General features: G+C 40.5%; 36 protein-coding genes and 1 pseudogene (2 of these 37 running past the window's edge). 23 read left to right on the top strand and 14 right to left on the bottom strand.

The features are described from left to right. Positions 1–513 carry the 5' portion of an SAM hydrolase/SAM-dependent halogenase family protein gene (locus HMPREF0766_RS11305; RefSeq protein WP_002997184.1) on the bottom strand. It extends 273 nt beyond the left edge of the window, so only the first 513 of its 786 coding nucleotides appear in the window; it begins with the start codon at positions 511–513; its stop codon lies beyond the left edge, outside the window. A gap of 343 nt (positions 514–856) precedes the next feature. On the opposite strand from HMPREF0766_RS11305, the gene HMPREF0766_RS11300 reads away from it, so the two are divergent. From HMPREF0766_RS11300 to HMPREF0766_RS11235, 14 genes are all read left to right on the top strand, one after another. Then, positions 857–1,831: a PhoH family protein gene (locus HMPREF0766_RS11300; RefSeq protein ID WP_002997182.1), complete on the top strand. Its 975-nt coding sequence runs from the start codon at positions 857–859 to the stop codon at positions 1,829–1,831. Positions 1,832–1,921: 90 nt separating this feature from the next. Continuing rightward, positions 1,922–2,869 carry a phosphoribosylaminoimidazolesuccinocarboxamide synthase gene (locus tag HMPREF0766_RS11295; RefSeq protein ID WP_037460307.1) on the top strand — a complete coding sequence of 316 codons (948 nt, stop codon included), beginning with the start codon at positions 1,922–1,924 and terminating at the stop codon, positions 2,867–2,869. 123 nt (positions 2,870–2,992) lie between these two features. Beyond that, on the top strand, positions 2,993–3,370 hold the full coding sequence (locus HMPREF0766_RS11290; RefSeq protein WP_002997178.1) for an STAS domain-containing protein: 378 nt from the start codon (positions 2,993–2,995) through the stop codon (positions 3,368–3,370). Positions 3,371–3,373: 3 nt separating this feature from the next. Next, a complete protein-coding gene (locus HMPREF0766_RS11285; RefSeq protein WP_002997176.1) occupies positions 3,374–4,285 on the top strand; it encodes a ribonuclease Z in 912 nt (303 codons plus the stop codon). A 47-nt stretch (positions 4,286–4,332) separates the two neighbouring features. After that, positions 4,333–5,391 carry a histidinol-phosphate transaminase gene (gene hisC / locus HMPREF0766_RS11280; RefSeq protein ID WP_002997174.1) on the top strand — a complete coding sequence of 353 codons (1,059 nt, stop codon included), beginning with the start codon at positions 4,333–4,335 and terminating at the stop codon, positions 5,389–5,391. A 10-nt stretch (positions 5,392–5,401) separates the two neighbouring features. Continuing rightward, on the top strand, positions 5,402–6,541 hold the full coding sequence (gene hisB / locus HMPREF0766_RS11275) for a bifunctional histidinol-phosphatase/imidazoleglycerol-phosphate dehydratase HisB (RefSeq protein ID WP_002997172.1): 1,140 nt from the start codon (positions 5,402–5,404) through the stop codon (positions 6,539–6,541). A gap of 75 nt (positions 6,542–6,616) precedes the next feature. Continuing rightward, entirely contained in the window at positions 6,617–7,210 is a 594-nt protein-coding gene (gene hisH / locus HMPREF0766_RS11270; RefSeq protein WP_002997171.1) for an imidazole glycerol phosphate synthase subunit HisH, read from the top strand. 17 nt (positions 7,211–7,227) lie between these two features. Then, entirely contained in the window at positions 7,228–7,980 is a 753-nt protein-coding gene (locus HMPREF0766_RS11265) for a 1-(5-phosphoribosyl)-5-[(5-phosphoribosylamino)methylideneamino]imidazole-4-carboxamide isomerase (RefSeq protein WP_002997169.1), read from the top strand. Positions 7,981–7,983: 3 nt separating this feature from the next. Continuing rightward, a complete protein-coding gene (hisF, locus tag HMPREF0766_RS11260) occupies positions 7,984–8,736 on the top strand; it encodes an imidazole glycerol phosphate synthase subunit HisF (protein ID WP_002997167.1) in 753 nt (250 codons plus the stop codon). A 104-nt stretch (positions 8,737–8,840) separates the two neighbouring features. Next, on the top strand, positions 8,841–9,425 hold the full coding sequence (gene hisIE, locus HMPREF0766_RS11255; RefSeq protein ID WP_002997165.1) for a bifunctional phosphoribosyl-AMP cyclohydrolase/phosphoribosyl-ATP diphosphatase HisIE: 585 nt from the start codon (positions 8,841–8,843) through the stop codon (positions 9,423–9,425). A gap of 68 nt (positions 9,426–9,493) precedes the next feature. Further along, positions 9,494–10,411, top strand: coding sequence for a WD40 repeat domain-containing protein (locus HMPREF0766_RS11250; RefSeq protein ID WP_002997164.1), 918 nt, complete (start codon positions 9,494–9,496; stop codon positions 10,409–10,411). 756 nt (positions 10,412–11,167) lie between these two features. Then, on the top strand, positions 11,168–13,117 hold the full coding sequence (locus HMPREF0766_RS11245; protein ID WP_002997161.1) for an RICIN domain-containing protein: 1,950 nt from the start codon (positions 11,168–11,170) through the stop codon (positions 13,115–13,117). Between the two features lie 298 nt (positions 13,118–13,415). Further along, positions 13,416–15,926 (top strand): DUF2339 domain-containing protein, encoded by a 2,511-nt coding sequence (locus HMPREF0766_RS11240; protein WP_002997159.1) that lies wholly within the window; start codon positions 13,416–13,418, stop codon positions 15,924–15,926. Then, positions 15,910–17,130: a DUF3999 family protein gene (locus HMPREF0766_RS11235; protein ID WP_002997157.1), complete on the top strand. Its 1,221-nt coding sequence runs from the start codon at positions 15,910–15,912 to the stop codon at positions 17,128–17,130. The genes HMPREF0766_RS11240 and HMPREF0766_RS11235 overlap by 17 nt, the downstream gene beginning before the upstream one ends. 43 nt (positions 17,131–17,173) lie before the next feature. Here the strand turns inward: HMPREF0766_RS11235 and HMPREF0766_RS11230 are convergent, their stop codons facing one another. From HMPREF0766_RS11230 to dacB, 11 genes are all read right to left on the bottom strand, one after another. Continuing rightward, positions 17,174–17,647, bottom strand: coding sequence for a GAF domain-containing protein (locus HMPREF0766_RS11230; RefSeq protein WP_002997155.1), 474 nt, complete (start codon positions 17,645–17,647; stop codon positions 17,174–17,176). 123 nt (positions 17,648–17,770) lie between these two features. After that, positions 17,771–19,156 carry a family 43 glycosylhydrolase gene (locus HMPREF0766_RS11225; protein WP_236590402.1) on the bottom strand — a complete coding sequence of 462 codons (1,386 nt, stop codon included), beginning with the start codon at positions 19,154–19,156 and terminating at the stop codon, positions 17,771–17,773. Then, on the bottom strand, positions 19,116–20,210 hold the full coding sequence (locus HMPREF0766_RS11220; protein WP_037460303.1) for a glycoside hydrolase family 43 protein: 1,095 nt from the start codon (positions 20,208–20,210) through the stop codon (positions 19,116–19,118). The genes HMPREF0766_RS11225 and HMPREF0766_RS11220 overlap by 41 nt, the downstream gene beginning before the upstream one ends. 18 nt (positions 20,211–20,228) lie before the next feature. After that, on the bottom strand, positions 20,229–21,623 hold the full coding sequence (locus HMPREF0766_RS11215) for an alpha-L-fucosidase (RefSeq protein ID WP_002997147.1): 1,395 nt from the start codon (positions 21,621–21,623) through the stop codon (positions 20,229–20,231). A gap of 464 nt (positions 21,624–22,087) precedes the next feature. Continuing rightward, positions 22,088–23,140 carry a DUF5017 domain-containing protein gene (locus tag HMPREF0766_RS11210; RefSeq protein WP_002997145.1) on the bottom strand — a complete coding sequence of 351 codons (1,053 nt, stop codon included), beginning with the start codon at positions 23,138–23,140 and terminating at the stop codon, positions 22,088–22,090. Between the two features lie 33 nt (positions 23,141–23,173). Continuing rightward, positions 23,174–24,928 carry a RagB/SusD family nutrient uptake outer membrane protein gene (locus tag HMPREF0766_RS11205; protein ID WP_236590403.1) on the bottom strand — a complete coding sequence of 585 codons (1,755 nt, stop codon included), beginning with the start codon at positions 24,926–24,928 and terminating at the stop codon, positions 23,174–23,176. 377 nt (positions 24,929–25,305) lie between these two features. Beyond that, on the bottom strand, positions 25,306–28,356 hold the full coding sequence (locus tag HMPREF0766_RS11200) for a SusC/RagA family TonB-linked outer membrane protein (protein WP_201680359.1): 3,051 nt from the start codon (positions 28,354–28,356) through the stop codon (positions 25,306–25,308). A gap of 570 nt (positions 28,357–28,926) precedes the next feature. Beyond that, a complete protein-coding gene (gene sov, locus HMPREF0766_RS11195) occupies positions 28,927–35,952 on the bottom strand; it encodes a T9SS outer membrane translocon Sov/SprA (RefSeq protein ID WP_002997137.1) in 7,026 nt (2,341 codons plus the stop codon). A gap of 161 nt (positions 35,953–36,113) precedes the next feature. Beyond that, entirely contained in the window at positions 36,114–36,698 is a 585-nt protein-coding gene (gene ruvA, locus HMPREF0766_RS11190) for a Holliday junction branch migration protein RuvA (RefSeq protein ID WP_002997135.1), read from the bottom strand. Positions 36,699–36,818: 120 nt separating this feature from the next. Then, positions 36,819–39,098 carry an NADP-dependent malic enzyme gene (locus HMPREF0766_RS11185; protein ID WP_002997133.1) on the bottom strand — a complete coding sequence of 760 codons (2,280 nt, stop codon included), beginning with the start codon at positions 39,096–39,098 and terminating at the stop codon, positions 36,819–36,821. 120 nt (positions 39,099–39,218) lie between these two features. Then, positions 39,219–40,646 carry a D-alanyl-D-alanine carboxypeptidase/D-alanyl-D-alanine endopeptidase gene (gene dacB / locus HMPREF0766_RS11180; protein ID WP_236590405.1) on the bottom strand — a complete coding sequence of 476 codons (1,428 nt, stop codon included), beginning with the start codon at positions 40,644–40,646 and terminating at the stop codon, positions 39,219–39,221. A gap of 144 nt (positions 40,647–40,790) precedes the next feature. On the opposite strand from dacB, the gene HMPREF0766_RS11175 reads away from it, so the two are divergent. The 3 genes from HMPREF0766_RS11175 (at position 40,791) to HMPREF0766_RS11165 (ending at position 46,282) form a co-directional block, all read left to right on the top strand. Beyond that, the gene (locus tag HMPREF0766_RS11175) at positions 40,791–42,566 is read left to right on the top strand and encodes an aminopeptidase P family protein (RefSeq protein WP_002997129.1); all 1,776 of its coding nucleotides are present in this window, start codon (positions 40,791–40,793) and stop codon (positions 42,564–42,566) included. 260 nt (positions 42,567–42,826) lie between these two features. Then, positions 42,827–43,276: a protein-disulfide reductase DsbD domain-containing protein gene (locus tag HMPREF0766_RS11170; RefSeq protein WP_002997127.1), complete on the top strand. Its 450-nt coding sequence runs from the start codon at positions 42,827–42,829 to the stop codon at positions 43,274–43,276. 63 nt (positions 43,277–43,339) lie between these two features. Then, positions 43,340–46,282: a M16 family metallopeptidase gene (locus HMPREF0766_RS11165; RefSeq protein WP_002997125.1), complete on the top strand. Its 2,943-nt coding sequence runs from the start codon at positions 43,340–43,342 to the stop codon at positions 46,280–46,282. 510 nt (positions 46,283–46,792) lie between these two features. On the opposite strand, the gene HMPREF0766_RS11160 is transcribed toward HMPREF0766_RS11165, so the two are convergent. Then, positions 46,793–47,809: a LacI family DNA-binding transcriptional regulator gene (locus tag HMPREF0766_RS11160; protein WP_037460301.1), complete on the bottom strand. Its 1,017-nt coding sequence runs from the start codon at positions 47,807–47,809 to the stop codon at positions 46,793–46,795. An 80-nt stretch (positions 47,810–47,889) separates the two neighbouring features. Here HMPREF0766_RS11160 and HMPREF0766_RS11155 point away from each other — a divergent pair, with 80 nt between their 5' ends. The 4 genes and pseudogenes from HMPREF0766_RS11155 (at position 47,890) to HMPREF0766_RS11140 (ending at position 55,056) form a co-directional block, all read left to right on the top strand. Next, positions 47,890–49,368: a xylulokinase gene (locus HMPREF0766_RS11155; RefSeq protein ID WP_002997118.1), complete on the top strand. Its 1,479-nt coding sequence runs from the start codon at positions 47,890–47,892 to the stop codon at positions 49,366–49,368. 78 nt (positions 49,369–49,446) lie between these two features. Continuing rightward, complete coding sequence (gene xylA, locus HMPREF0766_RS11150) at positions 49,447–50,775, top strand: xylose isomerase (protein ID WP_002997116.1); 1,329 nt, start codon at positions 49,447–49,449, stop codon at positions 50,773–50,775. 35 nt (positions 50,776–50,810) lie between these two features. Beyond that, a pseudogene (locus HMPREF0766_RS11145) lies at positions 50,811–52,495 on the top strand (sodium/sugar symporter). A gap of 80 nt (positions 52,496–52,575) precedes the next feature. Further along, positions 52,576–55,056 carry a glycoside hydrolase family 95 protein gene (locus tag HMPREF0766_RS11140; RefSeq protein ID WP_002997109.1) on the top strand — a complete coding sequence of 827 codons (2,481 nt, stop codon included), beginning with the start codon at positions 52,576–52,578 and terminating at the stop codon, positions 55,054–55,056. A gap of 136 nt (positions 55,057–55,192) precedes the next feature. On the opposite strand, the gene HMPREF0766_RS11135 is transcribed toward HMPREF0766_RS11140, so the two are convergent. Beyond that, on the bottom strand, positions 55,193–55,654 hold the full coding sequence (locus HMPREF0766_RS11135; RefSeq protein WP_002997106.1) for an Lrp/AsnC family transcriptional regulator: 462 nt from the start codon (positions 55,652–55,654) through the stop codon (positions 55,193–55,195). Positions 55,655–55,889: 235 nt separating this feature from the next. Here HMPREF0766_RS11135 and HMPREF0766_RS11130 point away from each other — a divergent pair, with 235 nt between their 5' ends. Continuing rightward, positions 55,890–56,978, top strand: a complete 1,089-nt coding sequence (locus tag HMPREF0766_RS11130; protein ID WP_002997104.1) for a PLP-dependent cysteine synthase family protein — start codon at positions 55,890–55,892, stop codon at positions 56,976–56,978. A 108-nt stretch (positions 56,979–57,086) separates the two neighbouring features. Further along, positions 57,087–57,671, top strand: partial view of a protein-disulfide reductase DsbD family protein gene (locus HMPREF0766_RS11125; RefSeq protein WP_002997102.1) — the start only. 1,056 nt of this gene lie beyond the right edge of the window; the window shows 585 of its 1,641 coding nt (coding positions 1–585); its start codon is at positions 57,087–57,089; the stop codon falls past the right edge of the window.

The raw sequence follows: 57,671 nt of genomic DNA, 5'->3' as shown, positions 1-57,671 counted from the left end.
GACATGCCCCTTGATTGAATTCTGGTCGAAGATAGGTTGAAAAGTAGCTTTTTCTATCGGTTTGTCTATAGGGATACCAATTTCGCTCATCTTTCCACCTTTGGCAATATGACAGGTTGCTTTGGTGAGGATATCCGCCAGTGGAAAGTGGAGGTATCTGAGATCCTGCATAATATCCAGTTCTACAACTTCTTCTGCCTGATTTTCTCCTAATATAATACTGAAGATACCATTATCCGCTCCTACAAAAAAGTGTCCGTTATACTTCATGGCAATGTATCTGGAGTCTTCCTGGAATACGGTGTCAATCCCGATGAGATGCACTGTTTTCTTGGGGAAATAGTGATAGGCATTCTTTAAAACGAAAGCTGCATGCTGTACATTGAAAGAAGGGATTTCGTGGGTAATATCTACAATACGAACATCAGGAAGCTGAGAGATTATACTCCCCTTCAAAGCAGCTTGGTAAAAATCTTGATATCCTAAGTCCGTTGTTAAAGTAATAACACCCATATAACCGCAAAACGTATTTTGTCTCTAATTTATCCTGATCTTGGCGGCCTTCCCAAAAATAGCTCGCGACATCTGTTGAATCGAAATATTTTTTCGATAAGGACTACAAAAGTAAGAGTTATTTGCTGGAATCATAGTTTAGAATCAATTAATCTTTATCTTTTTTTAATTGGTACAGATAGTTTGTACTTTTGATTGATCATTTGCAAAATACTAAAAAAATATCGAAGTTTTTGAATGTATTTTGCATACTATGCCCGCAAAATTTTAGTACATTTAGTGCGAAATAAGGATTGTATGCCTGCGTCTTTATTTTCTATGGTTACATGAAAAATATATTAATTTGAACGAACTACTGATAACACTTGAGGAAGTCAATTTGGTCACTCTGTGGGGGACTCAAAATGAGAATTTTGAATACATTAAGAAGCAATTTCCGAAGATCAGAATGGTAGCCAGAGGAAATGAACTGAAAGTATTGGGAGAAGAACAGGAACAGCAACATTTTAAAGGCGTATTTGATCAGATATTGTCTCATATTGAACGGTTTCATAGTCTGTCTGTATTGGATCTGGAAGAAATTATAGGAGTAAAACATCCTGTGGCGGAGAAAAAGGCTGATGGTTCAGAAAAAAAACAAGAAGGTGCACCGGCTTTTAGCGGAGAGCCGATTGTATATGGGCCTAATGGAATAATTGTACGGGCACGAACGCTTAATCAGCGTAGAATGGTGGACAGTATTTCCAAGAATGATATTTTATTTGCAATAGGTCCTGCCGGAACCGGGAAGACCTATACGGCTGTTGCTCTTGCTGTTCGTGCTTTGAGAAATAAAGAGATCAAGCGTATCATACTGACACGACCTGCAGTAGAAGCGGGTGAAAATCTGGGTTTTCTTCCGGGCGATCTGAAGGAAAAAGTAGATCCTTATCTGAGACCTCTGTATGATGCACTGGATGATATGATTCCTGCTGAAAAGTTGAAGGGATATCTTGAAAACCGGACTATTGAAGTAGCGCCTCTGGCTTTTATGCGCGGACGTACTCTTGATAACTGTTTTGTGATCCTGGATGAAGCACAGAATGCAACGGATATGCAGCTGAAGATGTTTCTGACACGGATGGGTCCTACAGCCAAATTTATTGTAACCGGTGATATGACACAGATTGACCTTCCAAAGAAAAATCAATCCGGATTATCTACCGCGGTGAAATTGCTGGAAGGAATAGAGGGGATAGATATGATTTATCTGAGCGGTGGAGATGTCGTTAGACACAAACTGGTGAAACGTATATTAGAGGCATACGGAGATATTTAGTAGTTGTCTGCCAGCTGATATCGTTTGCTGAAAGAGATTACTGAGGCAGTCTATGCTGCTATTCTATTACTTATGAATTTTTATTTTGAAATGAACGCAATAAGAGAAACAAATTTTAATTTCGAAAACCAAACTGCTTTTTACAGAGGTAAGGTACGCGATGTATATACGATTGCAGATCGTTATCTGGCAATGGTTGCTACGGATCGTATATCTGCTTTTGATGTTGTATTGCCTCGTGCTATACCTTATAAAGGTCAGGTGCTGAATCAAATAGCGGCTAAGTTTTTAAAAGCTACAGAAGATATTTTGCCTAACTGGGTGGTAGAAGTACCGGATCCCAGTGTGACCATTGGTAAGATGTGTGAGCCCTTCAAAGTAGAGATGGTGATCAGAGGATACCTTTCGGGACATGCATGGCGTGAATACAGTGCCGGCAGAAGAGAAGTGTGCGGAGAGAAGCTGGTTGAAGGACTTAAAGAAAATGATAAGCTTCCTGAGCCCATCATTACGCCGACCACAAAAGCTGCAGTAGGTCATGATGAAGATATCTCCCGTGCAGATATTCTGAAAAAAGGTATTGTGAGTGAGGAAGATTATATCCAATTGGAAAAATATACGAAAGCTCTGTTTCAGCGGGGTACGGAGATCGCAAAAGAAAGAGGTCTGATTCTGGTGGATACCAAGTATGAGTTTGGTAAACGGGACGGCGTTATTTATCTTATAGACGAGATCCATACACCGGATTCTTCCCGATATTTTTATGCTGAAGGATATGAAGAGCGTCAGGCGAACGGCGAACCGCAAAAGCAGCTGTCCAAAGAATTTGTCCGCAAATGGTTGATTGAGAATGGTTTTCAGGGAAAAGACGGGCAGCAGGTGCCTGAAATGACGGATGAAATTGTAAATTCTATCTCCGAGCGATACATTGAACTTTATGAGCATATCACCGGAGAACGTTTTGAATATCCCAAAGAAGGAGAGGTGCTGGGTAGAGTAGAACATAATATTTCTACTGCATTAAAGACGCTGCGCTAAGCAGGGAAATAAAGTTGGACATAAAGACATCTGTCTCCGCGGTACACACCAAGTGACAGGCTGTAGAAGGGAAAGGGAATTCCTGTAAATGAGGGATAGTCTTTAACGTAAAAAATTGGGTTTATGAAATATACAATTGATAAGCATGACCGATATATTGTAATCGAACCATTAACGGATGTGCTGAACGCTGAAAAGGCAGCAAAGTTGAAAGCTGAGCTTTTATTGCGTAATACTACCGGACAACGCAATATTGTGTTGGATCTGTCGAATGTACGTGAGGTAGATGAAGAAGGTATTCGTATAGGCATTCTGGCCAACAGGCTTTGTCATACGATAGGAGGATTGTTTCTTTTGGCGAATGTGGACTCAGCAGTACTGGAAGTACTGGAGATGTCTCATTTGCATCAGACGCTGACTATAGTAGATTCCGTAAAGATAGCCGAGGATATGATCTTTGCGCATGAATTAGAAATGGACTACAGAGGGGAGAAAGATTAACGCATGAAGTTTGAAGTTTTGATTTTGGGGAATAGCTCCGCTACACCGATGTACGAACGTCATCCTTCGAGTCAACTCCTCAATTTTAATGAACAGTTTTTTCTGATCGATTGTGGAGAAGGCACGCAGATGCAACTATTCCGCTATGGTATCCGTAGCAATCGCATAGGTCATATATTTATAAGTCACCTGCATGGTGATCATTATCTGGGACTTGTCGGACTATTGTCTTCCATGCACCTGGTTGGCCGCAAGTCTGGCCTGCATTTATATGGCCCGGCACCCCTCAAAGAGATACTGGATGTACAGTTCAGGCATTCGGATACTCAATTACGGTACAACCTGATCTTTCATCCTACTAATCCGGATAAAGAAGAAGTCATTCTGGAAACTGCTGCTTTCAAAGTAAGTACGTTTCCGCTTACTCATCGTATTCCCTGTACAGGATTCCGGTTTGATGAAGGAAAGCGTTCGCCTGCAATAATAGCAGAGCTGGTAGAACAACTGAACATTCCTAAACAATACATAGGCGGAATAAAAAGAGGACTGGATTATACCGCTCCCGATGGAAAAGTATATAAAGCTGCAGAGCTGACCATACCGCCGCCGCCCTCGCGAAGCTATGCTTATTGTTCGGATACGGTACGTGTGCCGGACTACATAGCAGCGATCAGCAATGTAGATCTGTTGTATCACGAATCTACTTTTTTACACGAAATGGTCGAAAGGGCCAAAGAAACATTGCATACCACGGCACAGGAGGCTGCCGAAATTGCGAAAGAAGCAGGTGCACATAAATTGCTTCTGGGACATTATTCTGCAAGGTACCGTGAATTACAGCCATTATTGGAGGAGGCACAGCACGTTTTTAAGAATACCCAGCTTTCAGTTGAAGGTAAATGGTTTTCTGTATAGTGTTTTTGTGAATTTTTCCTCATATTTACGGCTCTAATTTTTTTTAAATGGATAATCCATTCAACTTAACCGACTTACTACGGGATAATATCAAGAATCTCGTACCTTATTCTTCTGCCAGAGATGAATTTAAAGGAGAAGCATCTATACTGATTGATGCCAATGAAAATGCCTTTGGATCACCTTTGGATCATAATTACAACCGTTATCCTGATCCGTTGCAACATCTGGTGAAAGATAAACTTTCGCATATAAAAGGTGTCCCTGCAGCCAATATGTTTTTAGGAAACGGAAGTGATGAAGCTATCGATATTTTATTCCGGGCATTCTGTCGTCCGGGTGTGGATAATGTCATTCTTGTTCCGCCAACCTACGGGATGTATGAAGTATCTGCCAATATTAATGATGTGGCTTTCAAAAAAGTCAATCTGACGAAAGAGTATCAGCTGGATCTGGATGGTATACAGGAGGCTGTAGACGCACAGACCAAGCTTATTTTTATCTGTTCACCAAACAATCCTACAGGAAATGCTATTAACCGTAAGGACATTGAGCTGATCCTGAATAACTTTCATGGTATTGTAGTAGTGGATGAGGCATATATCAACTTTTCGCAAACCCGATCATTTACGCAGGAGCTTGCTGAATATCCTAATCTTGTTGTCCTGCAGACGCTCTCCAAAGCCTGGGGGCTGGCTGCATTACGTCTTGGAATGGCTTTTGCCAGTAAAGAGATTATTGAAGTATTCAATAAAATAAAGCCTCCTTATAATATCAATCAGGCTACACAAGATATTGTACTGGAAGCGCTGGATAAGGTCGATCAGGTGAATGCATGGATCAAAGAGACCGTTGCTGAACGAGAATTGTTAGTGAAAGAACTGGTTAAGATCGGATATGTACAATATATTACTCCGTCTGACGCTAATTTTATCCTGGTCAGAATGGATAATCCTAGAGGCTTATATACTTATCTGGTACAGCACGGTATAATTGTGCGCGACCGCTCCAAAGTAGAACTATGCGAAGGGTGTCTGCGTATCACTGTAGGTACTCCTGAAGAGAATAAAATACTATTAGAAAAAATGACTGCTTTTGCAGGCTAATTATATTATCATGCCAAACCATATCAAGCGTGTATTATTTATCGACCGCGACGGAACATTGATTCTGGAGCCTGAGGATGAGCAAATTGACTCTTTTGCCAAATTGAAATTTTATCCCGGCGCTTTACAGTATCTTCCCCGTATTGCTAAAGAGCTGGATTACGAACTGGTTCTTGTCACCAATCAGGATGGACTGGGAACAGATTCTCATCCTGAAGCTAATTTCTGGCCTGTACATCAGCTTGTGACAGATACTTTTGCCGGAGAAGGGGTAGTATTTGCAAAAGAACATATTGACCGTACTTTCCCGCACGAGAATGCTGCTACCCGCAAACCGGGTATTGGCATGCTATTGGATTATTTTGATCCGGAGAAGTACGATTTGCAGCATTCATTTGTGATTGGTGATCGTGTAAATGATGTAAAACTGGCTCAGAATCTGGGTGCAAAAGCCATCTGGCTGCGGGCAAATGATAATCTCGGTGTGGCTGAGAACCTGCAAATAGAGGAAAGTGTAGTTGCTTTGGAAACAAAAGACTGGAAAGCGATTTACGAATTTCTGAAACTGGGTTCAAGGACAGGTGAGCATCATCGTAAGACTAATGAAACGGATATTTATATCCATCTCAATCTGGATGGATCAGGTAAATCAGATATTGATACCGGATTACCGTTTTTTGATCATATGCTGGATCAGATTGCCCGTCACGGAGCGATTGATCTTACTATAAAAGCAAAAGGAGATTTGCATATAGATGAGCATCATACCATAGAAGATACAGGGATTGCTTTGGGAGAAGTCTTTTTAAAGGTATTGGGTGATAAGCGTGGTATAGAACGATATTCCTACACTTTGCCCATGGATGATTGTCTTGCGCAGGTGGCACTGGATTTTGGCGGACGCAACTGGATTGTGTGGGATGCCACATTCAACAGGGAGAAAATCGGTGACATGCCTACAGAAATGTTTTTCCATTTCTTTAAGTCATTCTCTGATGCTTCCAGATCTAATCTCAATATCAAGGCTGAGGGTGAGAATGAACATCACAAGATAGAAGCAATCTTCAAAGCATTTGCTAAATCAATCAAAAAAGCGGTGCGTCGTGATGCGGATAACATGCAGCTACCAAGTACTAAAGGTGTTTTGTAGAATTATAAATAAGGGATCTGAACAGTACAGAATATGTATTTCTTCTGTCTGATCATCCTTAATCATTAATAAGATATGATAGGAATTATCAATTACGGAGCGGGGAATATATTTTCATTGACAGCGGCATTAGACAGGGTTGGACTTTCGTATATGATGATCAATCTGCCTGAAGAGATCGATCAATGTGATCGTATTATTATCCCAGGCGTAGGACATGCCGGTGCTGCTATGCAGAAGCTGCGGGAATCGGGCTTATCTGAATATATCCATACCATTAAAAAACCTGTCTTGGGGATATGTGTTGGTATGCAGCTGATGACTGATTTTTCGGAAGAAGGTAATGCCGGACTACTGAAGATCGTTCCGTTACAAACGTTACATTTTAAAGAACGTATAGCACAGAAGGTTCCGCATATGGGCTGGAATAGTATATCGCCTTCTAAAGGTAATCCGTTATTCCTCCATATTGAAGATAATGCGTATTTTTACTTCGTACATTCGTATTTTATTGAATATCATGAAGATTATACTATTGCAAAATGCGATTATGATGTTCCGTTTTCGGCAGCGATGTCAAAAGGAAACTTTTATGGAGTCCAGTTTCATCCGGAAAAATCGGGTAAAGCCGGAGAGCAGTTATTATTGAATTTTTCAAAGATAAATTAGAAACAAAATATTTTACTATGTATATAATACCAGCAATCGATGTATTGGACAAAAAAGTAGTTCGTCTACGCGAAGGAAATTATGACGATGTAACGACTTACGATATAAGCCTTGAAGAACAAATAGACAGATACCATGCAAATGGTACTGAATTGGTGCATATCATCGATCTGAATGGTGCAAAAGGAGATTTCAGTAACCAGGAGTATTTATTTAATATCATCCGTAAAACTGAAATGAAGATTCAATACGGCGGTGGGGTCCGTAGCATCGAAAAGGTAAAAGAACTGATTGACGCAGGTGTATACCGTGTCATTGTAGGTACACAGGCCATCACTAATCCTGAATTTCTGGAAGAATTAAGCACGCTTAATGAAGGAAAAATAAAGTATGCAGATCATATCGTGATAGCTATAGATGTACTGGATGAGGTGATCAAGTATTCGGGATGGTTAGAAAGCTCGCCAATCAAACTGATTGAATATATTGATAAGTGTCTGGCATTAGGTTTCTACCGTTTTCTGTGTACAGATATCAGTAAAGACGGCAAGTTAGGCGGTGCAGGTGTAGAATTGTATAAGAAACTTTTGGATCATTCTCCTATTATCAAACTTATCGGTTCAGGAGGTATCAGTTCCATGGACGATATCCGCAAATTGCAGGAGTTGGGAAGAATGGAATCCTGTGTAGTAGGAAAGGCTATTTATGAAAATCGTATTTCGATCGAAGAGATTCAGGATTGGAATTTGAAATCTTTAATCAGCTTTTAATACATGTTAGCAAAGCGAATCATTCCTTGTCTGGATGTGAAAGACGGTCGGACGGTCAAAGGGGTCAACTTTGTTGACCTGCGTGATGCGGGTGATCCTGTGGAGCTGGCATATGCGTATTCTGAACAGGGTGCCGATGAACTGGTTTTTCTTGATATTACGGCTACACATGAAGGCCGGAAAACGACCATAGATTTAGTAAAAGCGGTCGCCAGACAGGTAAATATTCCGTTTACCATTGGCGGTGGAATCAATGAAATCCGTGATGCGGAAATCCTGTTGAATTCGGGAGCAGATAAGATTTCGATTAATTCAGCAGCAGTGCGTCGTCCGGAGTTGATCAATGAGATGTCGGCCGCTTTCGGAGCTCAGTTTGTGGTTGTAGCAGTAGATACCAGACATACTGAAGGTCAGAATTTTGTTCATCTTAGCGGCGGTCGTATCAAAACGGAAATCCAGACAGAAGACTGGATTCGTGAAGCTCAGGACCGTGGAGCAGGTGAAATATTGTTGACTTCAATGGATCATGACGGCACTAAAAATGGATTTGATTGTTCATTTCTGAAAAAAATTAATGCGATGATCGGGATTCCACTGATTGCATCGGGTGGAGCGGGGAATCAGAAGCATTTTACCGAAGTGTTTCAACAGACGGGAGTTGACGCTGCATTAGCAGCTTCAGTTTTCCATTATGGAGAGATTTTGATTCCGGAATTGAAAAATACGTTAAGAGCCAACGGCATTACAGTCCGGTAAAATAATAATACAGAAATTAGAAGCAGAAGATACGGGTACTATTTATTTCAAGAGGCCCGACTTTATCCGTTCTGCTTTTTAATTTTAACTTTTTAAATTAAAAGATGCTAGATTTTTCTAAAAGTGACGGACTTGTTCCGGTCATAGTACAAGATACACAGACATTGGAAGTGCTGATGTTGGGGTATATGAATGAAGAGGCCTGGCAAAAGACGCAGGCGGAAAGAAAAGTAACTTTTTTCTCCAGAAGTAAGAACAGGCTCTGGACAAAGGGGGAGGAAAGTGGAAATTTTCTACATGTGATCAGTTATCATATTGACTGTGATCAGGATACACTTCTGATCAAAGCACGTCCGGATGGTCCGACTTGTCATACAGGAAGTCGCAGCTGCTTCAAGACGCAATACGATCAGAATTTTTTATTTGAACTGGAACGTATTGTAAATAATCGCTTTGAGGATCCTTCTGATGAGTCTTATGTTAACCGTTTGCGTAGCAGAGGAATTAATAAGATTGCTCAAAAGGTAGGAGAAGAGGCTGTAGAGACTGTTATTGCAGCATTGACCGAGACGGACAAAGAATTTATCGATGAGACTTCTGATTTGTTGTTTCACCTTATCGTATTATTAAGAGAAAAAGGATTCTCATTGGAAACGATTGCTAAAAATCTGGAATCCAGACACCAATAAGCAAAGTTATCCTTACATGACATAATAGTCTTCAAAGTGCCGTACATTTGTGTCCGGCACTTTTTTTTATGAATAGAATATCTACGGAGTTGGCAACTGTGCTGACAGGACATCAGAATCAAATATTTGCGATAGAAAATGGTTTCTTTCCGCATACTTTATTTACCGCAGGTAATGATAAAGGGGTGGTGGAGTGGGATCTGCAGACTGGTGCATTTAAGCGTATTCTTTGTGCAGTAAGTTCATCTGTATATTGTCTTTACCTTATTCCGGATACAGCTTATCTGACCATAGGTCTTCGTGACGGCTCCATCATGATTGTAGATGTAGAGGCTCAGAAGCTGGTGGTCCGCCTTAAAGTGGACAAAGGAGCCGTGTTCAGTATCAAAGCCTTAACCCATAAGCAGGAATTAATTGCTGTAGGAGAGGATGGTCAGTTGTATGTGTGGAATCTTCTTGATTTTAACTTAATATACCAGTTCAGGATCTCAGATACCATTATACGTGTGATTGCAGTATCTGCGAATGAAAAGCAACTGGCATTTGGGGATAAAGCGGGTAATATTTATCTGTATGATGCTGAAGCCTATCATCTCCTTGCTAAAGTGAAGGGGCATAACATGCCTGTCACCTCTTTATCTTTTGATCCGGAAGGCCTGCATTTATTTTCGGGTGGAAGAGACGCAAAGCTTGTGGTCTGGAATGCTGCAGATCTTTCACAAAAACTATCCTATATACCTCATATGTTTACTGTGTATGGTATATTATTTCATCCGGAGGCACCTGTTTTTGCAACAGTCAGCAGGGATAAGACATTTAAGATATGGGATAAGGATACTTATGGCCTCCTGAAAAATGTGAGTCGTGATAAAGGTTATGAAAGTCATCACCTGTCTATAAATGTGGGTCTCTGGACCGCTGACGGTGCGTATTTTATTACAGGAGGAGATGACAAAATTATACGTATCTGGAAAGTGAGTGTTTAAAAGTTGTTTCTATTTCATAAAGATTATACTGTTTTTTTTCATCTAAAAACATCCACCAACTGTGGATGTTTTTCTTTAAACTCTTCCACAAAATCTTGCAGGAGAAGGTCATAAACCAACTATATCTTTTTTCTGCAGATGGTGTTGATGTGAATTATACACTGAAACGTTTTCGTAAATTTTTCAGCATTATATTGAGATAACATGAATCATCAATTCCTATATTTGATTCGTTGAAAGTAATCACACATAACTAATTAAGAAAATCAATTTCATTTACGTGGCCTTCTGGTAATTTTCTAAACCGGATAGTCAATAACCTGATCATTATCAGTTAAATTTTTCATATCTGAAAGCTCAGGATATAGCGTCGGGATTGAAATTCATAAGAAGAGATTACACAGACAACACACACTAACTATATATTTTACCGGAATCAATATAGCAGATTTAATCTGCCTTTTAATTTAATTATCATAATACTGAGCCGTACAGAATAAGTTGCGAATAGGAATAGCATTTTCGACATGGATTGTTGTTTTACTAAAATGTTAATATAATCTTCTATGTGTTTACTTCTAAAGATTTGCGTGGGTGAGCTGTAAGTATTTTATTATCCGTATTTACTGTTTAGTATGACTTACTGCATCTGATTTAGAATCGTGATTACAATTTTTTAATGCACTAATTCTATTTATTCAAGTTTATCGCGTTTGATTTTACTAACACAATTTCACACTATAAAAACTTAAAAATATGAAAAATTTCAGAGGCATAATATGTTGCCTGCTCCTTACTCCACTCTTTTTTGGTTGCGGAAAGGATCTGCTCAATCAAAAAGATATTGATACGAATCTTTCAGCAGGATTAGTGAATAGCACACAATCGATGGCCAATGGCCCAGTTGATAGTACATCTTTCCTTATTACCAATTTTGGGGCTGTCGGAGACAAAGTAACACTTAATACGGCCGCTATACAACGTGCAATTGATTCCTGTGCGGCCTCCGGAGGAGGGTTGGTTGTTGTTCCGGCAGGTGATTTTCTTAGCGGTACAGTCCATCTGAAGACAGGTGTGACGCTCCATGTTCAGTCAGGTGGTACCCTTTGGGGTAGTCCGCGGGTAAGTGATTATCCCCTTAATACATCACCGTATCATTATCTTAACAATAGGGCTCTGGTGTATGCTAAAGATGCGAATAACATAGGTATCAGTGGTACAGGTACAATAGATGGACAAGGGGGCAGTTCGGAATTTCAAAATGGCGGTAAGGAAGACGGCATGCGTCCCAAGATTATTGAATTTGCCAACTGTGACAATATTATAGTAAAGGATATTAATCTGAGAAATGCCGCGTATTGGACTCAATATTACATTTATTGCAGGAATGTATTAATAGACCATATTAATGTATTCAGTTTTGCGAACTTTAACAATGATGGCATTGACATTGATGCTGAGAATGTAACGATAAGAAATTGTACCATTAATTCCCAGGATGATGCGATTTGCCTGAAAAGTGGGTCCCGGGTAGCCTGTCGTAATGTCACCGTTGAGAATTGTAACATTACTACGAATTGTAACGGCATAAAGTTTGGAGCGGCTTCATATACAGGGTTTAAGAATATTCAGGTTCGAAACTGTAAGGTATCAATACCTCCCATTCATCTCTATCCACAACAAATTTATGGTAATTCCGCAATTGCACTGGAGGCGGTAGACGGAGCGATAATCGACAGCGTACTTATTGATAATATACAAATAAGCGGTGTGCGAACCCCAATTTTTATTAAACTTGGAGACCGGAATCGTAAGAATCCTGATGGATTGGGGTTGCCGGGAAAAATTCAGAATGTTACGATCAGTAATATCACAGCCCGCGGAGAATCTAAGCTGAGCAGTTCCATTACCGGATTTCCGGGATATTATGTCAATAATATTGTCTTAAAGAATGTTAGTCTGACTAGTTCGGGAGGGGGTACAACTACGGATGCCAATCGTGTAGTTCCTGAAAACCAAAAAGATTATCCTGAGAATGCTATGCTGGGTATATTACCTGCATATGGATTATACATCCGACATGCGAAGAATATTACACTGGACAATGTAACCACTAATTATGTAGCGAGTGATGTTCGCCCTGCGATCTATACAGAAGATGTCCAAAATATAGGAGCGACTAGTCTGCAGATGAGACAACCGGCAAATGGCGCGCCTTTTTTCAAATTTGTTACGACTACAGGACTAACAGGAGATTTAACTGTTCCGGATCTTACTGTAGGAAAGTATGAAATTGTCACAGCACTAAATAATACGAGTCTGTTAGATCTGCCGGGAATAGGTGAACCTGTCAACGGAACTAAAGTGCAATTATGGAGCAGTAATGCCCAACAAAAATGGAGATTTGTTGATGCAGGAAATGGTTATTACAAAATACTACCCGATCCTTCAACTACAAAAGTATTAGATGTTTTAGGAGGTAGTAATGCGAATGGTACTCAAATACAGGTTTGGGATGACTTAAATACCGATGGACAAAAGTGGAAAATATCTTCGGTAGGTAGTGGATACTATACTCTTTCACCCAAATGTGCTCCATCATCACTCTTAGAAATATTAAATACCAGTACCGCTAATGGTGCTAAAATACAGATTTCTAAAACAACTAATAATAGTAATCAAAGATTTAAACTTGTGAAATATTAAGAACTGAATAAGTCCCTGATATTATGCTATAATTCATTAAATAATATAAGAGGAGACAATCAAATTCATTGTTGTTTTATATAGAAGTAAGTTTGACCAATGTCCTATTCCTGACGCCAAGAATTATTATATTTCTTGGCGTCAATGGTTTTTGAATATCTCTGAAGTTTATAGTGTGAAACTCGTGGACAGGATTTTAATTACAAACAACTGCTTCTGTAAAGAATCGTTAAGTTTTTTAAATGTTTTTGGTTAGATTTGGTTTGTTAGAATGTATTACTAACCTAACCAGATTACTATGGAATATTTGGCGTTTGCCTTAATTGTACTTGTTATTTATTCTATTATAAATACAAAAAATCAATTAAAGAGTCTTAACGAGGGGCTTTATAAATTTCAGGAGCATCAGTTTGAGCTCCAGAAAAAAATGGATCAGGTCATTCAGAAACTGGATGAATCTAGTCTTCCTGTGGCTGCAGATTCTACTGCTTCTGCAGAAGAAATAGCTGATCCTCCAGTATTGCAGACACCTGAAGTCGATATCCCACCACCTATTCCTCAGGATATAACGGAAAGTATAAGTGAACCTGAACTTGTGCTGCCGGCATTACCTCAGGAACCGGAAGAAGTAACAGAGCGATATGAGGTGGGAAGTCTGGTCAATACGAATCCTGAACCTACGGATATGTTTGTTCCGAATGAAGTTTCTTATTCTGTAAGTCCTGTCGAAGAGCAAGAGCCTGCCTTAAGCTGGTTTGAAAGATTTAAACAGAATAATCCTGATCTGGAAAAATTTATCGGAGAAAACCTGATCAACAAGATTGGTATTCTGATTCTGGTATTAGGTATCAGTTTCTTTGTCAAATTTGCGATTGACAGAGACTGGATCAATGAAGCCGGCCGTGTAGGAATAGGCATATTCTCCGGTGGACTTCTGATGGGGGTGGCCCACTTTTTACGTCGGAAATTTGCGGCCTTCAGCTCCGTGTTTGTGGCAGGAGCCGTCAGTGTATTCTATCTGACGATAGGGATTGCATTTCACGATTATCATCTCTTTAGTCAACCGCTGGCATTCGGTATAATGGTGCTGATCACTATATTCAGTATCTTTATATCACTGCTGTATGATCGTCAGGAGCTTGCTATCTTATCTATTATCGGTGGATTTGGAGTTCCGTTTATGGTGAGTACAGGTCAGGGTAATTATCATGTACTCTTTACCTATCTTTCTATTCTGAACATAGGAATGCTGAGTGTTTCCTATTTCAAAAGATGGAACTGGGTCAATTTTGTAGCTTTTGTAGCGACTTTTATGATCTATGCCGGATGGTATTTTCAGACGGATTTTGCAAAAGAGGCTACCTACGCCGGAGCGTTCGGTTATCTGACGCTGTTCTTCCTTATTTTTAGTCTTGCCTTTATTATCAATAATGTCAGGTTCAAGAACAAGTTTACCAAGTGGGAGCTTATTATTATCCTGGCGAATACATTCCTGTATTTCAGTTTCGGGCTCGCTATTCTATCTGTTTGGAATTCCGAGTATAAAGGACTGTTTTCATTAATACTGGCTGTGTACAATCTTATATTTGCGGTGACCATTTACCGGAAGTACAGATTGAGCGAAGAGATTGTGTATCTCCTGATTGGTCTGACTTTGCTGTTTGCTGTCGTGACCATTCCAATACAGTTTAAAGGCAACTATATTACTGCATTCTGGGCTTGTGAAGCTGTAATATTACTTTGGCTGGCGAAGAAATCGAAATTTACCATTTACTATGCGTTCGGAATTATCCTGCAGGTATTAGTCATCTTTAGTTTGTTTATAGACTGGACCATTGATTATGTGTCTTCCGATACGGTGATGCGAATAGGGTTGAATGAGATATTCCTGACCGGAATACTTGTAATTGCTTCGTATTATGTATCCTATCGTTTATTTAAGCAAAGTGATGAAGTCGAACGTCTGAGCTTCAATGTAAATTTTAATCCTGTTGATTACCGGAAGATAGTCGCTGGAGTAGCAATCGCACTGAGTTACATAGTTCTGATATTAGAAGTCTCTTATCAGGCATCTAACCGAATGTCTAATGACGGATCCGTCATTGCATGTATTGCACTGACACATTTTGTATTTGCTACCGTACTGGTTTACTATGGTACGAGATCTGATACTCCTATACTGCCCCGTATATTATGTTATGCACTAGTCATATTGAATATAGCCGCATATCTGGTATTTGTACACCGGATTCCTTTTATAGAAACGTTGAACAGGCTGAATAAAGTCGAAGGCAGGTATCTTGCTTTCTTCTTACACTATCCGATTCTTATCTGTCTGATCTTCCAGCTTTACAGGATGGTAAAAGATACCATATTAAATGTGGCAAGTACATATTTCAGACATAAGCTGCTGGTGTGGCCACTTGTATTTGTACTTGTATTTATATGCAGTGTAGAACTTAGCGTTCATACCCTCGCGTTCGCTGAAACTTTTGATATTTACCATTCACGTGAAAATATGGTATTCAAAGTCATGTTCCCCGTGGCTTGGGGAATACTTTCATTTGTATTTCTTATACTGGGGATCAAACAAGACTGGAGAATGTTACGTATCGCGGCACTTTCATTACTTGGTGTAACCATTCTCAAATTATTTGTGTATGATATTAAGGATGTTTCTGAGACCGGAAAAATCATCGCATTTATCTTACTGGGTGTACTTATTCTGGTTATATCTTTTGTGTACCAAAGAATTAAAAAACTGATTGTAGTTGATAATAAAGAACTTCCTCATGAAGAGAATAGTTAGTATTTTTTTATGTAGTCTTTTTGCGGTTATCCAGGTATATGGCCAGCAATATAGTGCCACACTGGAAGGAAACAAAAAGGAGGGTTATTATCAGTTTAAAATCCCTTCAGGTATTCGTTCTGTTATCGGTAATGATATTTCAAAAATCCGAATCAGAGATAACGGGGGGCAGGAAGTGCCGTTTGTAAAATTTGTGTATGCATCGGCAGGGGACAAATTTATACCTTTGACTATCGTCAAAAGGGAGATTATAGCGGATAGTGTGACCACTCTGGTCATCAAAAATATAAAGCTGGAAACCTGGACTTCAATCTCTTTAAGGATCGCAAACAGCAATAGTAGCAAGAGGTATACGCTTACAGGAAGTAATGACTCTGTAAATTGGTTCAGCCTGTCAGAGAACCAGTTGTTAGAGAATCTGGCCGGATCGGATCAGACTTTTAATGATCAGGAAATTACTTTTCCACTTAATAACTACAGATATCTGAAGATTATGATTCGGGATAAAGGGTCCAGCCCGATCAATGTGTTGGAGGCGGGACGTTATGAAAGTGTGATGACTGCTGCCACTTATCAGCCTGTTCATGCGGTTAAATTTGATATGAAGTCAGAAAAGAAAAATTCTATCCTTCATGTGATGTTGCCAGATTTCCAGATTATTGATTATGTTTCCCTGTCTGTTGCTGATCCAAAATTGTATCAGCGTAAAGTATCTGTACTTGCCAATCAGCTCGTGCAGGTGAAACGTAACAGATGGGAGGATCAGCTGGTGGAGATCGGACAGTATGAATTGAGTCCGGCTAATACTCATATGATAGTCCCGAGTCTGTTTGTAAAGGATTTTTATATTCAGATAGAGAATCTGGATAGCCCTCCGCTACGAATTGATAGCCTTTCTTTGGGACAAACAGCTTTAAATATTGTTACTAATCTTGCAGCAGGCAAGCAGTACAGCATCGTGATAGACTCCGCTTATAAAGCTCCTGATTATGATCTTTCTTTATTTAAGAATAAAGCCAATGATCAGCTTCCGGTATTGACGGTAAGCAAGTTGAAGTCAATAAAACCGGGAAGCGGAGATATTAAGAATGAGGCCTGGAAAAAAACTTTTGGTAATATCCTGCTATGGGGCGGGATGGTTATCGCTATCATCGTGATATGCTATTTTGCCATCGGTTTTTTAAAAGATGTTAATAAGAAGTAAGAGCAGAAGCTATAATCTGTTTTTTGTAAATACCGGGTTTGAATTACGCAGTTATAAAAGAGAGAATCTGTTCTAAATATACGGCATCTTCCTGATCGAATGAATTCAGGCTGTCGCTATCTACATCCAGGACAGCAATAATTCTTCCGTCTGCACGTAGGGGTATGACTATTTCTGATTTGGATAGCGAACTGCATGCGATATGTCCGGGAAATGCATCTACATCAGGAACAATAAGGGTTTGTTCATCTGCCCAGGCTGCTCCACATACACCTTTTCCTTTTTTTATACGGGTACATGCTACCGGCCCCTGAAACGGACCTAAGACTAGTTCTTCTCCTTCGACCAGATAAAACCCTACCCAAAAGAAACCGAACTGTTCTTTGAGTGCAGCGCTGATATTCGCCAGATTAGCGATCAGATTAGATTCTCCTCTGATTAAAGCCTCTATCTGAGGGATCAGTCCTTTGTACTGTTCTGCTTTATTTCCGGTAAGTATATTCAGATCTTCTGCCATAGTTGTTGTTACTCCGCAAGTATTGAATACTCGTCTTTAATCATAGACGAGTATTCAAAATTACAAAATGTTTGGAGTATTGTGTTCTTTAAATTCAGATTTCAGAAGCATGGCTTTTTTTTACTATTTGTTGCTGATATGATGAGCATCCGTTTTCTGGTTAAAACTGATCCAATCCAGCGATAGAGCTGCTTTTTTATCAGCATCTGTATACACTAAGAATATGTCCGTTTTGCCTTTTGGCGGATTAATTTTACAGGATAGAATCTGATATTGATTTGCGTCTTTACTTTTATTTGTAACTGATTGTATTGTTCCGATTAAGGGGCCGTTGATGCTGCCCGTACGTATTTCCAATTTGCCTTTTGGTGATAAACCAGCTAATTGCGCAGTAAACTGCTTGCTGCTGCTGGTCATATCCACATTTGCAAAACGTAGCCAGCTTCCGTTACGCATTCCGGCAAGTTCAAAGCCTCCATCAGCAGATGATTGCTTACGGGTAAGGCTGTCTTTTTCGTAAAACCATTCGGCTTCTATTTTAGGCCAATCTGCATCATACTGTCCTACTCCTGTGGCAAAGTGTTTGTCCAGAAAATCTGTGTCGGTAATGATACGTCCCTGATTATCGAAGTGACAATAGGTGATAATAGTTGCTCTGAATTTATATCCCGGTTTGAGATAATAGCACCATACATGGTAAAATTGTCCTTTCCACCAGAAAAAGCTGCTGTGGGCGAGTGAACCCAGATGATGTCCTTTTCCTGTAGAGCCGGCTCCTGTATAGGGACCATAGATGTTTTTGGAGATAGCGTAGTCTGTACCCCAGCTCAGATAGTACGTACCTTTATATTTGAAAATATAATTTTTATCCATCCATCCGCCTGCTTTCTCCCATTCTTTACCTGTGATTGTGATAGGTTTGGGTGCTTCGGCAAGCGATATCATATCATCATTGAGTCTGGCGATATGATAACCACCGCCTTCTTTGTCACCATATACCAAATAGGGCGTTTTGTCTGGATCATCGTCTGTAAGGATAGTAGGATCGTGCATAGGTGCTACTAAAGGCTTACCCAGAGCATCTGTATATTTTCCCCCGGGAGTATCTGATTTCATTACCCCGATACTTCTTTTCCTGTCCGAAAAATAGAAATAATACTTGCCGTTTCTTTCAGCGGCGTCTCCGGCCCAGCAATCTGTAGAGTTGCCCCCCATATAATTGTCGTTGGGTGAGATTACTGTTTCCTGTTTCCAGTTTACAAGATCCGACGTTGAAAATACCCGCCAGTCTTTCATGACCCAGATAGTGTCGGTGGGTTTGTCGTCATGCCCGGAGTACAGGTATATTTTATTGTTAAAAACCCTTACATGAGGATCGGAAATGCCAGGAATGCCGATAATTGGATTTTGAGCCTTTACAGAGTTGCTTATCAACAGCGTAAGACCTATTAATGCCGTGTTTATAAATTTATTTTTTGCCATACGGATCAATTGTTTTAATACTGCCATCTTTATTGTATATTAATTCTGTAACCTTGATGTTTCTTAAATGAGTCTTACCTTCGGATAGTTCCGTATCGTGATAATACAGCCACCATTTATTTTGGAATTCAATAATAGAATGGTGTGTCGTCCAGCCTATTACTGGAAGCAAAATTACGCCCTGATAGGTAAACGGTCCATAAGGGGAATCACCGGTGGCATACACTAGTTTATGGGTATCTCCGGTAGAATAGGAGAAGTAATATTTTCCATTGTATTTGTGTACCCACGACCCTTCAAAGAAACGTCTGTCGTGGTCGCCGCTAAGTATCGTATTTCCTTTTTCGTCGAGTACAACTACATCTTTAGGCTTCTCAGCCAATTGCTTCATATCAGCACTCAGCTTTGCCACCTTAGCCGTAAGGGCCGGCTCCTCACTCTGTTGTCCGTCTGCTTTATCAGAAGCATTCTTGTTGAATACACCACTTTTCCAACGTTGCAACTGTCCGCCATACAAACCTCCAAAATACATGTAAAAGCTCCCGTCACTGTCCTTAAATACGGCCGGATCTATACTATAACTTCCTTTTATTGGTTCTTTTTCGGCTTTGAATGGCCCTTCAGGGCGCCTGGATGTGGCTACACCTATGCGGAATATTCCTTCCTTATCTTTTAGCGGAAAATAGAGGTAGTAGGTGTTTTTGTGGTAGGCAGCATCGGGTGCCCAAAGTTGCTTACCCGCCCACGGAATATTCTCAACAGCTAATGCTATTCCATGGTCTGTGACTTTTTCTGTAGGACTATCCATAGACAATACGTGGTAATCTTTCATTTGAAAGTGGTCACCGCTACCGTTCTCCGCTACACTAGTTTCAATATCATGCGAACCATAAATATATATTTTGTTATTAAAAACATGAGCAGACGGATCTGCTGTAAACATATCGCTAACCAGTGGTTTTGAAATAGAGTTTTCAAATTTTGCTTGTTTTTCCTGTGCATATATTGAAAGTGGCAGGCAAAAGGATATTGCCACAAAAGGTAATAGTGGAATTATTCTTTGTTTTTTTTGCTTTCTCATGATGATTAATTTCATAAATTAAACTTTTGTTAATACAAAGGCTACAGCAGGTAAATTATCTGGCAGTTCTTTAGGTAAGGTAATCTCAATTCCGTTTTCTGTTTTTTTCCAAACAACTTTTTTACCTGTCTGCAGACATTTTATAACTGATCCTCCTGCGGGCTCGTTTCCTTGCCATGTTACTGTTGAAGGGATAGCCTTACCTTCTTCCAGATTTGTGATTGCATATATTTTTTTTCCATCTTTACTTTGGGTAAACCAGGTATTGCCCCGATGATATATTTCAGTATTGCGTGTATTGTATATGGCTTCTCCGTTTCTGGATGTCCACTTACCTATTTCTTCCAGTCTGTCAATGATGCTTTGCGCTATTGTTCCATCCGCCTTGGGACTAAATCCAAGCAATAGGGAACCTCCTTTAGCTACAATTTCTACCAAAGTATGAATGACTTGTGCGGATGATTTAAAGTATTGTTCATCTGCGGGTACATAAGACCACCTTTTTCCTAAAGTAATACAGCTTTCCCATGGATGGGACATTTGCTCTTTCGGAATACCTTGCTCTGGCGTCTGATAGTCTTCGTATCCGGTGCCTGGAGTCCCTCTTTCTATAATTAAAATTCCTGGTTGTTTGCTACGCGCTATTTCAGCTTTCCTGTTCATTCCCCATTCCTGACCCCATGCGTCAATCCACAGTATATCTACATTTCCATAATCACCATTCGTCAGTTCGGCCACCTGATTGTTTGTAAACTGAATAAATTTGTCCCAACGTTCAGGATATTCCCTGGTATTGTAATTTTCTCCTCCATTGCTCGTCGGATATTTATCCCACCAATAGTAGGGAGAATGCCAGTCCGGTTTAGAATAATAAGCACCAACCATATAACCTTGTTTACGAAATGCTTCGAAAAAATACTTCAGTATATTAGCATTATGATTATTCTTATATGCCCCGTGCATAATTGAAAAATTGGTTTGTCTGGTGTCGAACAGGTTAAATCCGTCGTGATGCTTTGACGTGAATATCAGATATTTCATTCCTGCTTTTTTACCAAGTCTTGCTAACTTTTCCGGGTTAAGTTTTTGAGGATTAAAGCTGTTGATTTGTGAAAAATATTTTTGCTTGAAATCGGAGTACTCCATAGTAGTATCTCTTTGTACAAAAGACATATTGGTCAATGACCATGAAGAACCTTGATTAGACAAACCGGTTGCACCTGCCTGCGTATATAATCCATAGTGTATAAACATTCCGAATTTTAAATCCTGCCATTGTTCCAGTTTTTTTATCACTGCCGGATCTGTAGGTGTAACATAGGTTTCAGATTTTGCCTGAATAAATTCTTGTGCTGATCCGGGCAAGCTGACAATAATGTTTATGAGGATGAGTATCAATCTTATTTTTTTCATTTGCTAAGCCAATATGTTAGGGTATTAGTACATTCAAAATAATACATGAACGTAATACATCTTTACTTTAATAATATCTAAAGTAAAATAGCTGCTGTTTTGAACTTTTGTTTGTGTTACATTTTGAAGTTAAAATTATCAAGTAAAAACAGATGTGAAACCAAACAGTAGAACACTCCATCTTGGAAATACTATCCTCTATTTATGATAAACATTAAGATATAATGAAGCGGTCTAATTTAGTTGTGTGATTTTGCACTTATGCAATGCAACCGATTGCAATAATAAATTAAATATTACTTGAAAGCAACTTTTATTTCGAAAAAGATATAGTGAACGGGGGTATTTATCCGTCTCGTAATGGAAAGAAACTCAAATGGGATTGTTATAAAACAGCAATCCCATTTGGGTAACTAAGCATTATGAGATTGTCCTCAGCTAATTGCTTGCAATTTTTAAGATTATCAAGGTACAATTTCAACTTTTATTGTTTTTGTTGTGGAGATCTCACCAAAACCAGTATCATTTTGAGAATAGAAAACCATCTCATAAGTGCCTGGTTTGGTAAAACTGTATGTAAAATTGGCTTTCGGTGATGCATAAAAACCTTTGGATACATTTTCAGCATTCTCTGTTTGATTTTTAACTGAAACCCCGTAATCTGGCAGGACTCTTTTTAAATCTACGGGACCGCTTATAATCCAGCTTTCTGTTTGACGGGAAGTTGTTGAGTTTGTGTTTCCGCGTATTGTAAAACTTTGGGTACTAAAGTTTGAGGAAAGGCTTTGACCAATACTTGTATTGCCGCTACTGCCTCCTGTCAATGTCCATTTTAAAAGGGGATTGGTTACATTGACAGTTCCCCAGCCGGGACTTACTGTATAGCTTGGAAATGCTGTAGGTATAACAATAGCTGAGGTTAACAAGGTGTAATATGTATCACCCACATAATGACGCAAGTCGATGTTGCCTACTGTCCACGTACCTTGCCCGACTCCTGCCGGCGCGGTATATTTAAAAGCTAGCCAGATTTTACCTGATCCGGTACTTGCTTCTGTGTTCAGACTAATATCTCCGGATTGCATATTGCTGTTTCCCGTTGCCCAGGTCACCCTGTCTGAAATATCTTTCCACTTGGCTAAAGGTATAGCAATCGAATCTTTGTTATTAAACTGTGTATATAGAATAGAGTCCGTAGTATACAACAGTTGTAATTTGTCAGTGCCTGCATTTCCCCGGTTAGTATAAAATCTTAATGTATTATTTGGTGAAGGATCTGTTGTCTTATTTCGGTTTATATACATACGTCCTGTTTCTCCTGAGTAAAAAGTAATGCGATCCGGATTGCCTGAAAATTTAAAATTAAGCGTATCATTTACTTTAAACTTTGTCGTCTTAATATCTGAATTATTGAATATATCTACATCAAAACTAATCGGATTGGGCGATATATTTTTTTCGCATGAGATCAGTAGTAACACTGACAGGAATCCCATTATTTTTTTTATTGATTTCATATCTTATCACATTTAAATAGCTGTTTCTATTATTTAATATCCCGGATTTTGTGTTATTCCTTTATTTACCTGTGTTTCGCCTGAGGGAATCGGCCATAGTAAGAATTTGTTTCCTCCGGCAAGTGCATTCAATGCGGCACGGTTAGCATTTGTTAGATTTCCATCGTTGGGTATTCCTTTCGTATTGTTGAAGTTTATAAGTTCCTGCATTCTTTGCAGATATATTCCCCATCTGATAAGATCTGTTTTGCGAAGTGCTTCAAAACAAAGTTCTCTGGCTCTTTCATCCTGTATCTCTGATAATGTAAGTGTTGCTGCTGTCAGATCAATAGCCGGATCCGGCTTATTCAAGTCTTTTCCATATGCTCTTCTCCGTACCTGATTAATGGCATCCAGTGCTGTCGATGAGGGGCCATTCAACATGAATTCAGCCTCACATATCATCAGTAAAACATCCGCATATCTTAATATAGGAAAATTAATTTGAGTGGACCAGTTGGGTTTGGTGTTAAAGCCAGGCCCTAAAGGTTCATATTCTCTTCTCCATTTACCAACGGATCGGTTTAGCAATTGGTTGGATGCATTATAAAAGGAGCGTCGAGGTTCTCCGGCAGCACCCCCGTCTCCACGGTTAGCATAAGGAGCTATAGCCCAGTCTCGTCTGAGATCTCCCGGAGCATATTTGTTGTACAGATATTGTTGAGCATTGATAGTGGGGGCAGTTCTTCCGTAGATAGGGTCATTGTTTGCATTTTGAAGTCCGATTTGCGAGCCTATATATCCTGTTTTACCTGCGGCTATACCTTGTATAAAATAATCTGCTTCCCATATACTTTCTCTTACATCGTAGCGATTAGTCACTTCATTTAAAAAGATTTGGGCATAACCATTGTTGGCATAAGCTGGGTTTCCGCTTGTTGCATTGTACTGAAGAGGCACTCCTCTCAAATTGACTATATTCGGATTTGCATCTTTGTCCGTAAGTAAGGTGTGAAAACCTGACGCCTGTACTTTTTTAGCCCACGAAAGTGCATCTGCATACTTGGCTTTATCATAAAGCGGATATCCTGCCATCTTCAGACAAACTCTTGCCAAAATGCCCTGAGCCGCCGATTTTGAGACTCTGCTGGATGCGGATTTTAATTCTGGAGAAGTAATGTCAGCCAGATCCGGTTCAGCTTCAGTCATATCCTTTAATATCTGTTCATACACCTCTTTTTCTGTCGCGCGTGGAAAATATACATTATTAGGGTCTTTGCTGGCTTCAATTTTTATGGGTATACCACCGAAATACTGAGCGAGTAAGAAGTGATAATATCCCCGCATAAATTTAGCTTCTGCCTTTACTGTGGTGATGAACTTAGGATCCGCTGTAGCTCTATCTGCATTTTCAAGCAATAAATTGGCTCTTTCAATACCTGTATAACAATGTTGCCAGAACGCATTTATCTTGTTGTGTGTGTAGGTCTGAAGATTCATAGCGACATCGTTGGCTATACCTGAAAAATAAGTGGCATATCCTTCATCAGTAACTCCCTGAGACTGAATGGAAAGCAGTTCCCCATACACCTCGTAAAGCCCTAAAGGACCGTATACACCTGCGAGAGCAGAAGTGAGCTCTTCTTTTGTGGTGTAATAGTTAGTTGGTGTTACAAAATCCTGTGGAGTGGTCTCCAGAAACTTTGTACATCCGATACAGGAAAACAGAAAGATATAAAAGAAGATCTGTATTGCCTTTCTCTGACCATTCTGATACAGAGCAGAGAAGAATTGGATTAAATATTTCATATGTATATATTTTTTTAAATCATGTAGCATATCCACATTATACTTGTTGAAGTTCGGTCAGCCTATGTAATAAGGATATTTCATGATTCCTTTATTAATTAAAATTTTGCGTTTACTCCAAAAGTAAATGTCCTGGCCTGCGGGTAACCGCTCCAATCAAATCCCGGTGTGAGCACATTATTGTATGTACTTATTTCAGGATCTAAGCCGGAGTATTTTGTCCAGGTAAGTATGTTTTGCGCGGATATATACAGCCTTATATTACTCATTTTCATTCGTGTCATTAATTTTGCGGGCAAATTGTATCCAAGTGAAACGGTTTTCAGGCGAAGGTAGGATCCGTCTTCTATAGTTCTGCTGGAGTACCGGCCGCTTGGTCATGCACCACCGGTTCGGAAAAGTGTACTACCTGTATTTTCAGGTGTCCAGCGGTTATTGTAACTCTCAAACTGATTAAATAGTGGAGTATTATTGATATTACCTTCAAAAATGATACGGTTTGCATTTTGAATATTGTTTCCATAACTCCATTGGAAAAACAGATTCAAGTCAAAATCTTTATATGAAAAATTGTTCCCAAATCCACCGGTATGAATAGGCAAACCACGTCCGATTACGGTATAATCGTCTGCATCAACAATACCATCCCCATTCAGATCTTTGAATTTGATATCACCGGGTTGTATCGCTGCCCTGCTGTTGCCGTTTGTTGGTACATCATCTTTCAGAACCCAGTGACTTCCTTGTCCCGGGAATCCTGCAGATGGATTGAGTGCTGTTGTGTAATTGAAATCTTCATACTGATATACGCCATCCCAAACCAAACCATACATCTGGCCGATAGGTTGTCCGACCTTCGATATATAAGATGGTGTATTTCCAAACTGACCATCAAAACCTGTCATGGAAGATATCGCCTCCTGATTGGACGCTAAGGAAAGAATTTTGCTTTTGTTCCAGGAAATATTGAAATTACTCGTCCAGCTAAAATCAGTCGTTTTGATATTTATAGTATTAAGAGCTATTTCAAGGCCCTGATTCTGCATACTTCCGATATTTTTATAGACAGTTCGGTATCCCTGCACCAATGGAACAGATGCATTCAGTAGCAAATCCCGGGTACGCTTCCGATACAGATCTACAGTAAGTGCTATACGACCTTTCAAAACTCCTAAATCAGCTCCTATATTGCTTTGTTCGGTTGTTTCCCAACGGAGCTGAGGGTTGCCGAAATAACCTGGAGATGCAAAAGGTGGAATTTCATTTCCAAACACAGCACCATCTGAACTATGAGCAGTGACAGGTGTACTGATTACCATGCGGGAGTATGTGGCAAAATCATCAACCCGATTATTACCTGTCTGTCCGTAACTTGCTCTCAAAGAACCGTTGGATAACCATGTTAGATCTTTAAGGAATCTCTCGTTAAAAAGGTTCCACTTAACGGCTCCGGACCAGAAATTACCCCATTTATTACCCGGGCTGAATTTGGAAGATCCGTCGGCCCTGTATGATACGGTCAGGAAGTATCTTGAGTCATAGTTATAGTTGGCTCTTGCCAGCATGGAAGCAAGTGTCCAGTTTGACCTTGAAGAAGGAATAGACTGCGGAGTACCCTGGGAAAGTCCGGCTACACCTAATTCGGCTTTAGGTAATTTTACTGCTGAAGCTCCGTCTAATGTGTAAAGTCCGCCTTGTTCGCTAACCACACCTGTCAGGATTAGATTATGTTTTTGTGTAAACGTCTTGTTCCAGGTAAGTATGTTTTCGTTAGACCATCCGGTAAATTGTGTATTGATTACGGAACCATTTACGCCATATGTAGAACCATTGGCAGTGAGTGGACTTCCTTCCGCGGTCTGCGTATCGTTAAACTGTATATCTTTACGAGCCCAGCTATTAATGCCACCGGTAATACGTAATTTCAGATCATCGAGAATTTTAATGTCAACATATGAGTTGGCATTGAGAGAGTTTGTAATATTATCCCGTACTCTGTGCTGCTGATTAATTAACGGGTTAATAATATACTGATTCGCGATGCTATTGGTATTCCACTGTGCCGGATCTAAAAAATCATTTTCGAGATCAATTGTCTGCTTTCCTTCAGCGTCTAATGGTGCCATAGGACGATACCCCCACATGGTATAGAAAGGAGACATCTGTGCTGTAAAATAGCCACTTATACTCGAAGGAACGGGGGATCCGCCCCATCCTTTCTGATTCGAATAGTTTACATCTGCTCCAACCTTGAATATTCTGGAAATAATCTGTTCCAGATTTATTCTACCCTGATAACGGCGAAATCCCGAATTGATCAATACACCATCCTGATCGAATATACTTCCTGATAGTGCATATTTTGTTTTGTCTGATCCGCCACGCATACTTATATCATAATTTTGCATAGGACTTTTCTGAAACATACTTTTTTGGAAATCTGTGCTTTTAATATTTCTGTAATCCTCAATTGTGGCATATCGTAAATACAGAGAATCTGTTACTGTACCCGGACCTGAGAGACCCGAAACCGGGTTGCGATATAAGGTATTGCTTAGTATATCTCTTTCGGACTGATATCTTAAGAATGATTCAGGATCCATCAATTTCATTGTTTTTCCCATCTTCTGCCAGCCATAACTTGCATTGAAGCTTACAACAGGAGGTCCTTCTTTCCCCTTTTTAGTAGTGATCATTATGACACCATTAGCTCCTCTGGCTCCATAAATGGCAGTTGCTGATGCGTCTTTAAGGACTTCTATGCTTTCTATATCATTTGGATTAATGGCAGTGGCATTTGCATCTTCCATCGGAAATCCATCCACGACCCACAAAGGAGAATTGCTCTGGCTTATTGAATTATTTCCCCGGATAACGATGTTGGGCATGCTTCCGGGTTGTCCACCGGGAGCACTGACAACAACTCCGGCAACACGACCGGCCAGTGCATCTGTGAAATTTCCAACCGGAGCTTTCTGCATATCTTCTACGGAAACTTTCGCGATAGAACCTGTCAGATCAGAGCGCTTTTGTGTACCATAGCCTACTACTACCACTTCATTAAGGCCCGTCTCATCCGCCTGTAGGTCGAAGGATAATCTGGGATTATTAGCTTTAACAGTAATATCCGTTTGTGTAGGCATATAGCCTATATAAGATATTTGTATTGTATACACACCTCGTGGTATATTTTCAAATAAGAATTCTCCTTTCTTATCAGAAGAAGTTGTTTTTTTAAGTTGCACAATAAGAACAGAAGCGCCTTGTAAGGGTGTTCCGTGCGAATCTTTGACAATTCCGCGAATAGTTTCTTTAATCTGGTATGAAGTACTGGCTTCGCTCGTCATCGCAGATAAGACTAATAGAAAAGTCAGGAATGCCGATAAAGAAAACTTTTTTATAATATGACTTTTCCGTATTAAAATCATATTTGAAGTGACAATTTTATGGCCACTTGCAAATTGTCTGTTGAGTAATCTTGAAGACCTCTCATGTTTTAGGTGTTTTTTTTGGCTCATAATACTAATCGTTAATATGGTATTTGGTTATTTATGATATCGCCAATTTCACTTTTCATACTTTGAAAAGATCACTTTTTGTTTTATCGGTGAAATGGTGCTGATTTTATTATTATGCAGTTTGTATCAATAATAAAGCTGTTTATACTTATTTATTTTGTTGATGCCTGTATAAGAGATACCAGAAAAAATCCGGTCAATAAGTAAAATCTTATGATGTACTTATTTTTACCATTCCCGATAATTATTAAAAATGAGTGATATAATTGGTTTGTTTTTGTTTAGTGCAACCGATTGCAATTATATATTGATTTTTCTTTTACAGCAAATATTTTTTGCGAAAACGATGTAGTTATAGATGACTAAAATTGTATGAATACCGGTAATCAGTAGTTGAAATATTGTGGCAACAGGAATAATAAAACACAAATGGGATTGTTATTTTGTAACAATCCCATTCGCGTATTGATATTATTATCGTTATTGGAACATCACTCTGAGGTTGATACCAAAGTTGGTGTATGATGTTGCATAATTCTGAGAAGTATATGGTCTTACAGAATTTGTATTGAGGAACAGGCGTATATTGTATGTCTGATTCAGCATATAATCTAAGGTTGGATTGAAGCTGATACTCTTATTACCTGCAGATACTTCCGAACGGTTGAGATCTGATCTGTAGACCAGGGTTTTGCGATCATTGATCGCTACGTCCAGTTTAAAGTTAAGATCGTTGTTCATCTTTCTGTCACTGAACCATCCGAACGGCAATCTGAAGTTGTTCTTTCTGAATCCGACACCCAGTACAAAGGCTTCTTCGGTCAATATGGCCATCTGGCTATTCTGCAGACTGAAGTTTACATTACGGTTTTTGCGGTATTCTGATGTTGCTGATATATTGTTTTTGAATCGCGCATCCAAACCTACCAGTGGGACAAACTGATCAATGATAGAAATCTGCTGGAACTGATTTTTCGGCAGGAAGTTGTTATTGATATCTCTTTCCGAAGGTGCGCCTGCATTTTCTTCATAGCGTATTACGGAGCTGTATCCGCTGATTGTATATTGCGAAGCATAGCTATGCAGAACCGTGAGGGATGAGAATACATCGCTCAGCCCAGGCAGTTTGCCCAGTCCGTTATAGCTGACACGCCAGTTAGGAAGCGGTGTACGCGGGATACTGCTCAGCTTATTTTTATTGATATCTTTTCCAAGGTAAGTAGATAAGAATGCATTCACGACTACGTCTTGCTGTGCTTTTCCATAACCATCAGCATAAAAATCTGCACTTTGTCCTACAGAGTTTGCATTGGTCCGGGCTAGTCGTTGGGAGATAACCATCCGGTTTTCTTCAAATTTTTGGAACAGGTCCTGATGGTTTTTGAATGCTGTTGTAATAGCGATCTGTGTAATGCTGTAGTTACCGGTTGTAAATGGTGTAACACGCTCAAATGTTCCTGATCCTGAATTGTATTGAACAGTAGCTGTATAGTTATAATTGTCTGTACGGGCAGCTGTAAGATCTATCCGAAGCCCTTTGACAGGTTCGAGGTTGGCGACCAGAGACAAGTTTTCTGCAAAGGATCGCGTAAACAATTGGGTCTGCAGAGAATCTGTTGATAGCCAGTTATTATTGATCGCTTTCTGCAGGATATCGCTTTGGCTACCAAACAGGAATCCCCAGCCCGGAGCATTGGCGTCAAAATCATAACCAAAAGCTTTTGTCTTCGGAAGATACCCCGGCAGGTAAGATCCCTCCATTTTAGTATAGGCTCCGTCAATCTTGCGGATAGAAGTCAGTAGCTGAATGAAGAAGGCTTTTGAACCTTTGGCATTCCGTCCTGAATTGCGTCTGATAAAGCCAAATTTGTTATAGAGGCCAACCATATTCAACGACGGGTTGACTTGTATCGTACGGTTATTCTGAATACTGTTACCCACATTTATATCTGGATTGCGCAGCGATAATAAAGGTTCACTTTGCCATGTAAACTGTGCTCCGTACCGGGTTATCACATTTACCCAATCCATGTAAGGCAGTTTGGAGACCGGCAACGTATATGCAATATTCAACATGTGGTTGTAATCTGTGGTTCTTCCCATTTTCCAGAAGTTGTTCCACATGGTGTCTCTTTTTATTCCATTCAGGCGGCCATCCGGTTCATCAATGATGGAGTAGTTCGTCGCATTGAAATCCAGACGCAGGGATTTGCTCAGATCCCAGCTGATACCGTAGATACGGCTCATGTTGAAGTTTTTATTGTACAATGTCGGCAATACGTTATCGGAAGTGTTATCCCGGATTGTATTTTCGCTGTATACGCGATTTACATCTATTCTGAAATTGATCAGCGATGGAACAAGGTTAAAATTGATGTCTTTAATCAGTTTGAGGTAATCGGATTTAATGACATTCTTGAAAGGCTCTATAAACTTGACAGAAGGATTACTGTAGTTGTAGTCCAATGCTGCGCGATAGTTGCGCTGAATAGAGGAGGCTACTGAGAAATCCCGGTGATTGTATGCTGAGTAAGCGTATGTAGCACTGAAGTTTTCAATGTCCCATGGTCTGATCGGTTTCTCGTTGTTCGTCCTGATCTTACGCACATTGGTCAGACTGAAACTCTTACGCGTTGTATAGTCTTGTACCAGTCTCATTAATGAATCCTGCTGGTTACGCGACATATTGGCCAATGCAGAGTTTAGTTCGATATCCGGATTCAACGGGTTGTATTCCGGCGTAGATGTCTGTTTAGAATAGCTGAAATAAAACGGTATGACCAGTCCGTAACTTCTAGGGAAGAATTTTCCCAGTTCAGCATTGGACATCAGGTCAAAGTACATATCCTCAGAACGACGGCGCTCATTCATTCGTTGAGAAAGGAATCCGAATCCTATAGTAGATTTGGTTCCGGATACAGAGACGTTTGCAAAATCGGCAAGTTTTAGATTCAGACGTGCTGTCGCTGCCCAACCTCCCTTATCATCAAAGTCTGTAAGGCGGAGTTCGTTAAACCAGAATGATCCGCTGATATTGCTGCCGTCATCGGCTGAATTGCTGGTAGAACTGCCTTTTAAAGGATTTCGTACCCCCATCATATAATAGCGGACTTTACTGATATCCGGAGCTCCCAATACGACAATACGATTGTTGCCATCCATATATTCAAATGGTACATCCAGCGGCCATGGCTGACCGTTTAATGTCGCTTTGCTACGGGCCATCTTAGCATCCTGGAATAAACGGATCTGGATATTCATCCGGTTTTCATTAGGCCAGATCAGATCCGGAGAGGTCGCGCCATATGGTGTGACGGCCAATGGCATATCGTATTCGTAATAGTTGTATTTATCATCTGTACCTACACGCAGAAACGCGCGTGCATCTCCATTCCTGAGGTTCATTCCTTCCGCATGAATAAACATCTCAATACGGCCATATGGTCTGAAGTCATGGGAAGTGGTCTTGAATGTTCCGCGGCCGTATCCATCACGCAGATTGATGACGTCTAAACTAAGTGCCTGTTCATTCAATCTTACATTATAATTATTGTTACTCCAGTCGACTTGTCTGTTGATGCCCGGAGGCTGTATGTACGGTATAGGATCTCTTTTTCCGTTTTCTTCGACATTGATATTGGCTACATCGAAAATGGAGTTATCAGAAGCAACAACACCCATTGAATAATCGCTGATGACTTTGGAAGGATTGTTTTCAGGATTGTATCTTCTCCATTCTCCTTTTACAAACTGCAGTTTAGCAAGACGCACTATTGCTGTATCTGTAAAATTGGTCATGAAGGTCCGGATGAAACGGATTGATTTGAAATCCTGTACGTCACCGAATTTGCTTTCGTATTGTGTCAATGGTATACGGAACTTATACCATTTGATATCTTGCTGCTGGCCATTCGCCAGAGTTACTTTTGTGGTTTGTTCATCTACAATATGATTTTGCCCTACGATCATATCCTGTTGTCTGATGGAGATGCGGTATTGGTAGTACTCGTCGATTTCATTCATATTGTTGTCCCGGTTAACATCTTCTCCGTCAGGAAGTAATGTACTGGCAGAAGTCGGTACGCCAAAGTCACGTTGAGATTGTTCATTTGTTTTGGAGTTACCGTCGACACCATTGTAACGCTGGTACCTTTTCAGTATTCCTGCCGATTGCTGGTCCATTTGCTGACTACGGAAGTACATGTAGTTGTCACTGGAAGGGTCATTCTGTATTTCGGCTAAAGCAGCAGGATTTAATATACCCTGAAGCTGAGATAAGAAACTGCCATGAAATGATGACTCGTCGGCGTCACTCAGTCCGTCCAGACCGACATCCTGACGTTGACGACTTTCGCTATCGCTGTCAAATGCCTGAATAACCGGTTGGTTTTTCGTAACACGTCCCCAATTGGTCTGATCTACCTGAGACAGATCTCCTACCGGAGACAATGCATTTTCAAGAGATTTGCGTCCGTCTTTTAGAATATCTTCTGAGATGTTACCCAGATTGAAGTAAATATCACCACCATCTTTATTTGGGTTTGTCAGCACAGGATCCATCATCCACATTTCTAAGAATTCAATATTCTGAGCTTCGAAATCTGTATTGTCGATCTTTCTGAACATACCTCCCCAACGGCTTTTCGGATTGGCTAATGTTCCGTCTGCATTTACTCCTGTAGTTGTATAGTTATACGGACCTCTCAGATTAGGATAATAAGCAAAATCCAATGTCTGCAGCCAGTCATTCTGTCCCGAACGGGTATCTTTATTAGGGAATACCTCTTTTTCTCCAACCTCTCGTACACGGTGATCACTTAGTTCGGCAGTCGTGATATTGGTTGGTGTAAGGCTGTTATTCCGGTAGAAAATCGGGTCAATATTATATACAGCCAATAATGCGCGATTATATCCGTACCGGAGATCGTCACTGAGATTGGATTCTGTAAACAGGCGCGGAGTTCCGGAAATCTGCCAGCTATACTGATTTTTGAGGTCAATGTAAGACACACTGTTTTCAAAATCATCTATATAGGTCGTTCCTGTCGTTCCGTTTTGAGTATCCAGTCCTCTGGGGTGTCCGGGTATCAATTTTGCAAATTCTCCGTAGAAGGAGATATTTGATTCTTCCTTGGTGCTCAGGAATGGCAGTTTATCCACCATACGGGTCAGCCATCTGGAAGGAGCATTATAGGTCAGATCCGCTCCCAACATGGTGTTGGACATTGGTTCTTCACCAATATTCACTTTTTCTGTCAAAGGCTTTTCGGTCAGGTTCATAATCGTGGCACCTACCTGAAGCTGGTCATTCACCAGGTAATCAAACCGCCCGCCCATCAATGTCTTCTGTTGAAGATTGAACATAGCATCATCTTCTACGGTCACCCGTATAGGTTGCCCGGAGAGCATCAGTGCTTCATTGAGTATACGAAGACGTCCTATCTCATAGTCGATCGTATAGTCTACGCCTTCCTGCAGAAGAGCTCCGCCTGCCATCACCTGAATGGAACCTCTCGTAATGTTGTAGGCGCCGATCTGGTACTCCGTGCCCATTGCTGAATTATATCTTCCTTTTATGCGGTATCTGTTTTTGTTAGGAAATTGCTGTTGAGCTATAACTTTGGTCGAGTCGTATAGTTCGGGATAGGTGTATTTATCGATCAGTGCCTGTTCAGATCCTGTGATAAACTGGCTTGCGAGATCCCGGCCGAATGGTTCGACCACAGGGAAGATTAATTTTCCTTTTTTAGGTTCAATGGTGATATTTTCCAGATAGTCGAAGTATCCGTCAGGGGATTGTGCCTGCTGTTGATTGAGCCGGTCTAGACCTGTCAGTTCCAGCCATGTTTTTTCCGCCGTTCGCTGCCCTTCATAGATCGCCGGTCGTTCTGTTCCTGTTTCGTCTTCTGTACGGTAGATTTGCAGGATAAAGTTTGAATTGGAGACATTATAAGCACCGAGAGCATAGATGTTTTTCATCATCAGATCCCAGATTGGCAGCCTGGGTTTTAAGGTCTCGTTTTTCAATAATTTTGTATACAGCATCTTCGGGTTGGAAGGCGTCACCGGAATATCGGTACTGAATTCACCCACCTGATACTCTCTGCCGTTTGCCGTGTAACGGTAAGCTACCGAGAGCACCTGGTCGGCATTGAGTGGAAGGTTTAAGGAAATGTATCCGAGTTTTCTGTCTATCGTAAAGTCTCTGTTCTCAATCAGCTTACGAGCGTAAGTCATCTTCGCGTAATTGTCGTTTGCTCCCGAACCGGCAAAAAAACTCTGGACAAATGTCCCGTTCGACTGGCGGCCGTTATCGCCTAACAAAGATAGCAGGTTGTTGGATACGGTTGCATTGTTTTCATTAGGAATACCAGTGGAGGGAAGTCTTGAACTTCCGGGACTGATGAGATTATTATACGGTTGATATTCTCCCAAATCCATCAAGGCCATGACATCACGGGCATCTTCATAGGAATTGGAACGGTTGCTTAGCCATACCTCCACCTGTGAAATATTGATGTTGGTATTGATAATAGGAGCGAGAGCCAGTGTACGGTTATAGTTTTCTCTGAAGTATTGAGACAAGAAATAGTGCTGATTGGCTTCGTAGTTGTCGGCCTGTAAGGTATATTCACTTTCCTGAGCACCGTTTGTAATGGTAATCTCTTTTTGTCTGGAACGCTGTTGTGATAGTAATCCGGTGAAGTTGAGGCGTCCGAATTGAAGTTGAGCCTTTACCCCGAATAGGGATTGTACACCCTGTATAAGTGTAGAGTTGAGGGGCATGGAGACATTACCGATTTCCAGGCGGCGTAAGATATCATCGTCTTTAGCTACATAGTCAAAACGTATCTGATTTTCAAAATCAAACTGTGCTGTCGAATTAAAATTGGCGTTGATCTTTACACGGGTACCGATATGACCGGTCAGGTTCATATTGATCTGCTGGTCAAAGTCAAAACCCCATTGCTTGCGTCTGGTCTCATCAAACATGGGATTTGCATTGTTATTATATTGTCCCATGAGGGTAATATCAGCGCTTCCACGTGGAATAAGATCGATTTTATTCCCGCCGAAAATACGTTCAAAAGCCGGACTTTCGATTTCGATAACCGGAAACAGACGACGACGGCGTTCTTCTGCCAGATTTTTGTCTGCTAATTCTTCCCAGTAGTTTTTCTGTGATCGTTTAGCTTCATAGTCACGGAATTCAGGAAGGGTCAGATACAGAGGCGGACGATATTGTTTGGCTCCCAGATTTTCTTTGATGATATATTGTCCGGACTTGGTGTCATAAATAATTTCCCGTTTGATATTGTTCGGGTGCTCCAGAGAAAACGGATTGTATTGTTTATGAATATTCAAAAACGGATGATCCTTAAACCGGTAAGGAATAGCAGTAGAATCCTGCTCTTTCTGCGCAGGGCGAATGGTTTGCCCATTTGTTTGCCCGCATAAAAAAATCAGGGAAATAGCAAAGATTAAAGCGTAGATGTTTGTCTTCAAATGGCAGCCGTTAAATTTTTCACAACAGATTAATTGATCTCGTTATATAACTATTATGCAAATATCAACTATTTTATATAACAAAACAACCATTATATTCTTAGTTATGAGAAACATAATGAATAATAGGTATGTGGGTTTAATTAAGTGTAGAGATAAGTCTACAAACGTTTTAAGGCTAGTTTTATAAGTTGCTCGACAGAGAGGTCAGGTTCTGTGTTAATAATGGTGTTTAAAACCTTCTCGGCCTGATTTTTAACAAATCCGAGCATGATAAGTGCGCTAAGTGCTTCCTCTGGTACTGACTGCTTGCTTGCAACAGGAGAGATTAGAGCATCCGGCCCTTGTTTCTTAAGTTTATCCTGTAATTCCAGAATCAGACGTTGTGCTGTTTTTGGACCGATTCCTTTTATTTTTTGGATCACTGCTACCTGTCCGTTAATAATAGCGGACTGGATTTCTTCGGGAGTGATGGAGGAGAGGATCATCCGGCCCGTATTGGGACCAATACCGGATACGGATATCAGATGTTCGAACAATTGGCGTTCGCCTTCATTCGCAAAACCAAAGAGCGTCTGCGAATCTTCTCTTACCTGAAATGAAATAAATAATTTACAGTTTTCCTGATCTTTGATCAGTGAAAAGGTGTTGAGTGAAATATGGATATAATAGCCGATCCCGTTTACGTCTAAAACGACATGTGTAGGGGCTTTAAAAACTAATTTACCGTTAAAATATTCGTACATATTCAAGTAAGATTCAAAAGTAAAAACCTAAAGGTATGTTTTTAATCTTCCATATTCAAAAGCAATGAAGTTTGCCTGCCGTTTGAAAATTCTTACGACAGGCAGTCTTCACTGATTATATTATTGTCTGCCTTTTTGGTAGGATTGTACATCTACTACGGCGATAGTCACCATATTGACAATCTCACGAACAGAACTATCCAGTTGCAATACGTGTACTGGTTTGTTCATACCTAATAAGATAGGACCTACAGCTTCTGCATTTCCAATTTCCTGAAGCAGTTTATAAGCGATATTTCCAGACTCCAGATTAGGGAAAACCAAAGTATTAGCGGCATGACCGTTTAGATTGCTGAACGGGAAATTTGCTGTGAGCATTTCAGGATTCATAGCAAAGTTGGCTTGTAAATCGCCGTCTACAATGATGGACGGATATTGATCATGCAGTAACTGAGCTGCTTTACGCACTTTCTGAGGTGTCTTGCCATCGTTAGATCCGAAATTAGAGTATGACAATAATGCAATACGCGGCTCAATACCCATCTTGCGGATAGCTTTGTCCAGTAATACCGTGATATCGACTAACTCCTCTGCACAAGGATCCACATTTACAGTTGTATCTCCGAAGAAAACAGGCCCTTTTTCAGTCAGCATCATATACATTCCTGCGATCTTGCTGCCTGGCTGTGCGCCGATGACATGAAGTGCCGGTCTGATTGTCTTTGCATAATTCTTGGTCATACCTGAGATCAGCGTGTCCGCTTCACCAAATTCAACCAGACTTGCTCCGAAGTAATTGCGATCCAGTAACATTTTTTCGGCATCCAGTCTGGAAAGACCGCGACGTTGTCTTTTCTTGTACAGGTGATCCGCAAATTTCTGATAACGCTCTGATTCGATTTCTTCTACAGGGTCTATGATTTCCACACCTTCCAGTTCCAACGCATAATCATCAATCAATTTGTTGATTTTTGCTTTTTTACCTAATAAGATCGGAACGGCAATACCCTCTTCTTTGACGATCTGTGCTGCACGAAGGATTTTGTAATTATCTGCTTCCGCAAATACAACACGCTTAGCATCACGTTTGGCCACCATAGTCAGATCGCGCATAATGCGGTCATCTTTACCCATGCGCTGACGCAAATCTTCTTTATATTTATCCCAGTCCGTGATTGGCATACGGGCTACACCTGATTCGATTGCTGCTTTAGCCACAGCTACCGAAACTTCCGTAATCAATCTCGGATCGTTTGGTTTTGGAATGATATAGTCTATACCAAATTTTAAATTGTTGGCATTATAAGCCTGATTTACTGCTTCCGGAACGGATTGTTTTGCCAGATCAGCAATCGCTCTTACAGCAGCAATTTTCATTTCTTCATTGATGCCTGTTGCTCTTACGTCCAGTGCACCACGGAAGATATATGGGAATCCAAGTACATTGTTTACCTGATTAGGATAATCTGAACGGCCTGTACCCATGATAATATCTGAGCGTGTCGCTACTGCCAGATCATAAGCAATTTCCGGATTTGGATTAGCCATTGCCAGTACGATCGGTTTGTCTGCCATGGATAACAGCATTTCTTCTGTCATCACGTCTGCTGCAGAAAGGCCGATAAATACATCTGCATCTTTCAATGCATCTGCCAGCGTGTGTATATCACGGTCTGTCGCGAATTCTGCTTTCATTTTATCCAGATTCTCACGGTCACTGCGGATTACACCTTTGCTGTCCAGCATGACGATGTTCTCTTTTTTCGCACCTACAGACATATACATCCCTGTACAGGAGATCGCTGCTGCTCCCGCTCCGTTAACGACGATCTTTACTTCTGAAATATCTTTGTGCTGCAATTCACAAGCATTGATCAGAGCCGCACCTGAAATGATAGCTGTACCGTGCTGATCATCATGCATTACAGGAATTGACATTTCTGCTTTCAGACGTCTCTCGATTTCAAAACATTCAGGAGCTTTGATATCTTCCAGATTGATACCTCCGAAAGTAGGTTCCAATGCTTTAACGATATTGACAAACTCATCGACATTTTTGGTGTCTAACTCAATGTCAAAAACATCGATGTCAGCAAATATTTTAAACAACAGGCCTTTACCTTCCATTACTGGTTTTCCGGCTTGTGCTCCGATGTCACCCAGACCTAATACTGCAGTACCGTTACTGATAACTGCAACAAGGTTTCCTTTTGCTGTATATTTATAAGCATCTTCTTTGTTTGCGGCGATAGCCAGACATGGCTCGGCTACACCCGGGGAATATGCTAATGATAGATCTCTCTGTGAATTCGTAGGTTTTGTAGGCACTACCTCGATCTTGCCCGGACGTCCTTTTGAATGGTAGTTTAAGGCTTCCTGCTTGCGATTAATTTTACTCATTATACACTATACTTATTTCAGTTGTTTACTTATTTAAGGCTACAAATGTAATCTTCTTTTTCGGAGAACAATATTTTTAAGGTATTAAACTTCAAAAAATCCGGTATTTGAACGAATTTTTTACTTCAGGATGTCGAGTAAGCCGAACATAGACTTACGCATAGCCGATCCAGATCCCTCATAATTATTGACTAATAGGGTAAAGGTATATTCCTGTCCTGCTTTGGAAGTCTGATATCCGGTATACCCCAGTACACCTCCTATAGTACCGCTTTTCATCTTCATCTCATTGTATGTGGGCAGACTTTTATAAAAAATTTCATACCAGTTACGCGTTTTAGCGTAGTTCATTATTTTAGCCATTGCAAGCGAGGTTACTCTGTTTTGCGGAGATAATCCTGAACCATCCACGATGTTAAGTTCCCCTTCCGGGATATTCAGTTTTGCCTTCCAGAATTTTTTAACCATATCTGCCGCATCAGCTGTCTCCATCTTTTGTCCGCTATACATACCAATGGTTTTTAATAATGTCTCCCCGTACAGATTGATACTTTTCTGATTGAACCAGTATACGATATCCTGCATCTTCGGTGATTCGTGCACATCGAGTTCTTTTCTGTCTTTCGCTATAGTTTCACCTCTTTCTGTCAGTTGTTTGCCGGTAAGAGGTTCGTTTTCGGTCAGTATACCGGCTCTTCGCAAAGATTTTTGCAATTGAAAAGCTGCATCGAATGCCGGATCAGGGACTGCGATTTCGATTGTTTTTTTAAGATCCAGACCATATGTACCTCTGATATAGATTCGGGTTGAATACGGGGCAGAATAAGCATATACATTATCTCCGGATCCTTTTGAACCCGTTAATGTTTCATTGTGAATGTCTAAGTAAGAGGAGTCTACAGTCAGCGAGGTTAGTGTCGCCTTTGAGCCTGCTGTATTTCCGGCTTTAAATTGTACACCGACACTGTTTTCTCTCCAGTTGAGACCCGATACGCCTGCACCGTAGTAATTGCCGATGTCTGTCCATATCCATCCTCCCGGAACAGTATGTCCATTGAAAAAACGGTCATCTCCGATAATACTTCCCTCCACACATTTGATTCCTGCATTCTGGATAGCATACACCCATTTATTCAGTAATGTCTCTTCGTTCATTCCTTCAAACCTCGGGCTGGCCAGGGTAGGGTCACCTCCTCCTTCAATAACGATATTTCCTTTTAAAGTACCCAGACTGTCGATCTCACCTGTATAATACAGCTTTGTTTTGAACGTGAAATTTGGGCCTAAAAGATCTAAAGCTGTAGCTGAGGTGATGACTTTGAGTGTCGAAGCAGTCGGAAGTCCGGTCTGACCGTTTTTAGAAAAGATAACATTCCCTGTTTTGGAATCTAATACGGTCAGTGATGCTATGCCATACCTGAGATTGGCTTGCTGTTCAAAAGTGCTGTAAGCTTGCTGAATTGCCTTTGGGTCCTGCGCAAAAATATTGATCATGAATGTATTTGCACAGAGTGTCAGGAGTAGTGTTCGAAAAAATAGTCTCTTCATAAATCAATAGAATGTAAGACAAATATAACATATTGAAAATTGATGGGTATGATTTTCATTCGTTTTTAAATTGTCAAAACTTGATTACCCGTTTCGTGACTTATTGTTGAATTGCCTAACTTGCCTCCTTAAAATATAAATACAATGAATCATCTAGAAAAACTGGCTGCAATCCGTGGATTAATGAAAGAGCAGGGAATTGATGGCTACATTATTCCTTCTTCTGATCCGCATATAAGCGAATATTTGCCGGAAAGATATAAATGCATCGCCTGGGTATCGGGTTTTACAGGTTCTGCAGGTACATTAGCGATTACTCAGGATTTTGCCGGGTTGTGGACGGACTCCCGTTATTTTGTACAGGCCAATGAGCAATTAGCAGGTACAGGATTTGAGCTTGTCAAGTTAAAGGTACAGGGGAGTGCGGAGTATGCAGACTGGATGGCTGAAAAGCTTCCGGCTGGGGCTACTGTTGCCTTTGACGGTAATCTGGCCTCTCTGCAGGTGGCTCAGGCAGTGCAACAGACATTAGAGCCTTTAGGTATCCGGGTAAATGGTCAGGTGGATCTGCTGTCACCACTCTGGACTGATCGTCCTTCTTTACCGCTGGCTCCGGCTTATTTACTTGAGGAAGAGATCACAGGTCAGTCTACAGCTTCCAAGCTGGAAGCGGTACGTAAAGCATTGCAAAAAAACAGAGCAGAATATCATCTGGTTTCATCGCTTGACGATCTGGCCTGGCTGTTTAATGTTCGTGGTCAGGATGTACCCTGCAATCCGGTAGTACTTGGATTTGCATTGATATCAGGTTCTAAGGCCACTTTATTTATTGAACCCTCCAAACTGAATGAAGCTGCGGTCTCTTCTTTAGCACAGTCGGGTGTTGAAGTACGCAGATATGAAGATTTATTCAGCGCCATAGATTCTCTGACAGATACGACTATCCTTATCGATCCTAAGCGTACATGTTTTGCAGTGTACGACCGTATCCCGGATACAGTCAAGATTATCGAAAAACTGAATCCTTCAACTGCGCTCAAAGCGATCAAGAATAATACGGAAATAGCACATACCCGCCAGACCATGATCAATGACGGAGTTGCGATGACAAAATTCTTTAAATGGCTAGAAGAGAATGTTGCTTCAGGTTCCCTGACCGAACTTTCTATTGCAGATAAGCTGAGAGGTTTCAGAGAAGCTCAGGAAGGATTTGTGGATGTGAGTTTTAATACCATAGCAGGATATCTGGAACATGGTGCTCTGCCTCATTATTCCGCAACGGAAAAAAGCAGTTCTACTTTAGAGTCAAGAGGACTTTTGCTGGTCGACTCCGGAGGGCAGTATAAAACAGGTACTACGGATATAACACGGGTAATCTCTCTGGGACATATTACCCAGGAAGAGAAAGAAGATTATACAATTGTACTGAAAGGGACAATAGAAGGTTCACAAGCTATATTTCCTGTTGGTACCCGTGGATATCAGATCGATGCCATTACACGTCGTCCGATCTGGAAAACGCTGCGTAACTATGGTCACGGAACGGGACATGGGGTAGGGTTTTTCTTAAATGTACACGAGGGACCTCATACTTTCAATCCTTCTAACATTGATGTAGCGGTTGATCCGGGAACTATTACTTCTATCGAGCCCGGACTGTACAGAGTAGGTAAACACGGTATCCGAATAGAAAATCTGGTGCTTACTAAACGTCTGGAATCGAGTGAATTTGGGGATTTTCTGAATTTTGAAACATTAACTGTTTGTTATATTGCTACAGATCTGATCGAAAAATCCTTGCTGGATCAATCACATACAGACTGGTTGAATCAATATAACCAATGGGTATATACTCAGATCTCCCCAAGACTGACAGAAGAAGAAAAAGTATGGTTAGCTGAAAAGTGTAAGGCCATCTAATATCTGATAAAAGCTCCTGCTAAATGCAGGAGCTTTTATTTTCTTAAAATTTACTGGTATACAGCGTTTTATCTGACTTTTTTCCGTAAAATTTATTGAAAAAAACGTTATTTCAATAAATTTTACGGAAATTATATAATGCTATTGAGTATTAAGGTCTTTCATTTACTTTAGTGTTTTAATATTTGATAAAAATTATAAACTTACTTTCACGCCTGTCTGGCAACAAGTCACACCTTAACGTAAATAACAAAATCAAGATGAAACATTTATTTTTCACTCTGTTGGCTATTCTCTTTTTGGGAGGAGTAGCTGAGGCGCAGATTCTGAATCCTGTAAAATGGACTTATGCTGCAAAAAAAATCAATGACAAAGAAGCTGTGTTGTATATGAAAGCCCAGATTGATAAAGGCTGGCATATCTACTCCCAGAATATGGCCGAGGGAGGTCCTGTGAAGACTAAATTTACTTTTAAACCAGGGAAGGAATACGGTTTGATCGGAAAAACAATGGAGCCAAAGTCCATAGCAAAATTTGAAGATACCTTTAAAATGACGGTCAATTATTTTGAAAAAGAAGTTGTTTTTCAGCAAAAAATCAAGCTTAATTCAAAATCTCCGGTAGTTCAGGGTACAGTCGAATTTATGGTATGCGATGATAAGCAGTGTCTTCCTCCAGAAGAAATTGAATTTAAAATAGCGATTAAGTAACTGTTTGAATTTTAATTAAACAGTTTATAAGTAAGTTGCCGATCAATTAATATATAAGGAATCATGATAAAAACCTTAAAATCAATCACATTAGTTGTATTTGTCGCGTTGTCAGGTAATGCTGGCTTTGCTCAATCACAAAAATATCAGTGGAAAGAAAATACGGAAGGTGGATATAAATACCGCTACGTAACAAACGATCCTACACAGTCCCGTTTCTATACGTTAAAAAACGGTTTAACCGTTATGCTGAGTCCAAGTAAGAAAGTGCCTCGTATACAAACCTATGTCGTTACGAAAGCAGGCAGTAAGACCGATCCTAAAGATCATACCGGACTGGCACATTATCTGGAACACCTTCTTTTCAAAGGTACGGATAAGTACGGTTCCAGGGATTGGGCTCAGGAGAAGCCTCTGCTGGATAAGATCAGTGCATTGTATGAAAAATATAATTCTACTACTGATGAAACCCAACGTAAAGAGATCTACAAAGAGATAGATCAGGTATCAGGAGAAGCTGCAAAGTTTGCGATAGCCAATGAGTACGATAAGATGATGAGTGGTATGGGGGCTGATGGTACCAATGCATATACTTCATTCGAACAGACCGTTTATGTAGAGGATATCCCTAATAATGTGGTAGACAAATTTTTAGCTGTTCAGGGCGAACGATTCAGAAATCCTGTATTCAGACTTTTCCATACAGAGCTGGAAGCTGTCTATGAGGAGAAAAATATAGGACTAGACAATGATGGGCGCAAAACGATGGAAGCAATGTTTGAAGCCATGTTTGCAAATAATAATTACGGAAAGCAAACGGTCATTGGTACGGTAGAGCATCTGAAAAACCCTTCTTTGAAAGCTATACGCGAATATTTCGATACTTACTATGTGCCAAATAATATGGGGGTAGTCATGTCTGGTGATTTTGATCCGACAGAGATCGTCAAAAAGATAGATGCTACTTTCGGATATATGCAACCTAAAAAAGTACCTCCTTATACTTTTGCTGCGGAAAAACCAATTACACAGCCTATTGTGCGTGAAGTAAAAGGTCCCTATGCAGAATTCCTTTGGTTAGGTTTCCGGTTCCCGGGAGCAGCTACAAAAGATGCACAAATGTTAAACCTGATGGGGGATATTCTGGCAAACGGTTCTGCGGGTCTGATCGATCTGGATCTTGTCAAATCCCAGAAATTATTAGGGGCAGGAGCTTTTGTATATTCCCTGAAAGATTATTCCATGTTGATCCTTCAGGCAAATCCGGCTCAGGGTCAGTCTCTGGATGATGTAAAGCAACTGGTATTAGCGGAATTAACGAAATTAAAGAAAGGTGATTTTTCGGATGATCTGATCACGTCAATCATCAATAATGCGAAAAAAGGGCAGATCTCTCGGAATGACAGTTATAAAACAAGAGCAGATGAGTTGGTTGATGCTTTTGTGACGGGTGTAGACTGGACTTCTCAGGTGAGTTATCTGGATAATTTGTCTAAAATAACCAAAAAAGATATTGTAGACTTCGCTAACAAGTATCTGAACGACCAGAACTACGTAGCTGTTTATAAGCGTCAGGGAGTAGATGATAACGTGGTGAAAGTCGTAAAACCAGCAATCACGCCTGTTTCGGTAAACAGAGAAGATCAATCCGATTTTTTGAAAAAAGTGAGTATGATGCCGGAGAATGCTATTCAGCCTGTATGGTTGGATTACAATAAAGATGTGCAGAAAGCTAAATTGTTTGATACAGATGTGTTAGCTGTTCAGAATAAAGATAATGAGTTGTTCAGTCTTACTTATCAGTATAAAATAGGTAAATGGAATAATAAACTTCTCTCTCTTGCGGCAGGTTATTTAGAGTTTTTGGGTACCAAAGACAGAAGCAGTGAAGACTTCAGTAAGGAATTCTATAAGTTGGCTTCCAGCTTTTCGGTCTCGTCCGGGAATGAAGAGACGAATATTTCTATTTCCGGATTGAACACAAATTTTGATAAGACTGTGTCTCTGATACAGGATCTTGTTAAAAACTGTGTCGTTGATCAGGCTGCTTTTGATTCCTATATAGCAAGACTGAAAAAGTCCCGTATCAATGCTAAGGAGAATAAAGGGGTGATTATGGAAGGGCTGAAATCGTATGCGAAGTACGGAGCGAAGAATCCTTTTAACTATACATTTACGGATGCTGAGCTGGATGCTATTAAGGCAGAGGATTTAGTGCGTTTACTGCACGATTTTGCAAATATGAGGCATACTATTCTGTATTTCGGGCCAAAGACTTCAACAGCTTTAGTGGCTGAACTGAAGCCATTGAAAGTTGACCGGAGAGCTTATACTGAAGTTCAGGAAGGAACCAGATTTACAGAGTTGCCGATAGACCGTAATCAGGTATTGTTTGCTAATTTCAATATGAAACAGGCGGAAGTATTCTGGCACAGAAGTTCGGAACTGTATAACAGTGCCGTATCACCAACTGTAGCGTTGTTTAACAACTATTTTGGTGGCGGTATGGGTAGTATTGTATTCCAGACTATCCGCGAATCGAAAGCTTTGGCTTATTCCACTTACGCCTTTTACGGACAGCCGTACAAAAAAGAAAATCATTATATGGTGGGTGCTTACGTAGGTACACAAGCGGATAAATTTAATGAAGCTGTAACCGGGATGAATGAATTGCTGAATGATCTTCCGGAATCTTCCAAAGCATTGGAAATTGCGAAGGTCAGTCTGACAAAATCACTGGCAAGTGATCGTATTACAAATTCCGGTATTCTGATGAGTTACCTTTCGGCTCAGCGTCTTGGAAATACAACAGATATACGCAAAAGTATTTATGAAAAAGCTCCGTTGCTGAGCTATGCTGATCTAAAGGCATTCCATACGAAGGAAATGAGTCATAAGCCGTATGTATACTGCATAGTGGCTCAGGGAGATAATATAAAAGATAAAGATCTTCAAAAACTGGGAGAGGTTAAAAAACTAACCTTACAGGAGATTTTCGGATACTAAGACGATCTGTTAAGATTGTGGGCAACGGATGGAACGCGTTACCAATTGATGGGTAAACGGAACTTCTAATCGTGTGTCCACACGATTAGAAGTTTTATAGAATAAATAAACAGCGCCTGAACTCAGTTCAGGCGCTGTTTATTTATATATTCATTTTTAACTATTCAGGAAGTGCCGGCATCGTAACCCTTCGTTGTGTAGAGGAGCTGATAGCTTGTAGAAAAGCTATGAGTTCATCCGGTTAAAGGCAAACTGTCCGTCCTTATCTGTGAAAAAGTATTGATTAAATTCCCGTAAGAAAACAGAAACAGAAGATAAGGGTTTTTCTTTCTCATCGTATTCTTTCGCAGTGGTGCTGCATGCTAACGCCTGCAAATGTATTCTCTTATTTACATTGATTCTAAATAGCTGAGCAAAGAAAATGCGGGAGATTAGATCTTTGTTATTGTTAATTAATGTTTGTCAGTATTTTATTTTTTTTGATGTGTGTTTAAACGGATATTAGAACATTTAATTAAGCCCGGATGAGTCTCTGGTAACCAGTAGAGGCGGAAGAACAATTTTTTCGATAGTATTTTTAGCCAGTTTTTTATTGGTGATTTTTAGAAACAGATTCGCACATTCTTTACCCATATTTACAGCTTGCTGATCTATGGTCGAAAGACTCGGTGTTATAAATTCGGAGAACGTCTGATTGGCGAATCCGATGACACCTACTTCAGGAGGGGTAATATGAAGCAGGGACAATTCTTTAATAATCCCTAAAGCTGTAAAATCATCACCACCTATAATGGCATCAGGTCTTTGCTTTAATTGCATCATCTTACGTGTACCTTCCATTCCTCCTTTTATAGACATCTGATCCAGGATGATCAGCTCTTCCTTATAAGGGTGATCGTGTGCTTTCAATGCTCTTTTATAACCTTCAAAACGAGCCTTGAAAATCTGAATCGTAGAATCTGTAGAAATGTAACCTATTCTTTTATAACCTTTTTCAATAAGATGAGTTGTCGCCATATAGCCGGCTTTTTCGTCATCAATGGAGACTGAAGGCAGATCTAAGGTATCGTGTACCCTGTCAAACAGAATGACGGGCATACCTTCCTCATGAGCTTTATCCAGATGCGTGAAATCATAAGTCTCCAGAGAGGGTGAAATAATAATTCCGTCGACCTGTGCTTCCAGTAATGTGCTTATGCCACTTATTTCCGATTTGTATGATTCATTAGTCTGATATAGTAGGATATTGTATCCTTCCTTCTGAAGCGTTTGTTCCAGACTGTTGATCACCGCAGAAAAAAACTGAATCTGTGCACTGGGAATGACCACCCCTATAATATTGGTCTTTCCCGAACTTAAGGAAGAAGCCAGTTTATTGGGACGGTAATTAATCTTCTTTGCAAATTTCCAAACGGTTTCTTTGGTTTCTTTGCTTATTAATGTGCTGTTGTTCAGGGCTCTTGATACAGTAGATGTCGTAATGTTTAGCGCCTTGGCTATATCGTAAATAGTAGGTTTTTTTTCCACTTTGATTAAACTCTTTTTGTAAATATAAAAAAATATAAATACTTTTATGCAAGCGGTTGCATTAGCCAATTATAAATTATATGTTATTATTAGGAATTGATTTAGGAACCTCCTCTATAAAAGTGTCGGTAGTGTCTGCTGACACGCAGGAAATCATAGTGTCGGTCAGCTATCCGGAAGAGGAAGCTGAAATTCTGTCGCCTCAGGCAGGTTGGGCTGAACAGTCCCCTGAAGTGTGGTGGGATTATACAATTAAAGCTGTTCTCAAAGCTCATAATAGTAAAAAATATGATCCACGTGAAATCAGAGCAATTGGATTATCTTATCAGATGCATGGACTGATCGTGGTAGATAAGCAGGATAAGGTCTTGCGAAATGCTATTATATGGTGTGACAGCCGGAGTGTGGCCATAGGTGAGCGTGCCTGGGAAGATATGGGCAAAGCACAAACGCTTAGGCAACATCTCAATTCACCCGGCAATTTTACAGCATCCAAATTAGCCTGGATCAAGCAAAATGAACCTGATATTTATGATCAGATTGCAAAGATTCTCCTACCCGGAGATTTTCTGACGCTGAAGTTTACAGGAGAGATCAATACAACCGTTAGCGCTCTATCAGAAGGAATATTCTGGAATTTTGAAAAAAATGATGTTTCTTCAGCAATCCTGGATTATTTCGGATTTGACCGGTCACTTATTCCGGATATAAATCCTGTTTTCAGTCATCATGGCACTGTAAAATCTGAAATTGCAGCATTATTAAACTTGTCCGCTGATACTGTTGTTTCTTACAAGGCCGGAGATCAGCCCAACAATGCGCTTTCACTCAATGTGTTGAATGCCGGAGAGGTAGCTGCGACAGCCGGCACTTCAGGTGTTATTTATGGAGTTAGTGATGAGCTGACATTTGACCCCCAATCGAGAGTAAATACATTTGCTCACGTCAATTATCTGCCGGATGATATCAGGACAGGTATTCTGCTGTGTATAAATGGCACCGGTATACAGAATAGCTGGATCAGAAAAATGATAGGAGCAGACCTTTCTTATAATGAATTAAATGTACTGGGACAACAAGCACCGGTAGGAAGTAGGGGATTAAAAATACTTCCTTTCGGGAATGGTGCCGAACGAATGTTGAATAATAAGCTTATCCACAGCCATATCCAACAGATTGATTTTAATAAGCATGGTAAAGCAGAGATAGTAAGAGCGAGTCAGGAGGGAATAGCTTTTGCATTCCGCTACGGACTGGATATTTTACGTGAAAATGGTTTACATCCTTCTGTTATCCGGGCCGGACACACCAATCTCTTTCTGAGTCCCTTATTCTGTGATTCATTTGTGAACGTCACGGATACTCCTGTCGAACTGTTTAATAATGACGGAAGTGTGGGGGCTGCATTAGGTGCCGGAATCGGAGTGGGCTACTATAAAGAGTCGAAGGAAGCTTTTCAGCATATGAAGAAAATCAGCACGATAGAACCGACTGAGGCTGCGGTATATGAAGAATTGTATCAGGAGTGGAAAATGCTGCTAAGCAAACTGGATGTTTAGAACGTTAGCGGGACTCATTGACTATTGCTGTTATCCTTAGTTAGAATAAAAAATAATCACATTAAAATAGAAATAATAATGAACTACATCAAAGGACAAAAAGAATTTTTCGCAGGTATCGGACAGATACAATATGAGGGTTTGGATAGTGACAATCCTTTTGCGTTTCGTTGGTATGATCCTAATCGTATCGTACGTGGAAAGAGTATGGCAGAACACCTGAAGTTTGCCTGTGCGTACTGGCACTCATTTAATGGTAACGGAGCTGATCCCTTTGGCGGAGCTACACACATCTTTCCGTGGGATCAGAAAGCGGACGCTGTAGACCGGGCAAAGGATAAAATGGACGCAGCATTTGAATTTATGACCAAAATGCAGCTGCCTTATTACTGTTTTCATGACGTTGATCTGGTGGATTATACTAATAATGTCGCTGAAAATGAGAGAAGATTACAGGCTATTACAGCTTATGCGCTGGATAAGCAACAGGAAAGCGGAATCAAACTTTTATGGGGCACAGCCAACTTGTTCAGTCACGAACGTTATATGAATGGTGCTGCGACAAATCCTGACTTCCATGTTCTGTCACACGGTGCAGCACAGGTAAAGGCTGCTCTGGATGCAACAATTGCTTTGGGCGGTCAGAATTATGTATTCTGGGGCGGACGTGAAGGCTATATGTCTCTGTTGAATACAAATATGAAGCGGGAGCAGGAGCATCTGGCCAGATTTTTACATCTGGCCAAAGATTATGCCCGAAAAAATGGTTTTTCCGGTACATTCTTTATTGAACCGAAACCTTGTGAACCGACCAAACACCAGTATGATTATGATGCTGCGACTGTTATCAGTTTCTTACGTCAGTATGACTTGTTGGATGATTTTAAACTTAATCTTGAAGTTAACCATGCCACTCTTGCAGGTCATACTTTTCAACATGAGCTGCAGGTAGCTGCTGATGCCGGACTTTTAGGATCTATAGATGCGAACAGGGGAGATGAGCAAAACGGATGGGATACAGACCAGTTCCCGTACAATATCAATGAACTGACAGAGTCTATGCTGATTATTCTTGAAGCAGGCGGATTTCAGGGTGGAGGTATCAATTTTGATGCGAAAATCCGCAGAAATTCGACAGACAGAGAAGATTTGTTTTTTGCTCATATAGGCGGGATGGATCTGTTTGCAAGAGCATTGCTGATTGCAGATAAGATTTTAGAAAAATCTTCTTACCTTCAACTTCGAAAAGAGCGATATCAATCATTTGATACAGGTAAAGGTGCTGAATTTGAAAAAGGAAATTTATCTTTGGAAGATTTACGCGATTTCGCTGCAGCAAATGGAGAACCGGAAGTGAAATCAGGTAAGCAGGAGTTCCTGGAAAACCTGATTAACAGACATATCTGATATTCCGCTTTTTAAATCTAAACCATTATAAATTTATGAGCAATATATTATCAACAAAGGATTACATTGTATTCTTTATTTATTTCATCATCGTTGCATCGTACGGTCTTTGGGTTTTTTATAGAAAAAGAGCGAAAACCGTGGGTGGAGAATCCAAAGATTATTTCCTGGCGGAAGGTTCATTAACGTGGTGGGCAATAGGCGCATCGCTGATCGCTTCCAATATCTCTGCCGAGCAATTTATCGGTATGAGTGGATCCGGATTTAAGATGGGGCTGGCCATTGCGACTTACGAATGGATGGCTGCAATTACATTGATTGTGGTTGCTGTTTTCTTTATTCCGGTATATCTCAAAAATAAGATCTTTACGATGCCGCAGTTTCTGAATCAGCGCTACAACAGTACAGTAGCTATGATTATGGCTGTTTTCTGGCTTTTACTGTATGTTGTCGTAAATCTCACCTCTATTCTCTATCTGGGAGCCCTGGCGGTGAGTAGTATTTCAGGATTGAGCATTACCTTTTGTATGTATGCCATAGCTGTTTTTGCGATTATTATCACATTGGGGGGGATGAAAGTAATCGGATATACAGACGTAATACAGGTTTTTTTCCTGATCCTGGGCGGACTTGCCACGACTTATCTGGCCTTAAATCTGGTTTCTGAGCATTATGGTAACGGTCAGGGAATATTACACGGTTACCATATGATGACCGAAAAGGCTTCCGAACATTTTCACATGGTACTGAAACCTGATAATGAGAGCTACCTTGACTTACCGGGTTTATCTGTGTTGATAGGAGGGATGTGGATTGTGAATCTTAACTACTGGGGTTGTAATCAGTATATCACCCAACGTGCTTTAGGAGCAGATCTTAAAACCGCCCGTAGCGGTATTCTGTTTGCTGCTTTCCTGAAGTTGCTGATGCCGGTCATTGTCGTACTGCCTGGAATTGCAGCCTATGTGATGTGGAAAGACGGATTGTTCCAGAATGAAATGATGCAGGGTGGAGAAGTGAATCCGGACAGAGCAATCCCGTATTGCTGAATTTGCTGCCTTCCGGTCTGAAAGGACTGTCTTTTGCGGCATTGACTGCTGCTGTAGTGGCTTCACTAGCCGGCAAAGCAAATAGTATTGCCACTATCTTCTCTTTGGATGTATATAAAAAGATATTTGATAAAAATGCCTCTGAGAAAAAGCTGATCAGTGTAGGGAAAATTACAATCATTGTTTCTATGATTTTGGCGGTAATTATTGCTCCGCATTTAGGAATAGATAAAAAAGGTGGTTTTCAATATATTCAGGAGTATACGGGCTTTGTATCTCCGGGTATATTTGCAATGTTTATCCTTGGTTTTTTCTGGAAAAGGACCACATCCAATGCCGCTCTTTTTGCTACAATCGGGGGCTTCTTCTTCTCTGTCTTTTTTAAATTCCTGCCAAATTTTGCTGACCTGTCATTCTTAAGCGCATCTAATTTTGCGATATTGAACAAAGCATCCGGTGTGTATGAAATACCATTTATAGATCGTATGGGATTTGTTTTTGTGATCTGTATTATCGGAATGTATATTATCAGTAAAATTGAAAATGCAAGAGGAATTGTTCCCAAAGGGCTGGAGATCGACACAAAGATGTTCAAAGTTCATACAGGTTTCCTGGTTGGCGCACTCATTGTAATTATGGTTACAGCAGCATTGTATACCATCTACTGGTAAACACCTGAACAAAATAAAATAGAAAAGGGAACACATTGATGTTCCCTTTTTATTCTTCCATCTGTGTATAATAGAATGAAATGAAACATTACGGGTACAAAGGATTTTTACGCTCACTAACGCTTGTTTTTGTTGGATTTGCAACTTGCTTGCAGGCACAAAACAGTCTGAAGCTGCAATATGATAAACCTGCCGGAAACTGGAATGAAGCCTTGCCTATTGGCAACGGACGATTGGGAGCAATGGTTTTCGGCCAGCCTGATCAGGAACAGATTCAGCTTAATGAAGAAACAATCTGGGCCGGCGGACCGGGGAATAATGTGTCTAAAAATGCTTATGATAAGATTCAGCAGATCAGAAGACTGCTCTTCGAAGGAAAAGCTAAGGAAGCGCAAGACCTTTCCAATGCGACCTTTCCGCGACCAGCTCCGTCAGGTATTGACTACGGCATGCCGTATCAGACATTTGGTGATTTGCGGATAAGTTTCCCCGGTCATAAACAGTATACTTCTTATAGCAGGGAACTGGATATACAGGATGCAATTACACGAACACGTTACAAAGCAGGAGCTGTTACCTATACCAGAGAGGTGTTTGCATCTTTGAAAGATGATGTTGTCATCATAAAACTTAGTGCCGATACAAAGAAAAGCCTTTCCTTTTCAATAGGATTAACTAGTCCGCATGATAACACCCATATTACCGTAGAAAATAAGCAATTGACCTTAAGCGGTATCAGTGGCTCTCATGAAGGCAAGACGGGCCGGATTCAATTTTCAGGTATTGTCCGTCCTGTACTCAAAGGGGGGACATTGATTCAAAAGGATAACCAACTGGAAATAACCAATGCCGATGAAGTCATCCTGTATATTTCCATTGGAACTAACTTTAAAAAGTATAACGATATCACGAGTAATGCAGCTGCAAAGGCACTGGATATCCTGAACAAAGCCACCGCCAGAAAGTATGAAAAGGCTAAAGCAGATCATATTCAAAAGTATCAGCAGTATTTTAACAGAGTCAGTCTGTATCTGGGAGAAAGTCCGCAATCCAAAAAAATGACAGATATCCGCATCCGGGAATTTGGCGGAGCGGATGATCCGGAGTTGGTGACCTTATATTTTCAATTCGGACGTTATCTGCTGATCAGTAGTTCTCAACCCGGAAGCCAGCCCGCAACTTTGCAAGGCATATGGAATGACAAACTTTCTCCGCCATGGGACAGCAAATACACGGTCAATATTAATACAGAAATGAACTACTGGCCTGCGGAAGTCACGAATCTCAAAGAATTACATGAGCCGCTGTTTGCTATGCTCAAAGATCTGGCTGTAACAGGACAGGAAAGCGCAAAAGAACTGTATCATGCCCGTGGATGGAATATCCATCATAATACAGATCTGTGGCGTATTTCAGGTGTTGTAGATGGTGGTTTCTACGGTATATGGCCAATGGGAGGAGCCTGGTTAAGTCAACACCTCTGGCAGCATTTTCTATATTCGGGAGACAGATCTTTCCTAAAGGAGTATTATCATGTACTGAAAGGAAAAGCTTTATTCTATCTTGATGTTCTGCAGGAAGAGCCAACACATAAATGGCTGGTTGTCGCTCCTTCCATGTCTCCGGAAAACTCTTATCAGCCTGGAGTAGGTGTCAGCGCAGGTACTACTATGGATAATCAACTGGTGTTTGATGTTTTTCACAATTTTATTCAGGCTTCAGAAATATTGAAGGAAGATGCCGATCTGCGTGATTCTGTACAGGTGGCATTACACCGGCTTCCTCCTATGCAGATCGGTCAGCACAATCAGTTACAGGAATGGCTGCAGGATCTGGATAAGCCTACAGATAAGCACAGACATATTTCTCATCTGTACGGATTGTTTCCTTCCGGGCAGATATCTCCTTTCCGGAATCCGGAATTGCTGGAAGCAGCCAAAAATTCAATGATCTACAGAGGGGATAAATCTACGGGGTGGTCTATGGGCTGGAAAGTCAACTGGTGGGCGAGATTGCTGGATGGCGATCAGGCCTATAAGCTGATAAAAGATCAGCTGAGTCCGGCTCCTTTGGAAGAAAGCGGACAATCCGGAGGGACCTATCCAAACCTGCTGGATGCTCATCCGCCTTTTCAGATTGATGGAAACTTTGGCTGTACTTCGGGTATTGCTGAGATGCTGCTGCAGTCTTATGACGGTAATATTTACCTTCTTCCGGCTTTACCCCGTGCGCTTGCAAACGGTAAGGTGACAGGACTGAAGGCCAGAGGAGGATTTGAAGTAGATATGGAATGGAAGGATAATAAAGTTAAAAAGTTAGTTGTCCGCTCAACTTTAGGAGGCAACTGCCGCCTGAGATTGAATAGTAATACGCATCTCTCAGGAAATGCTGAACTGAATCCTTCAAAAGGTGAAAACAGCAACCCTTTCTATCTGGTCAATGCAATCAAAGCGCCTTTGAAATCTGAGAAAGCAACTCTTAAGGGATTGGAGGTACCTTCTACTACGCTTCTGGATTTTGATACCAAAGCCAATGGAATATATACGTTTGTAGCGCAATAACCGTAAGATTTAAAAAAATACTTCAGTATAATAACCCCTGATCCGGCTAATCCTGCCCGGATCAGGGGTTTCTGTTTATTATCACCGTATGTTGTCAGGGAGTTGAAGAAGACCAGTTAAGGTGATGTGTTATTGCCTAAAGCGGATAAGCTGTTTCGCTTTTAGTTTCTGAAAGCACAAAGTAGGTTTGGACGGTGCTGACATGCGGTAGTACTGAAAGTTTATGCCTTAAAAACTGATGATAAGCATCCATGTCCCGTGTGGCTATCCGGAGCATAAAGTCATAGGAACCTGCCATCTGATAACATTCCATTACTTCCGGAAATTTAGCTACTTCCCGCTCAAACTCATTGAGTACATCTGCAGTATGTGCCTTCAGAAAAACCTGTGAAAAAGAAATTAAGCCCATCCCGATCCGGTGCCTGTCGAGAATAGCTACGGTTCGCTTTATATAGCCCTGTGCTTTTAATTTTTTGACACGTTCGTGTATTGCCGGAATAGATTTGTGAAGCTGAAAAGCTAATTCCTTATTACTCAGTGTGCTGTCCTTCTGAAGGATGCGGAGGAGCTTTAGGTCGGTATCATCAAGAACTGACATCTTTTCTTTTTATTGATTTGATACCAATATATGTATTGTTTCTGAATAAAAAACTATTTTATTTAAATATTCCTTAAATTTTATTGTTTTTCATGTTGTCTATTGAATAATATATTGTTTAAAGTCAATTTTGCTTTTGTTTTAGAAGCTGCTGCTGCCTGTAAGAATTATGATTTTCCGATCCTAAATAAATCAAGAGGTCGTCTGTAAAGTAAAATTAGATAATATAAAGTAAATGAAGTTAAAATCAATAAGTGAATGTCTTTCACCTGAACTGGATAGCAGGTTTACACACTTATGGCATCTGGTTGGTAACACCCCTATGTTGGAGCTGCATTATACCTACAAAGGTAAGCAGGATAAGATTTATGTAAAATGTGAAAACTACAACCTGACCGGCAGTATAAAAGATCGTATGGCTTTGTATATTCTTTACAAGGCATATATGAATTGTCAGATTCGTCCGGATGATGTGATTGTAGAAGCAACAAGTGGTAATACAGGTATTGCATTTTCAGCCATTGGTAAAGCTCTTGGGCATCAGGTCAAAATCATTATGCCTGATTGGCTGAGCAAGGAACGTATTGATATTATAAAAAGTATGGGTGCTGATATTCAGCTTGTAAGTAAGGAGGAGGGAGGTTTTCTCGGCAGTATACGTATCAGTGAGGAACTGGCTGCGGGGGGAGGGGTATTTCTTCCCAGACAATTCGAAAACCAGTTCAATGCGGAAGCGCATGAACTGACTACAGGAAGAGAAATAGCTTTACAACTTTCATCTCTGGGTTTGGTCGCTGATGCTTTTGTTGCGGGGGTAGGTACCGGTGGTACGGTGATGGGTGTAGGAAATTATCTGCGTGTGCAGAATCCTAATGTGCGCATACATCCGTTAGAACCGGCAGAAAGCCCTACATTATCTACAGGCCATAAAGTTGGCTCGCATCGTATTCAGGGGATTTCAGATGAGTTTATTCCGGCTATAGTCAAGCTTGATAGTTTGGACAATGTTATTAATGCCTGTGATGGAGATGCTATCATAATGGCTCAGAAGCTGGCACGGGAGCTTGGACTTGCCGTTGGTATCTCTTCCGGAGCCAACGTAATCGGTGCAATCAAACTGAAAGAAGAAATGGGGCGGGATGCTACTGTAGTTACGCTGTTGTGCGATGACAATAAAAAATACCTGAGTACGGATCTGGTACGTAATGAACCTGTTAAAGAAGGTTATATCTCTACTGATCTTAGTTTTACAGGATTTCATCCTGTATGCCGTTTAGAAAAGCCTCTGTTTGGCAACACGCTAAAAGAATACAATAATATGTAATGTTTATTAAGGGATTCAACTCAGGATGATGTATTCATCCTGAGCGAATCTGATGAATAAACCACCTGATAATAATCAACCTAAACCTATAACCTAATTTCATTGCAAATGAAAAATATCTTTAAATGGACCATCTGGATTATGTTACTGATACCGATGGTCTCTCTGGCACAGGAACTGGATTCAGTATCACTGGAAGGTCTGGAGTTTGTTGAGATGGAGCCAACAAGCGATTCTGCTTCTGTTGCTGTTTCCGATACAACTAAACATGAAGATGCTTTACCAGTGTCGCAGGTTCCAAAAGCTGCAGACTCTTTGTGGAGTATATTTATCGCCGGACTGATCGGAGGTTTTACGGCATTTCTGATGCCCTGTATTTTTCCAATGGTTCCGCTCACGGTTAGTTTCTTTACCAAAAAGGCGGGAAGCAGAGCGAAAGCAATTGGACAGGCGCTACTTTATGGACTTTTTATCATTATCATCTATGTTGCATTAGGAATGATAGTGTCCATCGTGTTTGGTTCGGATGCACTGAATGCTCTTTCCACAAACGGAATATTTAATTTCTTCTTTTTCCTTTTGCTGGTTGTCTTTGCAGCATCTTTCCTTGGTGCTTTTGAAATAACGTTGCCCAGTTCGTTTGTCAATAAAATTGATGCTAAATCTGATAAGGGTGGATTAGTTGGCTTATTC

Origin of the sequence: Sphingobacterium spiritivorum ATCC 33861, from assembly GCF_000143765.1 — a bacterium.
Taxonomy (GTDB): Bacteria; Bacteroidota; Bacteroidia; order Sphingobacteriales; family Sphingobacteriaceae; genus Sphingobacterium; species Sphingobacterium spiritivorum.
Note: the sequence above shows the minus strand (reverse complement) of the source record. Positions and strands in the feature narration are given on the sequence as shown.

Excerpts from the sequence above, each read along its gene's own strand:
- HMPREF0766_RS11295 (WP_037460307.1), top strand. The coding sequence starts at position 1,922 with ATGAACGCAATAAGAGAAACAAATTTTAATTTCGAAAACCAAACTGCT.
- HMPREF0766_RS11290 (WP_002997178.1), top strand. The coding sequence starts at position 2,993 with ATGAAATATACAATTGATAAGCATGACCGATATATTGTAATCGAACCA.
- HMPREF0766_RS11285 (WP_002997176.1), top strand. The coding sequence starts at position 3,374 with ATGAAGTTTGAAGTTTTGATTTTGGGGAATAGCTCCGCTACACCGATG.
- hisC (WP_002997174.1), top strand. The coding sequence starts at position 4,333 with ATGGATAATCCATTCAACTTAACCGACTTACTACGGGATAATATCAAG.
- hisB (WP_002997172.1), top strand. The coding sequence starts at position 5,402 with ATGCCAAACCATATCAAGCGTGTATTATTTATCGACCGCGACGGAACA.
- hisH (WP_002997171.1), top strand. The coding sequence starts at position 6,617 with ATGATAGGAATTATCAATTACGGAGCGGGGAATATATTTTCATTGACA.
- HMPREF0766_RS11265 (WP_002997169.1), top strand. The coding sequence starts at position 7,228 with ATGTATATAATACCAGCAATCGATGTATTGGACAAAAAAGTAGTTCGT.
- hisF (WP_002997167.1), top strand. The coding sequence starts at position 7,984 with ATGTTAGCAAAGCGAATCATTCCTTGTCTGGATGTGAAAGACGGTCGG.
- hisIE (WP_002997165.1), top strand. The coding sequence starts at position 8,841 with ATGCTAGATTTTTCTAAAAGTGACGGACTTGTTCCGGTCATAGTACAA.
- HMPREF0766_RS11250 (WP_002997164.1), top strand. The coding sequence starts at position 9,494 with ATGAATAGAATATCTACGGAGTTGGCAACTGTGCTGACAGGACATCAG.
- HMPREF0766_RS11245 (WP_002997161.1), top strand. The coding sequence starts at position 11,168 with ATGAAAAATTTCAGAGGCATAATATGTTGCCTGCTCCTTACTCCACTC.
- HMPREF0766_RS11240 (WP_002997159.1), top strand. The coding sequence starts at position 13,416 with ATGGAATATTTGGCGTTTGCCTTAATTGTACTTGTTATTTATTCTATT.
- HMPREF0766_RS11235 (WP_002997157.1), top strand. The coding sequence starts at position 15,910 with ATGAAGAGAATAGTTAGTATTTTTTTATGTAGTCTTTTTGCGGTTATC.
- HMPREF0766_RS11230 (WP_002997155.1), bottom strand. The coding sequence starts at position 17,647 with ATGGCAGAAGATCTGAATATACTTACCGGAAATAAAGCAGAACAGTAC.
- HMPREF0766_RS11225 (WP_236590402.1), bottom strand. The coding sequence starts at position 19,156 with ATGGCAGTATTAAAACAATTGATCCGTATGGCAAAAAATAAATTTATA.
- HMPREF0766_RS11220 (WP_037460303.1), bottom strand. The coding sequence starts at position 20,210 with ATGAGAAAGCAAAAAAAACAAAGAATAATTCCACTATTACCTTTTGTG.
- HMPREF0766_RS11215 (WP_002997147.1), bottom strand. The coding sequence starts at position 21,623 with ATGAAAAAAATAAGATTGATACTCATCCTCATAAACATTATTGTCAGC.
- HMPREF0766_RS11210 (WP_002997145.1), bottom strand. The coding sequence starts at position 23,140 with ATGAAATCAATAAAAAAAATAATGGGATTCCTGTCAGTGTTACTACTG.
- HMPREF0766_RS11205 (WP_236590403.1), bottom strand. The coding sequence starts at position 24,928 with ATGAAATATTTAATCCAATTCTTCTCTGCTCTGTATCAGAATGGTCAG.
- HMPREF0766_RS11200 (WP_201680359.1), bottom strand. The coding sequence starts at position 28,356 with ATGATTTTAATACGGAAAAGTCATATTATAAAAAAGTTTTCTTTATCG.
- ruvA (WP_002997135.1), bottom strand. The coding sequence starts at position 36,698 with ATGTACGAATATTTTAACGGTAAATTAGTTTTTAAAGCCCCTACACAT.
- HMPREF0766_RS11185 (WP_002997133.1), bottom strand. The coding sequence starts at position 39,098 with ATGAGTAAAATTAATCGCAAGCAGGAAGCCTTAAACTACCATTCAAAA.
- dacB (WP_236590405.1), bottom strand. The coding sequence starts at position 40,646 with ATGAAGAGACTATTTTTTCGAACACTACTCCTGACACTCTGTGCAAAT.
- HMPREF0766_RS11175 (WP_002997129.1), top strand. The coding sequence starts at position 40,791 with ATGAATCATCTAGAAAAACTGGCTGCAATCCGTGGATTAATGAAAGAG.
- HMPREF0766_RS11170 (WP_002997127.1), top strand. The coding sequence starts at position 42,827 with ATGAAACATTTATTTTTCACTCTGTTGGCTATTCTCTTTTTGGGAGGA.
- HMPREF0766_RS11165 (WP_002997125.1), top strand. The coding sequence starts at position 43,340 with ATGATAAAAACCTTAAAATCAATCACATTAGTTGTATTTGTCGCGTTG.
- HMPREF0766_RS11155 (WP_002997118.1), top strand. The coding sequence starts at position 47,890 with ATGTTATTATTAGGAATTGATTTAGGAACCTCCTCTATAAAAGTGTCG.
- xylA (WP_002997116.1), top strand. The coding sequence starts at position 49,447 with ATGAACTACATCAAAGGACAAAAAGAATTTTTCGCAGGTATCGGACAG.
- HMPREF0766_RS11140 (WP_002997109.1), top strand. The coding sequence starts at position 52,576 with ATGAAACATTACGGGTACAAAGGATTTTTACGCTCACTAACGCTTGTT.
- HMPREF0766_RS11135 (WP_002997106.1), bottom strand. The coding sequence starts at position 55,654 with ATGTCAGTTCTTGATGATACCGACCTAAAGCTCCTCCGCATCCTTCAG.
- HMPREF0766_RS11130 (WP_002997104.1), top strand. The coding sequence starts at position 55,890 with ATGAAGTTAAAATCAATAAGTGAATGTCTTTCACCTGAACTGGATAGC.